The sequence below is a fragment of the Mesorhizobium sp. B3-1-9 genome (genome assembly GCF_006439595.1).
In the GTDB taxonomy this organism is placed as follows: domain Bacteria; phylum Pseudomonadota; class Alphaproteobacteria; order Rhizobiales; family Rhizobiaceae; genus Mesorhizobium.
The window spans coordinates 55,943-112,643 of sequence record NZ_VFTJ01000014.1; the positions used below are offsets into that span (position 1 = coordinate 55,943).

At 65.2% G+C, this 56,701-nt stretch carries 52 protein-coding genes and 1 pseudogene (2 of these 53 cut by a window edge); 39 read left to right on the forward strand and 14 right to left on the reverse strand.

All coding sequences use genetic code 11. From position 1 onward, the window contains the following. From lysM to FJW07_RS22290, 3 genes are all read right to left on the reverse strand, one after another. Positions 1 to 238, reverse strand: the 5' end (the start) of a protein-coding gene (gene lysM, locus FJW07_RS22280; RefSeq protein ID WP_140858793.1) for a peptidoglycan-binding protein LysM. It extends 239 nt beyond the left edge of the window; 238 of the gene's 477 nt are visible here — the first part of the coding sequence; the start codon lies at positions 236 to 238; the stop codon falls past the left edge of the window. Between the two features lie 78 nt (positions 239 to 316). Beyond that, a complete protein-coding gene (gene arfB, locus FJW07_RS22285) occupies positions 317 to 754 on the reverse strand; it encodes an alternative ribosome rescue aminoacyl-tRNA hydrolase ArfB (RefSeq protein ID WP_140858794.1) in 438 nt (145 codons plus the stop codon). Between the two features lie 83 nt (positions 755 to 837). Continuing rightward, positions 838 to 2,448: a phosphoenolpyruvate carboxykinase gene (locus FJW07_RS22290; protein WP_140858795.1), complete on the reverse strand. Its 1,611-nt coding sequence runs from the start codon at positions 2,446 to 2,448 to the stop codon at positions 838 to 840. Between the two features lie 341 nt (positions 2,449 to 2,789). Between FJW07_RS22290 and FJW07_RS22295 the strand changes: the two genes are divergently transcribed. The 14 genes from FJW07_RS22295 to FJW07_RS22365 all read left to right on the forward strand — a co-directional run bounded on the left by FJW07_RS22295 (position 2,790) and on the right by FJW07_RS22365 (position 21,867). Then, positions 2,790 to 3,491: a response regulator transcription factor gene (locus FJW07_RS22295; protein WP_006201274.1), complete on the forward strand. Its 702-nt coding sequence runs from the start codon at positions 2,790 to 2,792 to the stop codon at positions 3,489 to 3,491. A gap of 147 nt (positions 3,492 to 3,638) precedes the next feature. Then, a complete protein-coding gene (locus FJW07_RS22300; protein WP_140858796.1) occupies positions 3,639 to 5,423 on the forward strand; it encodes a sensor histidine kinase in 1,785 nt (594 codons plus the stop codon). Positions 5,424 to 5,437: 14 nt separating this feature from the next. Further along, positions 5,438 to 5,899 (forward strand): HPr kinase/phosphorylase, encoded by a 462-nt coding sequence (locus FJW07_RS22305; RefSeq protein WP_140783043.1) that lies wholly within the window; start codon positions 5,438 to 5,440, stop codon positions 5,897 to 5,899. Positions 5,900 to 6,063: 164 nt separating this feature from the next. Next, complete coding sequence (locus tag FJW07_RS22315; RefSeq protein ID WP_140858797.1) at positions 6,064 to 6,465, forward strand: PTS sugar transporter subunit IIA; 402 nt, start codon at positions 6,064 to 6,066, stop codon at positions 6,463 to 6,465. After that, the gene (locus FJW07_RS22320) at positions 6,462 to 6,758 is read left to right on the forward strand and encodes an HPr family phosphocarrier protein (RefSeq protein ID WP_140658726.1); all 297 of its coding nucleotides are present in this window, start codon (positions 6,462 to 6,464) and stop codon (positions 6,756 to 6,758) included. Before FJW07_RS22315 ends, FJW07_RS22320 begins: the two co-directional genes overlap by 4 nt. A 323-nt stretch (positions 6,759 to 7,081) precedes the next feature. Further along, positions 7,082 to 8,482: an adenosylhomocysteinase gene (gene ahcY / locus FJW07_RS22325; protein WP_140858798.1), complete on the forward strand. Its 1,401-nt coding sequence runs from the start codon at positions 7,082 to 7,084 to the stop codon at positions 8,480 to 8,482. 190 nt (positions 8,483 to 8,672) lie between these two features. Further along, positions 8,673 to 11,252 (forward strand): PAS domain-containing sensor histidine kinase, encoded by a 2,580-nt coding sequence (locus tag FJW07_RS22330; RefSeq protein ID WP_140858799.1) that lies wholly within the window; start codon positions 8,673 to 8,675, stop codon positions 11,250 to 11,252. 10 nt (positions 11,253 to 11,262) lie between these two features. Then, the gene (tsaE, locus tag FJW07_RS22335; RefSeq protein ID WP_140858800.1) at positions 11,263 to 12,774 is read left to right on the forward strand and encodes a tRNA (adenosine(37)-N6)-threonylcarbamoyltransferase complex ATPase subunit type 1 TsaE; all 1,512 of its coding nucleotides are present in this window, start codon (positions 11,263 to 11,265) and stop codon (positions 12,772 to 12,774) included. Further along, positions 12,771 to 13,532 (forward strand): nucleotidyltransferase family protein, encoded by a 762-nt coding sequence (locus FJW07_RS22340; RefSeq protein ID WP_140858801.1) that lies wholly within the window; start codon positions 12,771 to 12,773, stop codon positions 13,530 to 13,532. The genes tsaE and FJW07_RS22340 overlap by 4 nt, the downstream gene beginning before the upstream one ends. Before the next feature lie 60 nt (positions 13,533 to 13,592). Continuing rightward, positions 13,593 to 16,727, forward strand: a complete 3,135-nt coding sequence (gene addB, locus FJW07_RS22345) for a double-strand break repair protein AddB (RefSeq protein ID WP_140858802.1) — start codon at positions 13,593 to 13,595, stop codon at positions 16,725 to 16,727. Further along, entirely contained in the window at positions 16,724 to 20,236 is a 3,513-nt protein-coding gene (addA, locus tag FJW07_RS22350) for a double-strand break repair helicase AddA (RefSeq protein ID WP_140858803.1), read from the forward strand. Before addB ends, addA begins: the two co-directional genes overlap by 4 nt. Before the next feature lie 74 nt (positions 20,237 to 20,310). Further along, positions 20,311 to 20,634: a thioredoxin gene (gene trxA / locus FJW07_RS22355; RefSeq protein WP_140641774.1), complete on the forward strand. Its 324-nt coding sequence runs from the start codon at positions 20,311 to 20,313 to the stop codon at positions 20,632 to 20,634. Between the two features lie 132 nt (positions 20,635 to 20,766). Next, the gene (locus FJW07_RS22360; protein WP_027166948.1) at positions 20,767 to 21,048 is read left to right on the forward strand and encodes a cupin domain-containing protein; all 282 of its coding nucleotides are present in this window, start codon (positions 20,767 to 20,769) and stop codon (positions 21,046 to 21,048) included. A 54-nt stretch (positions 21,049 to 21,102) separates the two neighbouring features. Next, complete coding sequence (locus tag FJW07_RS22365; RefSeq protein WP_140858804.1) at positions 21,103 to 21,867, forward strand: sulfite exporter TauE/SafE family protein; 765 nt, start codon at positions 21,103 to 21,105, stop codon at positions 21,865 to 21,867. Between the two features lie 34 nt (positions 21,868 to 21,901). On the opposite strand, the gene FJW07_RS22370 is transcribed toward FJW07_RS22365, so the two are convergent. The 6 genes from FJW07_RS22370 to FJW07_RS22395 form a co-directional block, all read right to left on the reverse strand. After that, the gene (locus FJW07_RS22370; RefSeq protein WP_140641778.1) at positions 21,902 to 22,321 is read right to left on the reverse strand and encodes a VOC family protein; all 420 of its coding nucleotides are present in this window, start codon (positions 22,319 to 22,321) and stop codon (positions 21,902 to 21,904) included. 51 nt (positions 22,322 to 22,372) lie between these two features. Continuing rightward, entirely contained in the window at positions 22,373 to 23,698 is a 1,326-nt protein-coding gene (locus FJW07_RS22375) for a folylpolyglutamate synthase/dihydrofolate synthase family protein (protein ID WP_140858805.1), read from the reverse strand. 137 nt (positions 23,699 to 23,835) lie between these two features. Continuing rightward, a complete protein-coding gene (gene accD, locus FJW07_RS22380) occupies positions 23,836 to 24,762 on the reverse strand; it encodes an acetyl-CoA carboxylase, carboxyltransferase subunit beta (protein WP_140858806.1) in 927 nt (308 codons plus the stop codon). A gap of 95 nt (positions 24,763 to 24,857) precedes the next feature. After that, positions 24,858 to 25,697, reverse strand: a complete 840-nt coding sequence (gene trpA, locus FJW07_RS22385; RefSeq protein ID WP_140641784.1) for a tryptophan synthase subunit alpha — start codon at positions 25,695 to 25,697, stop codon at positions 24,858 to 24,860. Positions 25,698 to 25,699: 2 nt separating this feature from the next. Then, positions 25,700 to 26,920, reverse strand: coding sequence for a tryptophan synthase subunit beta (gene trpB / locus FJW07_RS22390; protein WP_140858807.1), 1,221 nt, complete (start codon positions 26,918 to 26,920; stop codon positions 25,700 to 25,702). Positions 26,921 to 26,946: 26 nt separating this feature from the next. After that, positions 26,947 to 27,606, reverse strand: coding sequence for a phosphoribosylanthranilate isomerase (locus tag FJW07_RS22395; protein WP_140858847.1), 660 nt, complete (start codon positions 27,604 to 27,606; stop codon positions 26,947 to 26,949). 110 nt (positions 27,607 to 27,716) lie between these two features. Between FJW07_RS22395 and FJW07_RS22400 the strand changes: the two genes are divergently transcribed. Beyond that, positions 27,717 to 27,932 (forward strand): hypothetical protein, encoded by a 216-nt coding sequence (locus FJW07_RS22400; protein WP_140658715.1) that lies wholly within the window; start codon positions 27,717 to 27,719, stop codon positions 27,930 to 27,932. A gap of 268 nt (positions 27,933 to 28,200) precedes the next feature. Here the strand turns inward: FJW07_RS22400 and FJW07_RS22405 are convergent, their stop codons facing one another. The 4 genes from FJW07_RS22405 to FJW07_RS22420 form a co-directional block, all read right to left on the reverse strand. After that, positions 28,201 to 28,959: a M48 family metallopeptidase gene (locus tag FJW07_RS22405; protein WP_140641790.1), complete on the reverse strand. Its 759-nt coding sequence runs from the start codon at positions 28,957 to 28,959 to the stop codon at positions 28,201 to 28,203. 120 nt (positions 28,960 to 29,079) lie between these two features. Further along, positions 29,080 to 29,559 (reverse strand): DUF2852 domain-containing protein, encoded by a 480-nt coding sequence (locus FJW07_RS22410; RefSeq protein ID WP_140658714.1) that lies wholly within the window; start codon positions 29,557 to 29,559, stop codon positions 29,080 to 29,082. A 116-nt stretch (positions 29,560 to 29,675) separates the two neighbouring features. Beyond that, positions 29,676 to 30,818 (reverse strand): benzoate/H(+) symporter BenE family transporter, encoded by a 1,143-nt coding sequence (locus tag FJW07_RS22415; protein WP_140708519.1) that lies wholly within the window; start codon positions 30,816 to 30,818, stop codon positions 29,676 to 29,678. After that, positions 30,818 to 31,591 (reverse strand): alpha/beta hydrolase, encoded by a 774-nt coding sequence (locus FJW07_RS22420; protein ID WP_140858808.1) that lies wholly within the window; start codon positions 31,589 to 31,591, stop codon positions 30,818 to 30,820. Before FJW07_RS22420 ends, FJW07_RS22415 begins: the two co-directional genes overlap by 1 nt. A 214-nt stretch (positions 31,592 to 31,805) precedes the next feature. Here FJW07_RS22420 and infC point away from each other — a divergent pair, with 214 nt between their 5' ends. From infC to FJW07_RS22465, 9 genes are all read left to right on the forward strand, one after another. Then, the gene (gene infC, locus FJW07_RS22425) at positions 31,806 to 32,342 is read left to right on the forward strand and encodes a translation initiation factor IF-3 (RefSeq protein WP_095767981.1); all 537 of its coding nucleotides are present in this window, start codon (positions 31,806 to 31,808) and stop codon (positions 32,340 to 32,342) included. A gap of 229 nt (positions 32,343 to 32,571) precedes the next feature. Next, a complete protein-coding gene (locus FJW07_RS22430) occupies positions 32,572 to 33,219 on the forward strand; it encodes an isoprenylcysteine carboxylmethyltransferase family protein (RefSeq protein ID WP_140641798.1) in 648 nt (215 codons plus the stop codon). Between the two features lie 183 nt (positions 33,220 to 33,402). Then, the gene (locus FJW07_RS22435) at positions 33,403 to 34,698 is read left to right on the forward strand and encodes a hypothetical protein (protein WP_140858809.1); all 1,296 of its coding nucleotides are present in this window, start codon (positions 33,403 to 33,405) and stop codon (positions 34,696 to 34,698) included. 249 nt (positions 34,699 to 34,947) lie between these two features. Further along, positions 34,948 to 35,151 carry a 50S ribosomal protein L35 gene (rpmI, locus tag FJW07_RS22440; protein ID WP_027166935.1) on the forward strand — a complete coding sequence of 68 codons (204 nt, stop codon included), beginning with the start codon at positions 34,948 to 34,950 and terminating at the stop codon, positions 35,149 to 35,151. A gap of 39 nt (positions 35,152 to 35,190) precedes the next feature. Next, a complete protein-coding gene (gene rplT, locus FJW07_RS22445; protein ID WP_042637600.1) occupies positions 35,191 to 35,592 on the forward strand; it encodes a 50S ribosomal protein L20 in 402 nt (133 codons plus the stop codon). A gap of 142 nt (positions 35,593 to 35,734) precedes the next feature. Further along, the gene (gene pheS / locus FJW07_RS22450) at positions 35,735 to 36,832 is read left to right on the forward strand and encodes a phenylalanine--tRNA ligase subunit alpha (protein ID WP_140858810.1); all 1,098 of its coding nucleotides are present in this window, start codon (positions 35,735 to 35,737) and stop codon (positions 36,830 to 36,832) included. Then, positions 36,829 to 37,281 carry a GFA family protein gene (locus FJW07_RS22455; protein ID WP_140858811.1) on the forward strand — a complete coding sequence of 151 codons (453 nt, stop codon included), beginning with the start codon at positions 36,829 to 36,831 and terminating at the stop codon, positions 37,279 to 37,281. The genes pheS and FJW07_RS22455 overlap by 4 nt, the downstream gene beginning before the upstream one ends. Then, entirely contained in the window at positions 37,278 to 39,686 is a 2,409-nt protein-coding gene (gene pheT / locus FJW07_RS22460; RefSeq protein ID WP_140858812.1) for a phenylalanine--tRNA ligase subunit beta, read from the forward strand. The genes FJW07_RS22455 and pheT overlap by 4 nt, the downstream gene beginning before the upstream one ends. A 45-nt stretch (positions 39,687 to 39,731) precedes the next feature. Continuing rightward, positions 39,732 to 40,334, forward strand: coding sequence for a nucleotidyltransferase family protein (locus tag FJW07_RS22465; protein ID WP_140858813.1), 603 nt, complete (start codon positions 39,732 to 39,734; stop codon positions 40,332 to 40,334). A 241-nt stretch (positions 40,335 to 40,575) separates the two neighbouring features. On the opposite strand, the gene FJW07_RS22475 is transcribed toward FJW07_RS22465, so the two are convergent. Continuing rightward, complete coding sequence (locus FJW07_RS22475; RefSeq protein WP_140858814.1) at positions 40,576 to 41,571, reverse strand: aldo/keto reductase; 996 nt, start codon at positions 41,569 to 41,571, stop codon at positions 40,576 to 40,578. 96 nt (positions 41,572 to 41,667) lie between these two features. On the opposite strand from FJW07_RS22475, the gene FJW07_RS22480 reads away from it, so the two are divergent. From FJW07_RS22480 to FJW07_RS22550, 15 genes and pseudogenes are all read left to right on the forward strand, one after another. After that, the gene (locus FJW07_RS22480; protein ID WP_140858815.1) at positions 41,668 to 42,549 is read left to right on the forward strand and encodes a LysR family transcriptional regulator; all 882 of its coding nucleotides are present in this window, start codon (positions 41,668 to 41,670) and stop codon (positions 42,547 to 42,549) included. Positions 42,550 to 42,642: 93 nt separating this feature from the next. Continuing rightward, positions 42,643 to 42,822 (forward strand): annotated as a pseudogene (locus FJW07_RS22485) (polyisoprenoid-binding protein); the annotation flags it as partial. A gap of 269 nt (positions 42,823 to 43,091) precedes the next feature. Continuing rightward, the gene (locus FJW07_RS22490; protein WP_140858816.1) at positions 43,092 to 44,078 is read left to right on the forward strand and encodes a Gfo/Idh/MocA family oxidoreductase; all 987 of its coding nucleotides are present in this window, start codon (positions 43,092 to 43,094) and stop codon (positions 44,076 to 44,078) included. 72 nt (positions 44,079 to 44,150) lie between these two features. Further along, the gene (locus FJW07_RS22495) at positions 44,151 to 45,806 is read left to right on the forward strand and encodes an FAD-binding dehydrogenase (protein WP_140858817.1); all 1,656 of its coding nucleotides are present in this window, start codon (positions 44,151 to 44,153) and stop codon (positions 45,804 to 45,806) included. A gap of 101 nt (positions 45,807 to 45,907) precedes the next feature. Further along, a complete protein-coding gene (locus tag FJW07_RS22500) occupies positions 45,908 to 46,873 on the forward strand; it encodes a 2-dehydropantoate 2-reductase N-terminal domain-containing protein (RefSeq protein WP_140858818.1) in 966 nt (321 codons plus the stop codon). A 96-nt stretch (positions 46,874 to 46,969) separates the two neighbouring features. Beyond that, positions 46,970 to 47,290, forward strand: coding sequence for a hypothetical protein (locus FJW07_RS22505; RefSeq protein WP_246680844.1), 321 nt, complete (start codon positions 46,970 to 46,972; stop codon positions 47,288 to 47,290). A 40-nt stretch (positions 47,291 to 47,330) separates the two neighbouring features. Beyond that, complete coding sequence (locus FJW07_RS22510) at positions 47,331 to 48,227, forward strand: RNA polymerase sigma factor (RefSeq protein WP_140858819.1); 897 nt, start codon at positions 47,331 to 47,333, stop codon at positions 48,225 to 48,227. A gap of 182 nt (positions 48,228 to 48,409) precedes the next feature. Continuing rightward, positions 48,410 to 48,715 (forward strand): helix-turn-helix transcriptional regulator, encoded by a 306-nt coding sequence (locus FJW07_RS22515; protein WP_140858820.1) that lies wholly within the window; start codon positions 48,410 to 48,412, stop codon positions 48,713 to 48,715. After that, positions 48,715 to 50,727 carry a hydrogenase 4 subunit B gene (hyfB, locus tag FJW07_RS22520; protein ID WP_181182702.1) on the forward strand — a complete coding sequence of 671 codons (2,013 nt, stop codon included), beginning with the start codon at positions 48,715 to 48,717 and terminating at the stop codon, positions 50,725 to 50,727. The genes FJW07_RS22515 and hyfB overlap by 1 nt, the downstream gene beginning before the upstream one ends. Continuing rightward, the gene (locus FJW07_RS22525; protein WP_140858822.1) at positions 50,718 to 51,674 is read left to right on the forward strand and encodes an NADH-quinone oxidoreductase subunit H; all 957 of its coding nucleotides are present in this window, start codon (positions 50,718 to 50,720) and stop codon (positions 51,672 to 51,674) included. The genes hyfB and FJW07_RS22525 overlap by 10 nt, the downstream gene beginning before the upstream one ends. Further along, positions 51,674 to 52,336, forward strand: a complete 663-nt coding sequence (locus FJW07_RS22530; RefSeq protein ID WP_112098328.1) for a hydrogenase-4 component E — start codon at positions 51,674 to 51,676, stop codon at positions 52,334 to 52,336. The genes FJW07_RS22525 and FJW07_RS22530 overlap by 1 nt, the downstream gene beginning before the upstream one ends. After that, the gene (locus FJW07_RS22535) at positions 52,333 to 53,784 is read left to right on the forward strand and encodes a hydrogenase 4 subunit F (RefSeq protein ID WP_140858823.1); all 1,452 of its coding nucleotides are present in this window, start codon (positions 52,333 to 52,335) and stop codon (positions 53,782 to 53,784) included. Before FJW07_RS22530 ends, FJW07_RS22535 begins: the two co-directional genes overlap by 4 nt. A gap of 5 nt (positions 53,785 to 53,789) precedes the next feature. After that, a complete protein-coding gene (locus tag FJW07_RS22540; RefSeq protein WP_140858824.1) occupies positions 53,790 to 55,316 on the forward strand; it encodes an NADH-quinone oxidoreductase subunit C in 1,527 nt (508 codons plus the stop codon). A gap of 21 nt (positions 55,317 to 55,337) precedes the next feature. Continuing rightward, entirely contained in the window at positions 55,338 to 55,874 is a 537-nt protein-coding gene (gene nuoB, locus FJW07_RS22545; protein WP_140708554.1) for an NADH-quinone oxidoreductase subunit NuoB, read from the forward strand. A gap of 176 nt (positions 55,875 to 56,050) precedes the next feature. Continuing rightward, on the forward strand, positions 56,051 to 56,701 hold the start of the coding sequence (locus FJW07_RS22550) for an MFS transporter (protein ID WP_246680845.1). 660 nt of this gene lie beyond the right edge of the window; the window shows 651 of its 1,311 coding nt (coding positions 1-651); it begins with the start codon at positions 56,051 to 56,053; its stop codon lies off the right edge, out of view.

A 56,701-nucleotide genomic window follows, 5' to 3' on the forward strand; every position in this document is an offset into this window, starting at 1 on the left:
CCTTGGAGACGCCGAGCGTGTTGCCGACGGCGATCACCGCCTTTTCGAAGACCGACTGATCCTTGACCGTGCCCTTCAAAACCGCGGTGTCGCCCTGGACGGCAACCTCGACGCCGTCCGTGCCCAGCTTGTGGGAATCGAGCTCCTTCTTCAACGTATCCGCATTTGGCGATGCCTCGTCGTCGCCGCCGATGCCGAGCTTCTTGCCGACGCCTTTGACGAAATCGAAAATACCCATGGCTGGTCTCCTCGCTGTTGCAGCAATCGGAGCTTGCCACCTGCAACCCAGAATTGGAAGCAGCCGATTCAACCGTGCTTAATCGTTCTCGACACGGCCGCGCAGCTTTTTCACTGTCGATCGGCCCGCCTTGCTCTTGAGGCGGCGCTCCACGGCGCCTTTGAACGGCCTGGTCTTCTTACGCGGCGGCGGTGGAGGCTCGGCCGCCTTGGCGATCAACGCCGTCAGCCGCGCCCGCGCATCGGCCCGGTTCTGCTCCTGGGTGCGGAAACGGCCGGCCTCGATGACGATGACGCCGTCCTTGGTGGCGCGCTGGCCGGCAAGCTTGATGGCACGCTCGCGCACGCGCTCGGACAGGCCGGAAGCGTTCGCCGCGTCGAAGCGCAGTTGCACGGCGGTGGCCACCTTGTTGACGTTCTGGCCGCCCGGACCGGACGAGCGGATGAAGTCCTCATGCAGGTCGCCCGCGCGAATGACCGCTTCGCCGGAGATGATGATGTCGTCGTCGCTTGCCATGCACGCACTCATGACGCGATGACGGCAAAAAGAAAAGGCCCGGCGCGAGCCGGGCCCTGGAGGAAAGATATGAGAGGCGACCGCTATTCAGCCGCTTCCTGCAAGCGCGGCGCGGCGCCGAGGATAGTGGCGTCGACATGGCGTTCGAACTTCTCGAAATTGGTCGCGAACATGTTGACCAGCTTTGCGGCCTGGCGATCGTAACCGGCCTTGTCCGCCCAGGTCGAGCGCGGGTCGAGAATGGCGCCGTCGACACCCGGGACCGCCACCGGCACCTCGAAGCCGAAATTGGCGTCGGTGCGGAACTCGGCCGCGTTCAGCGAACCGTCGAGCGCGGCGCCCAGCAAGGCGCGTGTCACCTTGATCGGCATGCGGCGGCCGGTGCCATAGGCGCCGCCGGTCCAGCCGGTGTTGACCAGCCAGCAGTCGACGCCGTGGCTGGCGATCAGCTCGCGCAGCAGATTGCCGTATTCGGACGGGTGGCGCGGCATGAACGGGGCGCCGAAGCAGGTCGAGAACGTCGCTTCCGGCTCGGTGACGCCTTTTTCCGTGCCGGCGACCTTGGCGGTATAGCCCGACAGGAAGTGGTACATCGCCTGCGCCGGCGTCAGCCTGGCGATCGGCGGCATGACGCCGAAGGCGTCGGCGGTCAGCATGATGATGTTCTTCGGATGACCGGCGCGGCCGGTCTTCGAGGCATTGGGGATAAAGTCCAGCGGATAGGCGCAGCGCGTGTTCTCGGTCAGGCTGCCATCGTTGAAATCCGGAACGCGGCCGGCGTCGAGCATCACGTTCTCCAGCACCGTGCCGAAGCGCTGCGTGGTGGCGAAGATCTCCGGCTCGGCCTCTGCCGACAGCCTGATCGTCTTGGCGTAGCAGCCGCCCTCGAAATTGAAGATGCCCTGCGGACCCCAGCCATGCTCGTCGTCGCCGATCAGCGTGCGCGACGGATCCGCGGAAAGGGTCGTCTTGCCGGTGCCGGACAGGCCGAAGAAGACGGCCGTGTCGCCGTCCGGACCTTCATTGGCGGAGCAGTGCATCGGCATGACGCCCTTTGCCGGCAGCAGGTAGTTCAGCATCGTGAACACCGACTTCTTCATCTCGCCGGCATAGGAGGTGCCGCCGATCAGCACGATCTTACGGGTGAGATCGACCGCGATCACCGTCTCGGTGCGGGTGCCGTGACGTGCCGGATCGGCGCGGAAGGAGGGCAGGTCGATGATCGTCATCCGCGGCACGAAACGCTCGAGCTCCGCGGCTTCAGGGCGGATCAAAAGATTGCGGATGAACAGCGAATGCCAGGCGAATTCGGTGATGACCCGGGTCGGCAGCTTCAGATCGGCGTCGGCGCCGCCGACGAGGTCCTGCACGTAGAGGTCCTTGCCGGTTGCGTGAGCCTTGAAATCCGCGAGCAGCGCTTCGAACTCACCCGGCGAGATGGCCTTGTTGTTGTCCCACCAGACTTGGCCGCCGGTCGCCTCGTCGCGCACGACGAATTTGTCCTTTGGTGAACGCCCGGTGTGCTGGCCGGTCTCGGCGACCAGCGCGCCCTGCGCGGTCAACCTCGCCTCGCCGCGCCGGATCGCTTCCTCGTAGAGTTCCGCCGCGCCAAAATTATAGCGTACCATGCCCGTTGTCTTCAGGCCGATCGCGTCGATGGCGCAGTCGGGGTTGCGTTTGCCGGCTTCCGACATCAAATTTCCTCTCTGGATTTGGCCGCATCTGACGGGTGACTCCCCGGAGCCCGCGCTGGGGCCGTCAGGTTCAAAACCAGAAAAGCCGAATGATATCAAATCATTAATCGATTTAAAAAATTTGAAAGTTGTTTAAATCGTTTATATGTGCAAAAAATCGCAGAGGTTGCCCAAAGGATTGGCAGGCTTGGTGCGTCCAATCCCAATTAGGGTGCGATGTCGTGTGACGGCAGGCCGCTCGTGACTTCGGACAAGGCCCGTGCCACATTTTGTACCCAATTTGTCCTGCAAAAGCCCCTTCTCGACGACAGAAGGGACAGCTCATGAGGGAGCCGCTTGAAATGGCAACAATCGCGCTTGTCGACGACGACCGTAATATTCTGACCTCGGTGTCGATCGCGCTCGAATCCGAGGGCTATCGGGTGGAAACCTACACCGACGGCGCCTCGGCGCTGGAAGGCCTGGCGGCGCGGCCGCCGAACCTCGCCATCCTCGACATCAAGATGCCGCGCATGGACGGCATGGAGCTGCTTCGCCGCATGCGCCAGAAGTCGGACCTGCCGGTCATCTTCTTGACGTCGAAGGATGACGAGATCGACGAATTGTTCGGCCTCAAGATGGGCGCCGACGACTTCATCCGCAAACCCTTCTCGCAGCGCCTCCTTGTCGAGCGCGTGCGCGCCGTGCTGCGCCGGACCAGCGCCCGCGAGGCGGCGGCCAAGGCGCCGAGCCAGCAGGCCCGCTCGCTCGAACGCGGCCAGCTGGTAATGGACCAGGAGCGGCACACCTGCACCTGGAAGGGCGAGCCGGTGACGCTGACGGTGACCGAGTTCCTCATCCTGCATTCGCTGGCGCAGCGCCCCGGCGTGGTAAAAAGCCGTGATGCGCTGATGGATTCGGCCTATGATGAGCAGGTCTATGTCGACGACCGCACCATCGACAGCCACATCAAGCGGCTGCGCAAGAAGTTCAAGGCCGTCGACGACGACTTCGAGATGATCGAAACCCTTTACGGAGTCGGATACCGGTTCCGCGAGGCATGAGAATAGGCAGTAGGCAGTAGGGAATAGTCCGTAGTCAGTTTTGAATGATGCGAGCGGCCATTCGTGCATAGCCGCGGTCAGCCAATCATTGCTCCTACTGCCTACTGCCCACTCACTACCCACTAACTAAGCAGGGCCTGCTAGTCGATGGCAGTGGAAGTAGAGCGAGGCAGACGGACGGGCGCGGCAAGGCGCCCGTCGCGGATCGTGCCCGCCTTCGTGTCGAAATTCACGGTGCCGATGCGCCGGTTTCTCGGCCATCACATCTTCTCCAGCCTGACCCGGCGCATCCTGTTCCTCAACCTGGCCGGCCTCGCCGTGCTGGTCACCGGCATCCTTTACCTGAACACCTTCCGCGACGGGCTGATCGACGCGCGCGTCGAAAGCCTGATGACGCAGGGCGAGATCATCGCCGGCGCGATTGCGGCCTCGGCGACCGTCGAGACCGATTCGATCAGCATCGACCCGGAAAAGCTGCTTGAGCTGCAGGCGGGCGAAAGCCTGGGGCCGGGGTCGGACCAGCTCGACAACCTCGATTTCCCGATCAATCCCGAGCGCGTGGCGCCGGTGCTGCGACGCTTGATTTCGCCGACGCGCACCCGCGCCCGTATCTATGACCGCGACGCCAACCTGCTGCTCGATTCGCGGCATCTTTATTCGCGCGGCCAGATCCTGCGCTACGACCTGCCGCCCGTCGACGACGAACAGCCCGGCGTCGTGGAGCAAGTCGAGAAATTCATCTTCGACTTCTTCCGCAACAAGGACCTGCCGGTCTACCACGAGCAGCCCGGCGGCAATGGCGCCGCCTTCCCCGAAGTGGTCAAGGCGCTGACCGGCAGCCCCTCGACCATCGTGCGGGTGAGCGAGCAGGGCGAGCAGATCGTCTCCGTCGCGGTGCCGATCCAGCGCTTCCGCGCCGTGCTCGGCGTGCTGATGCTGTCCACCGAAGGCGGCGACATCGACAAGATCGTCGCGGCCGAGCGCAAGGCGATCCTGCGCGTGTTCGGGGTGGCGGCGCTCGTCACCGCGATCCTGTCGATGCTGCTCGCCTCCACCATCGCCAATCCGCTGCGCCGGCTTTCCGCGGCCGCCGTCAGGGTGCGGCGCGGCGTCAAGAACCGCGAGGAAATCCCCGATTTTTCCGATCGCCAGGACGAGATCGGCAATTTGTCCATTGCCGTGCGCGACATGACGAATGCGCTGTACGCGAGAATCGAGGCGATCGAAAGTTTCGCGGCGGATGTCTCGCATGAATTGAAGAACCCGCTGACTTCGCTGCGCAGTGCGGTCGAGACGCTGCCCCTGGCGAAGAACGAGAACTCGCGTGGCCGGCTGATGGAAATCATCCAGCACGATGTGAGGCGGCTCGACCGGCTGATCACCGACATCTCGGACGCTTCGCGGCTCGATGCCGAGCTGGCGCGCGAGGATGCCGCGACCGTCGACCTGAAGAAATTCACCACCGATCTCATCGCGGTCTCGCGCGAGGCGACGCGCAACAAGAAGGCCGTCGAGATCGAGCTCAAGGTCGCCAAGCTGCCGGCCGGCGCCAAAGGCTATTTCGTTGTCGGCCACGACCTCAGGATCGGCCAGGTCATCACCAACCTGATCGAGAACGCGCGCTCCTTCGTGCCCGACGAGCATGGCCACATAGCGATCTCGTTGGCGCGCGCGGGCAAGTTCAACATCATCACCGTCGACGACAACGGCCCGGGCATCCGGGCCGAAAAGATCGACCGCATCTTCGAGCGCTTCTACACCGACCGGCCGGCCGGCGAGGCATTCGGCCAGAATTCCGGCCTCGGGCTGTCGATCAGCCGCCAGATCGTCGAGGCGCATGGTGGCACGCTGACGGCCGAAAACATCCCCGGCACCAAGCCCGGCGAGATCAAAGGCGCGCGTTTCGTGGTGACGCTGCCGGCGGAAACCTGATCGCCGAGCCGAACATGCCGGACGCCGCCGCAAAGCCCCGCAACATCCATGGCACGGCCATACTGGTCGGCGAGCGCGGCGTGCTGATCACCGGGCCGTCGGGCGCCGGCAAGACGACGCTGGCGCTGGCGCTAATCGATCATTGCCGCGCGCGGGGGCTTTTTGCCCGGCTGGTGGGCGACGACCAGTTGTTTGCGGTGGCCCATGGCGGCCGGCTGGTGTGCCGCGCGCCGGCGAGCATCGCCGGTCTCGCCGAGGTGCACGGCATCGGCCCGCGGCCGCTGGCTTTCGAACCGGCCGCCGTGATCGACCTCGTGGTGCGGCTGGTCGAGGCGCCCGACATGGTGCGCCTGCAGGACGAAGCCACGGAAACGATCGACGGATGCCGGCTGCCCCGCGTCGACGTCGCCCGGCAAAACGTCACCGCCGCGCTGCCCCTGCTGGTGGCGCGGCTGTCGATCCAGCCTTTTTCATGATCCGCCCCGGGTTTTTTGCTGCGATGCGTCAAAATGGCCCGAGCTGCCGCAACTTTGGGCTTGTCAACCGGCCGTGCGTCGACAAGATAGCGCTCCCGCCGCCTGGAATGGCTGGCGAACATAAGATACGCCTGTGAAGAGGCGATGACGGGAGCCACCAGAGAATGATCGGACTCGTGCTCGTGACGCACGGTCAACTCGCTACCGAGTTCCGGCATGCCGTAGAGCATGTCGTCGGGCCGCAGGACAATTTCGAAACCGTGGCGATCGGCGCCGATGACGACATGGAGCAGCGCCGGGCCGACATCGTCGACGCCGTGGCGCGCGTCGACACCGGCGCCGGCGTCATCGTGCTCACCGACATGTTCGGCGGCACGCCCTCCAACCTCGCCATCTCGGTGATGGAATCGGGCCGCACCGAGGTGATCGCCGGCATGAACCTGCCGATGCTGATCAAGCTCTCCTCGATCCGCAAGGGCGACAACATGGCCGCCGCGCTCGACGAGGCGCAGGTGGCGGGCCGCAAATACATCAACGTCGCCAGCCAGCTCCTGAGCAGCAAATGAACGCACCGGCGCCGCGTACGGATGAGGTGGTGCGGGAGTTCCCGATCATCAATCAGCGCGGCCTGCACGCGCGCGCTTCGGCCAAGTTCGTCCAGGTCGCCAGCGGCTTCGATGCCACCATCCATGTCGAGAAGGACGGCGTGAAGGTCGGCGGCACCTCGATCATGGGCCTGATGATGCTGGCGGCAAGCCCGGGTTATTCGATCCGCGTCATCGCCAGCGGCCCGGAAGCCGTGCCGGCCATGGATGCGCTGGAGCAGTTGGTCGCCTCGCGTTTCGGCGAGGAAATCTGAAATTTTTGCTTTGGTGCATGTCGTGATCGCAAAACCGCCGCACACTTTTGGGCGACATGATTTCTGCTTGTGCATGTCGTGATCCCAAAACCGCTGCGCACTTTTGGGCGACATGATTTCTGCTTGTGCATGTCGTGATCCCAAAACCGCTGCGCACTTTTGGGCGACATGCACCGCCCCGCAGAGACATGCGCGCATAAAGATTTCTTTATATCCCATTGTCGGGCGACGGGCGATCTGCTAGTCAGGCCGGCAACCGCGCCCTTCCACGCGCCTCCCGGCGCCGGCGCGTCTTTGAGAAAAAATCACACCGGAGCACTGCCATGACGGGTAGCAAGGACTATGTGGTCGCCGACATCTCGCTTGCCGGCTGGGGCCGCAAGGAGATCGAGATCGCCGAAACCGAAATGCCGGGCCTGATGGCCTGCCGCGAGGAGTTCGGCGCCAAGAAGCCGCTGAAGGGCGCGCGCATCACCGGCTCGCTGCACATGACCATCCAGACGGCGGTGCTGATCGAGACGCTGAAGGCGCTGGGCGCCGACATCCGCTGGGCATCCTGCAACATCTTCTCGACGCAGGACCACGCGGCCGCCGCGATCGCCGAGGCCGGCATCCCGGTGTTCGCGGTCAAGGGCGAGTCGCTCGAGGACTACTGGGATTACACCGACAGGATCTTCCAGTGGGCCGATGGCGGCCTCTCCAACATGATCCTCGACGATGGCGGCGACGCCACCATGTACATTCTGGTCGGCGCGCGCGCCGAGGCCGGCGAGGATGTGCTGTCCAATCCGCAGACCGAGGAGGAGGAATACTTCGTCGCGCAGATCAAGAAGCGCCTGAAGGCCTCGCCCGGTTTCTTCACCAAGCAGCGGGAAGCGATCCGCGGTGTCACCGAGGAGACCACCACCGGCGTCAACCGCCTCTACCAGCTTCAGAAGAAGGGCCTGCTGCCCTTCCCGGCGATCAACGTCAACGATTCCGTCACCAAGTCGAAATTCGACAACAAATACGGCTGCAAGGAATCGCTGGTCGACGGCATCCGCCGCGGCACCGACACGATGATGGCCGGCAAGGTCGCGGTGGTCTGCGGCTATGGCGACGTCGGCAAGGGCTCGTCGGCCTCGCTGCGCGGCGCCGGCGCCCGCGTCAAGGTCACCGAGGTCGACCCGATCTGCGCGCTGCAGGCGGCGATGGACGGCTATGAGGTAGTGACGCTGGAAGACGCGGCCCCCAACGCCGACATCGTCATCACCACCACCGGCAACAAGGACGTCGTCACGCTCGACCATATGCGGTCGATGAAGGACATGGTGATCGTCGGCAATATCGGCCACTTCGACAACGAGATCCAGGTGGCGTCGCTGCGCAACCTGAAATGGACCAACGTCAAGCCGCAGGTCGACCTGATCACCTTCCCGGACGGCAAGCGGATGATCCTTCTGTCCGAGGGACGCCTGCTCAACCTCGGCAACGCCACTGGTCATCCGAGCTTCGTCATGTCGGCCTCGTTCACCAACCAGGTGCTGGCGCAGATCGAGCTTTTCAGCAAGCACGGCCAGTACGAGAACCAGGTCTATGTGCTGCCCAAGCACCTCGACGAGAAGGTTGCGCGGCTGCATCTCGACAAGCTCGGCGCCAAGCTCACCGAGCTGTCCGGCGAACAGGCCGCCTATATCGGCGTGACGCCGCAGGGCCCGTACAAGCCCGAACACTACCGCTATTAACCAAAGCGAAATTATCTACCATATATTGAAGCCGGGTGGTTGACTTTCCATCCGGCTTTATTTTTTGCGCCAATGATTCTTCACGTCGATTCCGGCAAGCGTTATTGTTGTGATTCGCGGCTCGGGGACATGTTGGGCCGGGGACGCATTCAGGGCGGTCTTGCATTCAAGCGGCGAAGAGGACCAAGACATGCCGGGGGATTACCCGCCACGCGCGGGAAAGGCCGTTTCCGGCGGCCATGAGGATTCGAACGAGGCTGGCCCCGCCGTGAGCGGCGGCGGTTTTCGTGCCGGCTTGCGGCTGGCGTCGCTGCTTGCCACCTCGACGCTTGCAGGCCCGCTGCTCGCCTTTGCCGCCCACGCCGAGACAGGCATTCCGGGAAAGGCCGCGGCGCCGGTCAGCACCGTCGAGGTCATGCAGCTCGCCATGTTCGTCGGCGTCATGGGCGCGGCGCTGGTTTCGGCCATCTTCCTGATCCGCGAGCGCGCCCGCACCGCCTCGCAGAATCTACAGCTCAGGGCCCGCATCGCGGACGTCAACGCGGCGCTGCAGCGCTCCGAGGCGCTGCTCAACCTGCGCGACCAGCGCCTGGTGGTGTGGACCACGGACAACAAGAAACCCGAACTCATCGGCAGCCTGCCGCTGGAAAGCGGCGCGCCCGACGACAGGTCCGCTTTCCTCGCCTTCGGCCGCTGGCTGATGCCGCGCTCGGCGGCGGCGCTGGAGCACGCGGTCGCGGCGCTGCGCGAACAGGCTAGGGCCTTCGATCTCGTCATCGAAACGCAGGCCGGCGTGCCGCTGGAGGTGCATGGCCGCAAGAGCGCGGCGCATGTGCTGGTGCGCTTCGTCTCGCTGTCGGAGACGCTGCGCAACCAGGCCAGGCTGAAGATCGAGAACCAGCGACTCAGCGCCGACTACGACACCATGGTCGGCCTGCTCGACGCGTTGAAGATGCCGGCGTGGCTACGCGGCGCGGACGGGCGATTGCAATGGGTCAACCGCGCCTATGCCGAGGCGGTGGAGGCTGAAAGCACGGCCGCGGCCGTGCGCGACGCGAAGGAATTCCTCGGCGGCCAGGCGCGCGAGCAGATCGCCGAGCAGCACAAGTCGCGCCCGGTCTTCGAGCAGACGCTTTCCACCGTGATCGAGGGCGACCGCCGCATGTTCGCGGTCACCGATTTCGCCGGCGCCGACGGTTCGGCGGGACTTGCCTGCGACACCAGTGCCGCCGAGACGATCCGCGCCGAATATGAGCGGACCGTGCGCAGCCATGCCGACACGCTCGACCAGTTGAACACAGCGGTAGCGATCTTCGACACCGAGGAAAAGCTGCGCTTCTTCAACCAGGCCTTCCAGAAGCTGTGGGGTCTCGACTCGGGCTTCCTGCTCAGCGCTCCCTCCAACACGTTGCTGCTCGACAGGCTGCGCAGCGAAGGCAGGATCGCCGAGCAGCCGGAATGGCGGCGCTGGAAGGAAAACCTGCTCAGCGCCTATCGCGCCGTCGAATCGCAGGAGCATTGGTGGCATCTGCCGGACGGCAAGACGATCCGCGTCGTGGCGAACCCGCAGCCGAAGGGCGGCGTCACCTGGGTGTTCGAGAACCTGACCGAGAAGATGGATCTCGAAAGCCGCTACCAGACCGCCGTGCGCGTGCAGGGCGAGACGCTGGACAACCTCGCCGAAGGCGTGGTCGTGTTCGGTCCGGACGGCCGGCTGCGCCTGTCCAATCCGGCCTTCGTCGCGCTGTGGGGGCTGACGGTGGAAGCAGTCAAGCCGAAAGTCCATGTCTCGGCGATCCGCGACTTTTGCGACCAGCGCGCCGCGAACAGCCCGTGGGGCGGCTTCGTCGCCGCGGTCACCGGCTTCGACGACGAGCGCCGCGACCGCCGCGGCCAGATCGAGCTCGTCAACGGCACAGTGCTGAGCTACGCGGTGATCCACCTGCCCAACGGCCAGGTGATGATCACCTTCGTCGACGTCACCGACACCGTCAATGTCGAACGGGCGCTGAAGGACAGGAACGAGGCGCTGGAGAAATCCGACCAGCTGAAGAACGAATTTGTGCAGCACGTGTCCTATGAACTGCGCTCGCCGCTGACCAACATCATCGGCTTCACCGAGCTTCTGTCGCTGCCCGCGACCGGGCCGCTGACGCCGAAACAGCGCGAATATGTCGAGCATGTCGGCTCGTCGTCCTCGGTGCTGCTCACCATCGTCAACGATATCCTCGACCTGGCCACCGTCGATGCCGGCATCATGCAGCTCGACATCTCCGAAATGAACATCGACCGGACGATCGCCGCGGCCGCCGAACTGGTCGCCGACCGGCTGGACGAGCACCGGATCAAGCTCACGATCGACGCGGCCGAGGCGCCGACGAGCTTCCATGGCGACGAGACCCGCATTCGCCAGATCCTCTACAACCTGCTCAGCAACGCGGCGAACTACGCGCCGGAGGCAAGCACGATCCGGCTGACCTGCCGCCGCTTGGCCGACAGCGTCGAGTTCTCGGTGCATGACGACGGCCCGGGCATGCCGCCGGACGTGCTGGAATCGGTCTTCCGCCGCTTCGAGCCACGCGCCAATGGCGGACGGCGGCGCGGCGCCGGGCTTGGACTCTCGATCGTCAAGAGCTTCGTCGAATTGCATGGCGGAACCGTGCGCATCGAGACCGGCCAGGACAGGGGCACGACCGTCATCTGCACCTTCCCGGACAAGCCTTCCGGAATCCCGGATACGCCGGCGGGCATCCGCGACGCGGCCGAGTAGCGCGGCCTATATGACAGGGATGGCGCTGGAGCGTTTTCTCGCCGACGAGGCGGCAACGGCAAGGCTTGGCGAGGACCTCGCCATGGCATTGCGCGCCGGCGACGCGATCGCGCTGAAAGGCGATCTCGGCGCCGGCAAGTCGACGCTGGCCCGCGCGCTGATCCGGGCGCTCGCCGACGATAGCGGCCTCGAAGTGCCCAGCCCGACCTTCACGCTGGTGCAGAGCTACGAGGCGCGCGTTCCGGTGCATCATTTCGATCTCTACCGCCTCTCCTCACCGGACGAGCTCGATGAGCTCGGGCTCGACGACGCGCTGACGCAGGGCACGGCGCTCATCGAATGGCCGGAACGGGCCGGAGACCGGTTGCCGGCAGGCGCGCTGTGGGTCGATCTTGCCGAACATGGCGAGGGCCGCGTGGCAAGGCTGTCCGGAAACGGGCCGGTCTATGATCGCGTGGCGCGATCGCTGGCGATGCGCGATTTCCTGGCCTCGGCCGGATGGGGCGAAGCCAGCCGCCGCCATTTCGTCGGCGACGCCTCCGCCCGCTCCTATGAGATCGTCTCGCTGCCCGGCAAGGCGTCGCGCGTGCTGATGAACTCGCCGCGCCTCGTGCTCGGGCCGCCCGTGCGCGACGGCAAGCCCTATGCGGTGATCGCCCATACGGCCCAGTCCGTCACCGCCTTCGTCGCCATCGACCGGGCGCTGCTTGCGGCCGGCGTCAGCGTGCCGGCGATCCATGCTCAGGATCTCGACCAGGGTTTTCTGCTCATCGAGCATCTCGGCTCGGAAGGTTTCCTCGGTCACGACGGCCAGCCCATCGCCCAACGCTACGAGGCGGCGGCCGAGTTGCTGGCCATGATGCACGGCAAGACCTGGCCCACGCGCATGGAAGCGGCGCCGGGCGTATTCCACGACGTACCGCCTTTCGACCGGGAAGCCATGCTGATCGAGGCCGACCTTTTGGTCGACTGGTATGTGCCATGGATCACCGGCGAACCGGCAAACGACGAGTTGCGGGCAGGCTACCACAAGGTATGGAACGCGCTTCTCGATCGCCTGGGAGGCAGTGAATACACGCTGATGCTGCGCGATTTCCATTCGCCCAACATCATCTGGCGGGCCGAGCGTTCCGGCCTCGACCGGCTCGGCATCGTCGATGTGCAGGACGCGCTGATCGGGCCGGCGGCCTATGACGTCGCCTCCTTGGCCATGGATGCGCGCGTCACCGTCTCGCCCGAGATCGAGCGGCGGACGGTCACGGCCTATGTCGCGGCGCGGCGCGCCGCCGTCGCTTTCGACGAGGCCGGCTTCGCCGAGGCCTATGCGATCATGGCGGCGCAGCGCAATTCGAAGATCCTCGGCATCTTCGTGCGGCTCGAAAAGCGCGACGGCAAGCCTTACTATCTGAAGCACCTGCCGCGCATCCGCGACTATCTGAGGCGGGCGCTGGCGCATCCGGCACTGGCTGGCCTGAAGGATTTCTACATGGCCCACGGCCTGCTCGAGGAACGGGTCCCATGAAGCCGACGACGGCGATGGTGCTGGCGGCCGGGCTCGGCAAGCGCATGCGGCCGATTACCGATTCGATGCCGAAGCCGCTGGTGAAGATCGCCGGCAAGACCTTGCTCGACTGGGGGCTGGATAGTTTGGAAGCCGCCGGCGTCGCCAAGGCCGTCGTCAATGTGCACTATCTGCCCGAGCAGATCGTCGCCCATGTCGCCCATAGGCGCGCACCGAAGATCGTCATCTCCGACGAGCGCGAGGCGCTGCTGGAATCGGCTGGCGGCATCGTCAAGGCGCTGCCGCTTTTGGGCAGCGAGCCCTTCTACATCATCAACGCCGATACCTTCTGGATCGACAGCGCCCAACCCAGCCTCGAGCGCCTTGCCCTTGCATGGGACGCCGCCAGAATGGATATTCTGCTGATGCTTACCGATCTCGACTCAGCGACCGGGCACTGTGTCGGCACCGATTTCCTGATCGCGCATGACGGCGCGCTCAGGCGCTCGAAGGGTGATCCGACGGGCCTGATCTATGCCGGTGCTGCGATCATCCATCCGCGTATCTTCAAGGATGCTCCCACAGGCTCGCATTCGCTCAACATCTATTTCGACAAGGCGATCGCCGCCGGCCGCCTGTTCGGCATGAAGATGAACGGAAGCTGGATCACCGTCGGCACCCCGGACGCCATTCCAGCCGCCGAGGCAGCCGTGGCCGGCGCGCTCGCACCCGCATCGGCCCGAAAATCGGCTCCGATTTTCGGAAAGCACGATGCGTAGAGTCAAAGGGTTAGATCGTCCTTTGTGCGCCCAAACGGGCGCACGGCGATCTAATGCGGTATGAGCGGCGCGCGCCGCGTCCTTTCCATCCCGTCCGGAGCGCCGTTCCTGCCGACGCTGGCTGGAGCGTTGCTCGATGGACGCCTGATCCCCGGCTTCCGCTTCGACGGCGATCCGCTGGCGCTCGCCGACGCCACCATCTATGTGCCGACGCGCCGTGCGGCGCGTGCGCTGCGCGGCGCCTTCGTCGACATGCTTGCTGAATCGGGAGGGGGCAGACGCTCCGCCATCCTGCCGACGGTGCGGCCGCTCGGCGAATTCGACGAGGACGAGGCCGCCTTCGACGCCGAGGCGGCGCCGGCCATCGAGCTCGCGCCGCCGATCGCCGCGCAGGAGCGGCTGTTGTTGCTGGCGCCGCTGGTGCGGGCCTGGAAGGAAAGCCTGCCGGCGCATGTCAGGGCTCGGTTCAACGAGGAATTCGTCGTGCCGACCTCGGCCGCCGACGCCATCTGGCTGGCGCGCGACCTTGCCAGGCTGATGGACGAGATCGAGACCGAAGGCACGGATTGGGCAAAGCTCGCGACGCTGGTTACCGGCAACCTCGCCGGATGGTGGCAGGTGACGCTCGATTTCCTCGGCATCGTCACCGACAACTGGCCGGCACTGCTCAAGGAGCGCGACCGTTCCAATCCTGCCGCGCATCGCAGCGCGCTGATCCGGCTGGAGGCGGCGCGGCTGAAGCGCAATCCGCCGGCCGGGCCGGTGATCGCCGCCGGCTCGACCGGCTCCATTCCCGCCACCGCCGAACTGCTTGGCGTCATCGCCGGCCTGCCCAACGGCGCCGTCGTGCTGCCTGGGCTCGACCGCGAGCTGGACGACGCATCCTTCGCGGCGATCACGGCGCCCGGCGCGCGCCCGGCAACGCTCGGCCACCCGCAATACGGCCTCGCCAAGCTGATCGGCGGCATTGGCATTTCGCGCCGCGACGTCGAGGATATCGTCGCCGCGCCACCGCCGCTTGCGTTGCGCGCCGCCCTTGTCGGCGAGGCGCTGCGGCCGGCCGAAACCACCGAGTACTGGACCGAGACGCGGCCGCGCTTCACGACGCACGATATCGAACAGGCGCTTGCCGGCGTGACGCTGGTGGAAGCGGCGAACGAACGCGACGAGGCAGCGGCAATCGCCATCGCGTTGAAGCGCGCGGTGGAGATCCCAGGCAAGCGCGCGGCGCTCGTCACCGGCGACCGGGCGCTGGCGCGGCGGGTTTCGGCCGAGCTCCTGCGCTTCGGTGTCGTCGCCGACGATTCCGGCGGCGCGCCGCTCGTCAACACGCCGGCCGCCAGCCTGCTCAGGCTCGCGCTGAGCGCAGCCTTCCGGCCCGGCGATCCGGTAAGCCTCCTGTCATTGCTCAAGCATCCGCTGCTTGGACTCGGTCTCGAACGCCGGAGCGTGCGCAAGGCGGCCGAGCTCGTCGAGCTGGTGGCGCTGCGCGGCGGCACGGGCCGGCCCGATGTCGCCTCGCTCGGGGCGCTTTTCGAGACACGACTCGCGGAGCTGAGCGGCGACACCAGGCAGCCTTTCTGGTTTTCGCGCCTGACCGTGCGCGGCATCGGGCAGGCGCAAGAGATGCTTAGCCGTCTTATCAATTCACTCTTGCCGCTCACCGCGATGCGCGACGAGAAGGACGCCGACATCGCGACGCTGACGCGCGCGAGCGTTGTCGCGCTGGAGGATCTGGGCCGCGCGGCCGATGGCGGTCTGGCGGAACTTTATGCCGGCGACGCCGGCGAAAAACTCGCCGAGCTGTTGCGCGGACTGGTGGCGGCGTCCTCGCCCTTCACCTTCGCCGCTTCGGAATGGCCCGACGTGATGGAAGCGCTGATCGCGCCGGAGACGGTGAAGCCGGCGCAAGGCACCGACCGCAACATCGCCATCTGGGGCGCGCTGGAAGCCCGATTGCAGAACGTCGACACGCTGGTCATCGGCGGACTCAATGAAGGTGTCTGGCCGCGCAAACCCGAGAGCGACCGCTTCATGTCGCGGCTGATGAAGACCGGCATCGACCTCGAACCGCCGGAACGGCGCATTGGCCTAGCCGCGCATGATTTCCAGATGGCGATGGGCGCCCCTGAAGTGGTTCTGACGCGTTCGGCACGTTCGGGCGACGCGCCGGCGGTGCCGTCGCGCTGGCTGCAGCGCATCCTGACCTTCATCGGCAAGGAGCCGACGGCAGCACTTCGCGGGCGCGGCGACGCGCTGCTTGCCTGGGCGCGCGCGCTCGATGCCGGCGAGAAGAAGGATTTTGCCGCCCGCCCGCAGCCGAAGCCGCCGCTCAGCATGCGCCCGCAGCATTTCTCGGTCACCGAGATCGAGACGCTGCGCCGCGACCCCTACGCGGTCTATGCGCGGCGCATCCTCAACCTGATGCCGCTCGAGCCCTTGATCCGCGATCCGGGCGCGGCCGAACGCGGCACGCTGTTCCACGAGATCCTGCATCTGTTCTCGCGGCGGGTAGAGGACCCGAAGGCGCCGAATGCCTTGGCAAGCCTCACCGAAGCGGGTCGTGCCTGCTTTGCCGACGCGAAGCTTCCGGCGGATATCGAGGCGATCTGGTGGCCGCGCTTCGAAAAGCTCGCCGAAAACATCATCGAATGGGAGCATGGCCGCGCCGATGCGGTGGCGAGGCGCTATGCCGAGGAACGCGCGGAGAAGACAGTGGTCGGCCGCACCGGCGCGACGCTTTCCGGCTATGCCGACCGTGTCGACCTGCTTGCCGGCGGCATGGCCGACATCCTCGACTACAAGACAGGCTCCTCACCCTCGAAAGCGCAGGCGCACACGCTGCTGTCGCCGCAGCTTGCGTTGGAGGGCGCGCTGCTGAGGCGCGGCGCCTTCAAGGAACTCGGCATTCGCGAGCCCTCGCAACTCGCCTTCGTGCGGCTGAAACCGAATGGCGAGGTGTTCGAGGAATCGATCCTCGAATACAACCGCAAGCCCCGTACCGCCAACGACCTCTCCGAAGAAGCCTGGGCGCGGCTGGAGCGGCTGCTTTTCCATTATGCCGATCCGACCGCCGGCTATCTGTCGCGCGCCCTGCCATTCCGCGAGGGCGAAGCCGACGGCGACTACGACCATCTGGCGCGCGTGCTCGAATGGTCGGCCGGCGGCGCCAGCGAAGACGAGGCCGACGGATGAAATATCCGATCCCCTCCGATACCGCAGCCAGCCAGGCGCGCGCCTCAGATCCGGCCTATTCCGCCTGGGTGTCGGCCAATGCCGGCTCGGGCAAGACGCATGTGCTGGCGCAGCGCGTCGTCCGGCTCCTGCTCAACGGCACCGACCCATCGAAGATCCTGTGCCTCACCTATACGCGGGCCGCCGCCGCCAACATGTCGAACCGCGTGTTCTCGACCCTGTCGGAATGGACGGCGCTGCCCGATGCGGAGCTGGCGGTCAGGATCGCGGCGCTGGACGGCCGCGGCGCCGACCGCGACACGATGCGGCGCGCGCGCCGATTGTTCGCCGAGGCACTCGAGACGCCGGGCGGGCTGAAGATCCAGACCATCCACGCCTTCTGCGAATCGGTGCTGCACCAGTTTCCGCTCGAAGCCAACATCCCGGCGCATTTCGAGATGCTCGATCCGCCGATGGAGGCCTCACTGTTTGGCGACGCCCGTCGAGACATGATTTCGGGGGCGGGCGCCGGCGTCGAAGGCCTGGCGGAGGCCTTCGCCACCGTGCTGGAACGCGGCGGCGAGTTCGGGCTCGACACGCTGCTTGGCGAAATCGTCGGCAAGCGCGGCGAATTGCGCGATTTCATCGCCAAGCTCGGCAGGGATCGGGATTTCCGGCCGTTGTTCGCCGAATTCGGTTTCAGGCCCGGACAGACGGCCGAGGATATAGCCGCTTCGCTGTGGCCGCTGCCTGGCTTCGCCCCCGGCCAATTCGCCGAATTCGCGCAGGCCGCCGAAACCGCCGACGCGCGGCAGGTGCTGAACAATGTCATCCCCTATGCACGGGGCGCCTTCGCAGAAACCGACCCGATCCGCCGGCTGCGGCTGCTGGCAAAGGCCTTCCTGAAGGCCGACGGCGACCCCTATGAGCCGCCCAAGATCTTCAAGAAGGCGCTGGTCGACCGGCTGCCGGACTTGGCCGATCGCTATCTGGCCGCGGCCAAGGCGATCCTAGAGGTAACCGACCGGCTGGCGCTGTTCCGCATGCTGGAAGGGACAGCGGCGGCGCTCACCGTCGCCGGTTGGCTGATCGCGCGCTATGAGCAGTTGAAGCGCGGGCGGGGTTTTCTCGACTTCAACGATCTGATCACACGCACGGTCGGTCTCTTGTCGCGGCCGGATGCCGGACCGTGGGTGCAGTTCAAGCTCGACCAGGGCATCGACCACATCCTGCTCGACGAGGCGCAGGACACCAGCCCCGACCAGTGGGAAGTGGTGAAGAAACTGACGGAAGAGTTCTTTGCCGGGCTTGGCCAGCGCGAAGCGGTGCGCCGAACTGTCTTTGCCGTCGGCGACGAGAAGCAGTCGATCTACTCCTTCCAGGGCGCGGCGCCCGATTCCTTCGCCGAAAGCCGGCTGTTGTTCGCCGGCCGCGTGCGCGGCGCCGAAGCCGCCTTCGCCAATCTCAAGCTTACCTGGTCATTCCGTTCGAGCGACGACGTGCTTGCCGCGGTCGACCGCGTCTTCGCAGAACCGGGTGTCAGGCGCGGCATCAGCCACGATCCCGATCCGCTGAGCCATAAGGCGATCCGCAATGATGCGCCGGGCTATGTCGAGGTGTGGCCGTCGATCGGCGCCGAAATGGTCGAGGAGCCCGACGACTGGACCTTGCCGGTCAACCATGCCAGCGCGCCGGCCGTGCGCGTGGCCGAGCATGTGGCTACGACCATCCAAACCTGGCTGCGCAGCGGCGAGGTGATCGAAGGCAAGGGCAGGAAACTGGCCGCCGGCGACATCCTCGTCCTGGTGCGCAAGCGCGACCGCTTCGTCCATGCGCTGTCGCGCAGCCTGAAGAACCGGCAAATCCCGGTTGCCGGCGCCGACAGGCTGAGCCTGCCCGGCCATATCGCCGTTCAGGACCTGATCGCGCTTGGACATTTCCTGATCCAGCCGGAAGACGATCTTTCCTTGGCCGCGGTGCTGCGCAGTCCGATCTTCGAGGTCTCCGAGGAGACGTTGCTGGCGTTCGCTGGCTCGAGGCCGAAAGGCCAGTCGCTGATCGCTTCGCTGCGGCACCATGCGGCGGAAGACGTCGCGCTCACCGCTGTCGTTAGCCGGCTCGACGCCTGGGCGAGCGAAGTGGCGTTCAAGCCGGTGTTCGAATTCTATGCCGCGGTGCTGGCGCGTGACGGCCTGCGCCGCAAGATGACGGCGCGGCTGGGGCCCGAAGCCGGCGATATCCTGGACGAATTCCTGAGTTTCTGCCTGGCCGAGGAACGCACTGGCCTGCCGGGGCTGGAGTCCTTCCTGTCGACGCTGGAAAATGCCGGTCCCGAGATCAAGCGCGAGATGGACCAGACGCGCGACGAGGTCCGCGTCATGACCGTGCACGCCGCCAAGGGCCTGGAGGCGCCGGTGGTCTTCCTGGTCGACGGCGGCTCGGCGCCGTTCAGCGACCAGCATTTGCCGCGGCTGATGCCGTTCGAGGGCTCGGGCGCGCAATGGAAGGGCAAGGGCTATCTGTGGCGCTCGGCCAGCGATGTCGCCAATGGCGTCTCAAAGGCTGCTTCGATCCGGGCGCGCGAACTGGCGGACGACGAGTACCGGCGGCTGCTCTATGTCGGCATGACGCGCGCCGAGGACCGGCTGATCGTCTGCGGCTATCACGGCAAGCGTCAGCCCAGCCCCGGCACGTGGCATTCGATCGTCAGCCGCGCGTTGCTTGGTGCGCCGGAAAGCGAGGAGCGCCGGCATCCGGCAACGATCGATGTGGCCGTGCACCGCTTCCACAGGACCAAATTGCCGCCGGTGGCGCTGACCGGCGTCGACAAAGCGGGGTTGTTCGAGCATACCGCGCCATTGCCGGACGGCCTGTTCCGGCCGCTGCCGCCCTATGAGGAGCTGCCGCGGCCGCTTTCGCCTTCCGGCGCCTCGGCGCTGATCGACGAGGCGAAAGATGCCGCGCCCGACACACGCTCGCCGGTGCTCGATGCCGCCGCCGAGCCCGGCTTTGCGGTGATGCGCGGCCTGGCCCTGCACAAATTGCTGCAGATGCTGCCCGGGATCGCCTCAGATGAAAGGCCGGGCGCGGCGGAGCGCTATTTGGCACGCGCCGGTGTCGATTGGCCGGAAAGCGAGCGCGACCGGGCGCTGGACGCGGTGCTGTCGATCCTGTCCGACAATCATTTCGCGGCGTTGTTCTCGCAATCCTCGCGCGCGGAAGTCGCGGTGATGGGCAGCCTGGAGGTGAAAGGCAAGCTGCGCTCGATCTCCGGCAAGATCGATCGACTGGCTGTCACACCGGAAAAGGTGTCGATCGTCGACTACAAGACCAATCGCCCGGCGCCCACGAGTCTGGCCGAAGTGCAACCCGCCTATGTGCTGCAGCTTGCGCTCTATCGGGCGCTGCTCCAGCCGCTCTATCCGGGGCGCGAGGTGACGGCCGCGCTGCTGTTCACCGAGGCGCCGCGGCTGATCGAGCTGCCGGCGGCGGCCATGGACGACGCCCTTGCCCGACTCACGGCAGCGTGACACAAGAACTGCTTGAACATCGCCGCCACAACCACCACATTTGGTGCAACCCGAGTTTTCGAAAGGATTTCAGCATGGCCACCGTCAAGGTCGACAAGGGCAATTTCCAGGCCGATGTGCTCAACGCCAAGGAGCCGGTTGTGGTGGATTTCTGGGCGGAATGGTGCGGCCCCTGCAAGATGATCGCCCCGGCGCTGGAAGACATCGCCAAGGAGCTCGGCGCGAAGATCAAGGTCGCCAAGCTCAACATCGACGAGAACCCCGAGCTAGCCGCGCAGTACGGCGTGCGCTCGATCCCGACGCTGATGATCTTCAAGGGTGGCGAAGTGGCCGACATGAAGGTGGGCGCCGCGCCGAAGACCGCGCTGTCGCACTGGATCAACGGCAGCCTCGCCTGAGCCAATCCGAAAAGTTCAAGAACAAGCCCGGCCAATCGCGCCGGGCTTTTTCTTTGGCGTCATGGCTCGACGCGCTCTGGCCCTCGCACGCAGGCACGTCATACTCTCTGCTTCAGAAAAAAGGAGAGCGCCATGACCGGAACAGCCAAGGCCACAGTGCACGTCGACAACGAGCGCGTCATCGTCACCGAGTACCGCTTCGCGCCCGGCGCCAACACCGGCTGGCACCGCCATGGCCACGACTATGTCGTCGTGCCGCTGATGGACGGCAAGGTGAAGCTGGTGACCAAGGACGGCGAGTCCTTTGCCGAGATGAAGCAAGGCGCGCCCTATTTCCGCCGCGAGGGCGTCGAGCACGACGTCATCAACGCCAATGACGGCGAGTATGCTTTCATCGAGATCGAGCTGAAGTAGGCCGGCCGTGGTTGCCGGCTTGCACGGTTCCATTTCGGCCCCGTGCGGGATGTCGTGACTGTAGCATCTCTCCTCGCCTTTGCCGGTTTTGCGGCGGTGGCCGCATATGTCCAGACGCTGACAGGCTTCGCCTTCGGCCTGGTGATGATGGGCGCGATTACGCTTGTCGGCTTGCTGCCGCTGCCCGACGCAGCCGCAATGGTCGGCATGCTGACCCTGGTCAACGCCACGCAGATGCTGATCCAGGGCGGCTGGCGCGAGATTGCGCGCCGGGAGCTGCGGCTTATCCTGGTAGCAAGCCTGCCTTCGCTGCTCTTGGGGTATGCCCTGTTGGAATGGCTGGCGGACACGCGGGCCGACCTGCTGAAAATCGGACTCGGCCTGGTCATCATGGTGTCCAGCCTGCAACTGGCCATCAGGCCCGCCGGCTTGGCAAAACGGTCGTCGGATGCGAGTTTCGTCGGCTTCGGTGTCGTTTCGGGCCTGATGAGTGGGCTGTTTGCGACCGGTGGCCCACCGCTCGTTTATCATCTCTTTCGCCAGCCAATGGCGCACATACGTGTCCGTGAAACGCTCGTCACCGCCTTCGGCGCCGCGCAGGTGGTCCGGCTTATCCTGGTGATGGCAAGCGGCAACCTCCCGACCATGTCGCCTGTCGCGCTCGTCCTCGCCATACCAGCCGTAATGCTGATGACCTATGCCGCGCGCCGCTGGCCACCGTCATTGTCGCAAGGGATGATGCGAAAGATCGTCTTTGTTTTGCTTTTCCTGTCAGGGCTCTCACTGGCGCTGCCCGCCGCGATGCATCTTGCCGTCTAAGTTCAATTGCTCACGCCGGCGACGCATAGCTCCATCACCAGTCGGCGATGCGGTCACCGCCGGCGAATTGCGCGCTCTTGGCGGTGTATTCGAACAGCTCGATCTTCACGCCGTTGGGATCGGCGATCCAGGCCTGGAACGTGTCGTCGCAGGCAAGCTTCTTTGGCGTCACCGCGACGCCTTTCGACCGGATGTGAACGATCGCCGCATCGATGTCTTCCACCTCAAGGCAGAAGTGGTTGATCTGGTTTGCGTCGCTGTAGCTGGCTTCACTTTTCTCGAACACCTCGACGTGGCTGCGGCCACTGCAATCGAGGTAGAAGCCGAAGATCTTGCCGTCACGCAGGAAATTGAACCGCGTGTCCATGCCGAGCACGTCACGATAGAAGCGGCGCGTCTCCTCCAAGTCATGCGCGAAGATGCAGACATGGGCAAGCTGCTTCACCTTGATCATGGCCGGTTCCTTTCGACCCCCGCCGAAATCCAATACGCCATGCTGATCGCCTCAGGTCGGCGGCGTGCCGTTCTCGGCCAGCACGGCGCCGGCGAAATAGAGCGAGCCGCCGATCAGGATGCGCGGCGCCGGGCCGTCCCAACTGTCGCGCAACAGCATCAGCGCGCTGGCGACGGAGCTGACCGGCTCGGCCGACAGCCCGGCCTCTTCGGCACGCAGGGCCAGCTCATCATTCGGCACGCCGGCGTCGCTGTTGTTCACCGTCACGGTATAGACATGGCGGGCCAGCCCCTTGAAGGCGCTGAAATAGCCCGTCTGGTCCTTGGTGTTGATCATGCCGGAGATCAGGACCAGCGGCCTCGGGTTCTTTTCCTCCTGCTCGGCCAGCGCCTCGGCGACGACGATGCCGGCGCCTGGATTGTGGCCGCCGTCCAGCCAGATCTCGGCGCCCTTCGGCGCCAGGTCGACGAGCTTGCCCTGCGTCAGCTTCTGCATGCGCGCCGGCCAGGCGACTTGGGTCATCGCCCGCTCGGCGGCGCGGTGGCCGATCTCGAAGCCGGCCGCCTTGACGGCGGCGATCGCCGCCGCGGCGTTGGCGTATTGATGGCGCCCCGGCAGGCGCGGCGAGGGCAGGTCCATCAGCCCGTCCCCGTCCTGATAGACCATACGGCCGTTCTCCTCGAAAGCGAGGAAATCCTGGCCATAGACCACGGTCGGGCAATCCAGCCGCTCGGCCGTCTCGATCAGCACCTGAAGCGCGGTGTCGCTTTCCTGGGCGCCGATCACCACCGGGCAGCCGTGCTTCATGATGCCGGCCTTTTCGGCGGCGATCAGCTCGACGCGGTCGCCGAGATAGGCCTCGTGGTCCATCGAGATCGGCATGATCACCGAAACCGCCGGCCGCTCGATGACATTGGTGGCGTCGAAGCGGCCGCCGAGGCCGACCTCGATGATCGCCGCCTCCGCCGGATGCTCCGAAAACAGGATGAAGGTGACGGCGGTGAGGATCTCGAAGACGGTGATCTTCTGACCGCCATTGGCCTTGGCGACACGCGCGATGGCCTCGGCGAAGATATCGTCATCGACGAGCTTGCCGCCACCGTCGTCCGCCAGCCGGTAGCGTTCGTGCCAGTTCACCAGATGCGGCGAGGTGTGGACGTGAACGAGGTGGCCGGCCGCCTCCAGCAGCGCGCGCGAGAAGGCGGCGCAGGAGCCCTTGCCGTTGGTGCCGGCGATGTGGATGACCGGCGGCAGCTGGTCCTGCGGATTGCCGAGGCGCTCGAGAAGCCGCGTGACACGGTCCAGCGAAAGGTCGAAGCCTTTCGGATGCAGCGTCATCAGATGTTCGATTTCGCGTTCAGCGGAAAGCGTTGTCATGATGGAATCCTAGCGCACGGTCCCGAAACCGGGAATCGGTTTCAGAACGGCCATGCGCAAATCAGAGGCTACAGCACGCAACGGGCGGCGCAAATCGCGGTTCGCGGCGAGCGATGTCGCGTCGGGCCGATATCGCGTCAGGCTTGCGGCCGCGCCTCGGCATTGACCACCACCGGCGGCAGGATCTCCGGCGCCAGCGGCTTCTCGGTCTCCGGCATCTTGAGCAGCATCTTCAAGAGCCGGGAAATGGTCTGGCGCATCTCGAGGCGCGAGACGACCATGTCGACCATGCCGTGCTCCATCAGATATTCGGCGCGCTGGAAGCCATCGGGCAGCTTTTCGCGGATGGTCTGCTCGATGACGCGCGGGCCGGCAAAGCCGATCAGCGCGCCGGGCTCGGCGATCTGGACGTCGCCCAGCATGGCGTAGGAGGCGGTGACGCCGCCGGTGGTCGGGTTGGTCAGCACGACGATATAGGGCAGGCCGGCTTCCTTCAGCCGGTCGACGCCGACCGTTGTGCGCGGCAATTGCATCAGCGACAGGATGCCTTCCTGCATGCGGGCGCCGCCGGAGGCGGCGAACAGGATCAGCGGCCGCTTGCGCTGCAGCGCGACCTCGAAGGCATGCACGATGGCTTCGCCGGCGGCCATGCCGAGCGAGCCGCCCATGAAGGCGAAATCCTGCACGGTGACGATGACCGGCAGGCCGTCGATGGTGCCGGCGCCGTTGAGGATCGCGTCTTCGAGGCTGGTCTTGGCCTTCGCCTCCTTCAGGCGATCGGTGTAGCGCTTCTCGTCGCGGAACTTCAGCGGATCGAGGACGACCTTGGGGTTTTCCAGCACCTCGTATTTGCCGTCGTCGAAGAAGTATTTCAGCCGCTCCTTGGCCGAGATCTTCATGTGGTGGCCGGAAGCCGGGATGACGAACTGATTGGATTCGAGATCCTTGTGGAAGATCATCTCGCCGGTCTCGGGATCCTTGATCCAGAGGTTTTCCGGCATGTCGGTACGCCGGCCGAGCATCGAATTGATCTTCGGGCGGACGTAATTGGTGATCCAGTTCATGGCTTCGGCTCCTGTCCTGGAAAGAACTTCAAGCTATTCCAGGAAAAGTCTGTGGCGGTTTTCCGGCCGGAATTGCTCAAGAACAAATAGTCAGGCTATTCGGCGGCGGCAAGGCGGGCCGAGCGGACGCCCTGGGCAAGGCCGCTGACCAAAGTGGCGACGGCCTCGGCCGGATCGGCGGTCTTCTCGCCCTTCGGTCCAAGCACATTGGCTATCGCGTTGACGATCGCCGTACCGACGACGACGCCATCGGCCGAGGCGCCTATGACACGCGCCTGCTCGGCGGTCTTGACGCCGAAGCCGACGCAGACCGGCAGTGCCGTATGGCCCTTGATGCGGGTGACCGCCGCCGAGACCTTGGCGGTGTCGGCGAGCGCGGAGCCGGTGATGCCGGTCATCGAGACATAATAGACGAAGCCGGAGGTGTTTTCCAAAACCTTGGGCAGGCGTTTGTCGTCGGTGGTCGGGGTCGCCAGCCGGATGAAGTTGACGCCGGCTTTCAGCGCCGGAATGCAAAGCTCCTCATCCATCTCCGGCGGCAGGTCGACGACGATAAGGCCGTCGATGCCGCTCGCCTTGGCATCCGCGAGGAAGCGGTCGACGCCATAGATGTAGATCGGATTGTAGTAGCCCATCAGCACGATCGGCGTCTCGTCGTCGCCGGCGCGGAACTCGGACGCCAGCTTCAGCGTCTTGGCCAGCGTCTGGCCGCCCTTCAGCGCTCGAAGACCCGCCGCCTGGATCGCCGGGCCATCGGCCATCGGATCGGAGAAGGGCATGCCGAGCTCGATGACGTCGCTGCCGGCGCCCGGCAGCGCCTTCATGATGGCCAAGGCGGTATCGTAGTCCGGGTCGCCGCCCATGAAATAGGTGACCAAAGCCGGGCGGCCTTCGGCTTTGAGCTTGGCCATGCGGCGGTCGATGCGGGTGGTCATTGTCAGATCTCCATGCCCAGCATGCTCGCCACCGTGTGCACGTCCTTGTCGCCGCGGCCGGACAAATTGACGATGACGATCTGGTCCTTGTCCATCTTGGGCACGATCTTCATCGCGTGCGCGATGGCATGCGCCGATTCCAGCGCCGGGATGATGCCTTCGACGCGGGTGATGAGCTGGAAGGCATCCAGCGCCTCGTCATCGAGGATCGGCTCATACTGGACGCGGCCGGAATCGCGCAGCCAGGAATGCTCGGGGCCGACGCCCGGATAGTCGAGGCCGGCCGAGATCGAGTGGCCGTCGAGGATCTGGCCGTCCGAATTCTGCAATAGATAGGTGCGGTTGCCATGCAGCACGCCAGGCTTGCCGGCATTCATCGAGGCGCAGTGCTCGATGCCGTCGAGACCGCGGCCGCCGGCTTCGATGCCGATGATGCGCACATCCTTGTCGTCGAGGAAGGGATGGAACAGGCCGATGGCGTTGGAGCCGCCGCCGACGGCGGCGATGATGACATCGGGCAGCCGGCCTTCCTGCTCCAGCATCTGGGCGCGGGCTTCCGTGCCGATCACCGACTGGAAGTCGCGCACCAGCTCCGGATAGGGATGCGGGCCGGCGGCGGTGCCGATCAGGTAATAGGTGTCCTCGACATTGGTGACCCAGTCGCGCAGCGCCTCGTTCATGGCATCCTTCAGCGTACCGTGGCCGGCGGTGACCGGCCGCACCTCGGCGCCGAGCAGCTTCATGCGGAAGACGTTGGGGCTCTGGCGGGCGACATCGGTGGCGCCCATGTAGACGACGCACGGATAGCCGAAGCGCGCCGCGACGGTTGCCGAGGCCACGCCGTGCTGGCCCGCACCCGTCTCGGCGATGAGGCGTTTCTTGCCCATGCGCTTGGCGAGCAGGATCTGGCCGAGGCAATTGTTGATCTTGTGCGAGCCGGTGTGGTTGAGGTCCTCGCGCTTGAAATAGACCTTGGCGCCGCCGAGATGCTTCGTCAGCCCTTCGGCGAAATAGAGCTTCGACGGCCGCCCAGCATAATGGGTCGACAGGTTCTGCAATTCGGCCTTGAACTCTGGATCGTTCTTGACCTCGTTCCAGTTCCTTTCCAGATCGAGGATCAGCGGCATCAGCGTTTCGGCGACGAAACGACCGCCGAAAATGCCGAACATGCCCTGCTCGTCGGGCCCGGTGCGGAAGGAATTGGGCATTGCCGGCTTGTTCATCGCCGATCTCCTGATTTTGGTTGTGCTCAGGCGGCGCGGTCGTCGCGCGCGGCCCTGACGGCCCGGAAAAACTGCTCGATCAGCGCCGGATCCTTGACGCCCGGAGCGCTTTCCACGCCGGACGAAACGTCTATTCCGGGCGGGTCGGCCTGTCTCAGGGCATCGCCGACATTGGCGGCGTTTAGCCCACCGGAAAGCATGTAATCGAGCCCGGCGTCAAGGCCGGCAAGGATGCGCCAGTCGAAGGCGACGCCGTTGCCGCCCGGCAGTTGCGATCCCTTCGGCGGCTTGGAGTCCAGAAGGAAGCGGTCAGCGACGCCAATATAGGGTTTTACCCGCGCCAGATCCGCCGCCTCGCTGACCGACAGCGCCTTCATGACCGGGAGGCCATAGCGGGCCTTGAGTTCCGCCACGCGCTCGGATGTCTCCGAACCATGCAGCTGCAGCATGTCCGGCTGCATCTTGGCAACGATCTCGTCGAGGAAGGCATCATCGGCATCGACGGTGACGGCGACCGCCTTGGCCTTGCCGCGCGCCGCTTCGCGCAGGCGCCCGGCCTCGGCCGGCTCGACATAGCGCGGGCTCTTGGCGAAGAAAATAAAGCCGACATGGCTGGCGCCGCCGGCAAGCGCGGCGGTCATCGCGGCGTCGGTCTTCAATCCGCAGATCTTGATGTCGAGCGTCATGGCGCGGGATTGGCACGAAACGGCCAAAGAGTCGAGAAAAAGCATGCTGTTGCCGGTTCTGCGGAAAACACTACGTTGATATAGGAACCACAGGCGGGAGAACGATAAGCATGGCCGACCGGACCGTCGCCGAACTCAAGCAGAAGATCGCGCAGGCGCGCGAGGTGATCGCGCATCTGATGGACAAGGCCGCCTATAACGGCGCCGAGGCGCACCGGGCGCTGGAGTATTTCAGCAGCGATACGTTTGACCGGGATTTTTTGCCGTGGCCGCATACCGAGGAAGGACTGCGGCCGGAAGAGCTGAACGCGGCGAATGACGATTGAGCGATCAACGCCGGCGTGGGTATAAGCGCAAAATAGCAGGAGGTCGGCGGGACAGCGCCCCCCTCTGTCCTGCCGGACATCTCCCCCACAAGGGGGGAGATCAGACGTCACGCCGGCTTTCGCCAATCACCAACATTACAGAAAGAGCGAGGCGCCCGAGCTGCTGATCTCCCTCCTTGTGGGGGAGATGCCCGGCAGGGCAGAGGGGGGCGCGAAGGAACTCGGCGTCTAGATGTTGCGCGCGCATCCGCGCGCAACATCAGAGTAGCTACTCAAAAACAATCGCCTGCAACGCCCCACCATTCCGCTTCAGCCAATCCTTGCAGCGATCGGTGTCGGGGCAGAGTTTTTCGCACAGTTTCCAGAATTTCGGGCCGTGGTTCATCTCTTTCAGATGCGCCACCTCATGCGCCACCAGGTAGTTTATCACCGCCGGCGGCGCCATCATGATGCGCCACGAGAAGGAGAGATTGCCCTCCGAGGTGCATGACCCCCAGCGGCTGGAGGTATCCTTATACCTTATTGCCTTGGCGCGCTTGCCGATCGCCTCGGTGTGCTTCACCACCAGCTTCTCGATCTCCTTCTTGGCCTCGCGCTTGAGGTAATCGGCGATGCGGCGCGGCAGGTGGATGCGCTCGCCATGGACGATCAGGAGCGGGCCGCGCTCGTCGCGCGCGACGGTGACGGTGCCGCGCCTCGAAGACTCATGCACGATACGGTGCGGCACGCCGCGGATCGGGATCCTGATGCCCGGGCGCACCTGCGGCCTCGTCGGCACCTTGGCCAGCCGCTGTTCCAGCCAGTCCTGATGGCGGTCGAGGAATTTCTCCACCTCGCCCCGGCGCAGGCCCGGCGGCACGGTGACGCGCAGGCCCTGGCCGCCCGAATCGATGCGCAGCGTGAGCCGCCGGGCCCTGGCGCTTTCGACGATTTTCAGCGGCAGCGTGCGGCCGGCGACGCAATGTTCGCGCTCCACGACAGGCGTGGGCTTTGGCTTGGTCAGATTGCGAAAGAAGCCGAGGGTCATGGCTGGACGATACGCGATTCGAAAAAAACGGCCAGTGGAGGGAAGGCACATGGAGAACAAAAAAGAAACGGCGCCGCTCGCGCGACGCCGTTTTATCAGCCTAAGACCTGTCGCCGGATCTTAGTCGTCGAGCAGGGTCGTGCCCTTGCCGCGCTTGGGAGCGGTCTTGTCGGTCGAGCCGGTGGGGGTCGGCGCGGTCGACTTGTTGCGGTTCGCCATGAAGCGGTCGAACTCGTCCTGATCCTTGGCGCGGCGGAGTTCGCGGACGTAGTCATCGAACTCGGTCAGCATCTCGTCGAGCTTGCGGCGCTCCTCGGCGAGGCGCTCGAGTTCCTTCTCGCGCCAGTCGTCGAAGGCGACGTTGCCGGTGCGGGCCGAGCCGTGGCCCCAGCGGGCCGCCTTGTCGGAACCGCGGCGGCAGCCGGCGAAGATGCCGTCCGTGGCGCGGTTGACGTCGCGCTTGAAGCCTTCCAACCGATCGCCCCAGATGATGTAGGCGAGCATGGCGAAGCCGAGCGGCCAGAACACCATGAAGCCGATGACCATCAGCGCGATGGTGGCCGGCGTCCAGGCCGGACGGATCAATGCACTTGTGTTCATTTTCTCCCAATCCTTCCATTGGAGACAGCCAAACCGGCTGCGTGGAATCGAAATGGGAAGGCGAAATCGGCTATTCAAGGCAAACCCGGCCAAAACCGGCGAAACACCTGAAATGATTATCGCTTTTTGAGCTTCTCGAGGAAAAGCACTGCCATTCCGGCGACCAACCCCCAAAATGCGGCGCCGACGCCGAAGAGCGTGAGCCCCGAAGCCGTCACGGCGAAGGTGACGGTGGCCGGCATGCGTTCGGCCTCGTCCTTCAGCGCGATCGACAGCGCGTTGGCCAAGGGCGCCGTCAAGGCGAGCCCCGCGACCAGCACGATCAGGCTTTGCGGCAGAACGGCGAAGATCGCCACGAGCGAGGCGCCGAAGATCGCGAAGATGAGATAGGCGAGCGCGTAGAACGGCCCGGTCTTCCAGCGCTCGGCAGGGTCGGGATGGACATCGGGGCCGGTGCAGATGGCGGCCGAGATCGCCGCAAGATTGGTGGTCGCGGCGCCGAACGGCGCCGAGAGCAGCGAAAACAGACCGGTGACGCCGATCAGCGGACCGGGCTCCGGATGATAGCCCGCGGCGCGCAGCACGGCGAGACCGGAAAGGTTCTGGGAGGCCATGGTGACCAGATAGAGTGGCAGGGCAAGGCCGATGATCGCCGAGGCGGTGAATTGCGGCGCAATGAACGTCAATGTCGACAGTTCCGGCGCCGGCAGGCTGCCGACGCGGCCGGTGAGGAAAGCGGCGAGGCCGCCGCCGATCAGCACCACCAGCACCGATAAAGCCGGGTTGAACAGGCGGATGACGAAGAAGGCGGCGATCAAGGGCAGGATCAGCCAGGGGTCGGCTGGAATGGCCTTCACCGCATTGACGGCGAAGCTGACCAGGATGCCGGCCAGCATGCCGGACGCGACCGAGGCCGGGATCTTCGCGATCAGCCGGGTCAGCGGTCCGAACAGGCCGGTGGCGACCAAAAGGATGCCGGTGACGATGAAGGCGCCGACGGCCTGCGGCATGGTAAAACCGCTGGAGGCCGCGATCAGCGCCAGGCCGGGCGTCGACCATGCGGTGATCACCGGCATCTTGGTGCGCCAGGATAGCCACAGACATTCCACGACCATGGCCAGGCAGATCGCCGTCACGCCGCTTGCGGTCTCGATCTGGGTGGCGCCGACCGCCTTGGCGGCGGCGATGACGAGGGCCAGCGTGCCGCCGAAGCCGACGATCGCCGCGACGAAGGCGGATATCGGGATGGAGATGCGCATTATCCCGCGGCCCGCTTGACCATGTCGCCTACAGCTCGCTTGAGCATATCGAGATCCTCGGGGCGGGACAGGCGATGGTCGCCGTCCGGGATCAGCGACAGCGTCACGTCGTCGGCGGGCAGCATCGCGGCCAGCTTCAGCGCATGGCCAGAAGGCACGTCCGGATCGGCCAGGCCCTGCAGGATGTGCACCGGGCAATGGGTGTCGATCGGCCCCGTCATCACCCGGTTGGCGCGGCCATCCTCGATCAGCGCGCGCGTGTAGATATAAGGCTCGTCCGAATAGTCGGACGGCTCGGCGAAGAAGCCTTTTTCCTCGAGATCGCGGCGCTGCGCGTCGGTCAGCACCGGCTCGATCAGCTCGATGGTGAAATCAGGCGCCGGGGCAAGCAGAACGAGGCCGGCAACCCTTGTGTCGCCCGCCTTGCGCAGCTCCTGCGCCATGCGCAGCGCGATCCACGCCCCCATCGAGGAGCCGACCAAGATCTGCTTGCCCTGGCTGAACCGGCGAAAGACGGCAAGGCTCTCGGCCAGCCATCTGGAGATCGTGCCGTCGGCGAACGCGCCGCCCGATTCGCCGTGGCCGGAATAGTCGTGGCGCAGATAGGCACGACCTTCGCTCGTGGCCCAGGCGGCAAGCGTCTGCGCCTTCGTGCCCAGCATGTCGGACTTGTAGCCGCCGAGCCAGACCACGCCGGGTGCGGCGCCAGGCGCCTGCCTGACGGCGATGTCCGACCCGTCCACATCGATGAAAACCGGAGCGCTGGCGGCCATGAGCTTGTCCTCTCGGCCGGTCTTTTGGCACAGGCGGTGGTTCAACGAAAAGTGCTCGCGGCGTTTCTTTGCTTGGTGCAGACAATTGCCAGGCGGCAGGTGATTTTCCGGCGGGGCTATGCTATTGACTCACGCCCCGCGCTCACCACATAGGCGCGTCCACCTATTTTTTGTCTAAAGAACCCAGAACGAAACGGCCGAGGAGACCACGACCATTCGCAGACCTTTCAAAGCAGCGGCACCCACCAAGGACGGGCCGCGCTCCAACCGAGACATCCGGGTGCCCCGGGTCCAGCTTATCGACGCCGACGGCCAGAACCGAGGCGATGTTTCCATCAACGACGCATTGCTGCTGGCCGAAGAGGCTGGGCTCGATCTGGTCGAGATATCGCCCAACGCGGTACCGCCGGTCGTCAAGATCCTCGATCTCGGCAAGCTGAAATACGCCAACCAGAAGAAGGCGGCCGAAGCGCGCAAGAACCAGAAGGTCATCGAGATCAAGGAGATCAAGATGCGCCCGAACATTGACAGCCATGACTACGAGACCAAGATGAAGGCCGTGCGGCGCTTCTTCGAGGAAGGCGACAAGGTCAAGCTGACGCTGCGCTTCCGGGGCCGCGAGATGGCGCATATGGAACTCGGCATGCAGCTTCTGAACAAGGTGCGCGAGGAAGTTGCGACGATCGCCAAGGTCGAGGCGGAGCCGAAGCTCGAAGGCCGCCAGATGATGATGGTGCTGGCGCCGCGCTGACCGGGAAGGCGCGACCGTCAAAGCGTCGCGTCTATCACGGTTTCGAGAGTTGCCGGGCTCTTCGTATCCCGCTCTAAAATCCGCCCGAATTGCCGGGCACGGCGTCCCGGCGATCGGCGGGGCGCCTGTTTTCAATCCGATCGCCGGCTACCTCGACGATCGCTTCGCGATCGCGAACAAATCGATGATCGGGTTTCCCGATCGCGAGCAAAATGCGATCGGATGGGTCATGGTCGATGAAGTGAAGGTCCCGGCCGACAACCAGAATGAAGGGTTGGGCGGCTATCAGCACATGCGCCGGATCGTGCTGGCGGTGCTGATCGTGGTGCTGTTCTGCGCATTGCTGTTCGGCCAATCGAGCTTTCCGCCCGAGACCTCGATGCACGAGTCGATCGAGATGTTCGGCGTGCTTCTGATCTTCCTCGGCATTGTCGGGCGCTTGTGGTCGACGCTCTATATCGGCGGGCGCAAGTCGGCCGAAGTGGTGACCGGCGGGCCTTATTCGATCACCCGCAACCCGCTCTATCTGTTTTCGACCGTCGCTGCCGCCGGCGTCGGCGCGCAGATCGGCTCGTTCAGCGGCATCGTCCTGTTTTCGCTGCTCTGCGCCGGCGCCTTCCACATCGTCATCCTGCGCGAGGAGCGGTATCTCAAGGAAGTGCTCGGCGCGCCCTACCAGGCCTATCTCGCCAGGGTGCCGCGCTTCTTCCCGAACCTTTCGCTCTACCAGGAAGGCGATACCGGCAGCTTCAAGCCCCGCCTGCTCTTGAACACGCTGCTCGACGGGCTGGTGTTCCTGGTGGCGCTGCCGGCCTTCGAGCTGATCGACGGCATGCAGCAGTCGGGGATGCTGCCGGTGTGGTTCACGCTGCCTTAAGAATTGACGGACAGAAGCACTATCGAATAGTCGGGCTAACTTCCGGGCATGTTAATAGTCTGGCTACACGAATGGTGTAGCGATGATCGTGGCAAATAAAGCGCCCGGGGGGTGCACCGAGTCGAGCGTCAGGTCGGCACCACCACATTTGCGAATGTCTTCCACACGGAGCAAATCTTGAGGGTGAGGACTGCCGTTGCCGCCGTCGGTGGGTTCATTCTCCTGGCTTTGGCTTGGGTGACGGCGACCGCCAACCGCGAGCACGCGACCGGGCAATGGTCCTTCACGAAGGACGCCAATGTTGACCGAGGCACCTATTTCCGACTGAAGGTCGACTTTGCCTATAAGGGCGAGCAGCAGCACTATGACATCGTTGTCGGCTGCAACGTCCTCAACATTCACCACAAGGACAGTTCCTCGACTTATGAAGCCGGTCTGATCCCAACAGTTTGGGGGCAGCGCATGGGCGACGGTAAGGCGGTGGTGGTTCGTGCGCCCGATGCCTGCCGTGGCGACACGACGGAAAACGGCGGCGTGCCCGCGGATTTTCTACCGGTGATGGTCGTCTATGAGAATGCCGACACCATGGCCTTCGGCACGGGCTATATGACTGACGACGCCTACCGAAGCCCGAAATCGGTGCTGAGGTTCGACAAAGCGACGGTCGAGCGCGCTACGCGCGCCGAGTTCGATGCTTTCCGCGCCAATGGCCCACAGAACATCATTACGCGCAGTCAGTATCATTCGGCACAAAATGACTATCAACTCGGACTGCTCGGCCTCACGAGGAGCTATCCGGCGTTCGGAAGAAGTTGCTCCGCCTTTTCCCGCTGGAGACTGTCCGGGCCGGAGCGGGAGATCGTGCGCAAGTACCGGCCATCGACCGCTGCCCGCTACTGGACTATCTCCCAGACACTCTTGGACACGACCACCCAAGCCTCCCTTACGAGCGAAATTCGCGAAGCGCGAAAAAAGGCGAAAAAACAGACCCGCGACGATGGGCTGGCCCTAGGGGTAAATGGAGGCTTCTGGCAACCGGATTTCGGGGCACTGCGCCGCGATGGTACACAATTGGTGGGGCTGAAAGCCAGCAGCAAAGGTAGCAGCACCACAAAAGCTGCTGCGTTCTATCCGGCGGACACTTCGATGAGGCAAGACAAATGGCCTGTGGAGCGAACCGCGAGGATTGCCGCCTATGAAGTCTTACCATCAGTAAATACAACAAATATCGATGTCGACGACGGGCGGAACCGAGGCTTCGCTTATTGCTACCTAGGCGATCGGCCGCCAACAAAGGAATTGGGAGACAAGGTGTGGGCCTTGCCGGCGACCACGACCATCGATGGGAAAGAAGTGGTAGCGGGTGCTCCAGAGCACTGGGGCTATGGATTTTATCGCGCCGAGTTCGTCTTCGACGGCGACGAATATGTATTGGAACGCGTCCTTTTCAATCTCGAGTCCACGAGAGGTGACGTGTGACTGATGAGCGCTGCGTTAGCACACTCTAATCTTCGGAGACTTGAGGAGGGCGCGCAGCTTCGGTGCGTGCAGCGTCAGGTGTGTCCGCTTCAGGTGTTGCGCCCGCGCCGTCTTTGATCTATAGGACCGCCGTTCCAAGAAAACCGCCCGGCAGGGCATGCCGTGGCGGTTTCATTTGCTTTTCGGGCTTTGGTCGGCCCGAAGCGAAAAAAGAAGCGCGATGGTGCGCCACCAATATGGAGTAGCAAAATGCCCAAGATGAAGACCAAATCGGCCGCCAAGAAGCGGTTCAAGATTACTGCCACCGGCAAGGTGCTGTCGGCTGCCGCCGGCAAGCGCCACGGCATGATCAAGCGTTCCAACAAGTTCATTCGCGATGCCCGCGGCACGATGGTTCTGGCTGAACCGGACGGCAAGAAGGTCATCAAGAATTTTCTGCCGAACGGCCTCTGAGCACTCGGTTCCGGAACAGCGTTTTAAGGAGATCATGACATGGCACGCGTAAAGAGAGGCGTCACCGCCCACGCCAAGCACAAGAAGGTCCTGAAAGCCGCCAAGGGTTTCTACGGCCGCCGCAAGAACACCATCCGCATCGCCAAGCAGGCGGTGGAAAAGTCGCTGCAGTACGCCTACCGCGACCGCAAGAACCGCAAGCGCTCGTTCCGCGCGCTGTGGATCCAGCGCATCAACGCCGCGACGCACGAGCACGGCCTGACCTATGGCCGCTTCATCGACGGCCTCAACAAGGCCGGCATCGAGATCGACCGCAAGGTTCTTTCGGACATGGCCATCCACGAGCCGCAGGCTTTCGCCGCGCTGGTCGCGAAGGCCAAGGTCGCGCTCGAATATCTGAAGAACACCACGCCGAATGCTTTTGAGAGCGCTGTCGCCTAAGCCAGCGCTTCCCAAGCATTTTTAGTACTGATTTGGGGAACCCGCGCTGGCACGGCTGGCGCGGGTTCTTTTTTGCGCCTGACCTGTCACGTTTAAAGTGATTTTCACCTTTAGCGTGATTTCCAACGAAGCGAGTTTGACCGTGAACGACGCAACTACCGGCTTGGATACACTTGAAAATTCCCTTCTAGCCGAAATCGCGGCCGCGGCCGACGAGCCGGCGATTGAGGCGGTGCGCGTCTCGGCGCTGGGCAAGAAGGGCTCGGTTTCCGAAATGCTGAAGACGCTCGGCGCGATGAGCGCCGAGGAGCGCCAGGTGAAGGGCCCGGCGATCAACGGCCTGAAGAACCGCGTCACCGAGGCGCTCGCCGCGCGCAAGGCGGAGCTCAAGGATGTGGCAATCGCCGCCCGGCTCGCTGCCGAGAAGGTCGATGTCACGCTCCCCGTTCGCCAGTCGCCGGCCGAGCGTGGCCGCATCCATCCGATCAGCCAGGTGATCGACGAGATCGCGGCGATCTTCGGCGATCTCGGCTTCGCGATTGCCGAAGGTCCGGATATCGAGACCGACTACTACAATTTCACCGCGCTGAATTTCCCCGAGGGGCATCCGGCGCGCGAAATGCACGACACCTTCTTCTTCCAGCCGGACGAGAAGGGCGAGCGCAAGCTGTTGCGCACGCACACCTCGCCCGTGCAGATCCGCACCATGGAGCGGCAGAAGCCGCCGATCCGCATCGTCATCCCCGGCAAGACCTACCGGCAGGATTCCGACGCCACCCACTCGCCTATGTTCCATCAGGTCGAGGGGCTGGTGGTCGACAAGTCGGCCAATATTGCCAACATGAAGTGGGTGCTGGAGGAGTTCTGCAAGGCCTTCTTCGAGGTGCCGTCGGTCAAGATGCGCTTCCGCCCCTCCTTCTTCCCGTTCACCGAGCCCAGCCTCGAGGTCGACATCCAGTGCGACCGTTCGCGTCCGGGCGAAGTGCGCTTCGGGGAAGGCTCCGACTGGATGGAGATCCTGGGCTGCGGTATGGTCCACCCCAACGTGCTGCGCGCCGGCGGGCTCGATCCCGACGAATATCAAGGCTTCGCCTGGGGCATGGGCATCGACCGCATTGCCATGCTGAAATACGGCATGCCGGACCTGCGCGCTTTCTTCGACGCCGACGTGCGCTGGCTGTCGCATTACGGCTTCAGGCCGCTCGACCTGCCGACGCTGTTCGGGGGATTGTCGACATGACCGCACCCCACACCGGGGGTTGCCGCTGCGGCGCGGTGCGGTTCGAGGCCTCGGCCGAGCCGCACCACATCAGCTATTGCCATTGTGGCGATTGCCGGCGCGCCACGGGCGCGCCGGTGTCGGCCTTTGTCGGCTTCATGGCCGACCAGGTCGCGCTCGAGGGCAAATCGCTGAAAAGCTACCGCAACGGTCCGGTGGAGCGCTCGTTCTGCGGCATCTGCGGCTCGCCGATCGCCTATATCGACCAACGGCTCGACAACCAGATCTATTTGATGCTCGGCGCCATGGACATGCCGGCTTATTTCAGGCCGACGCTGCATGCCTATGTGCGTGAGCAGCTGCCCTTCCTGCACATGCCGGACGATCTGCCCAGACATCTGAAGACCAGCGTGCCCCGCCCCAACCAACAAGGGTCGGACGGGCAAGGACCAAACGGAACAGAACCATGAAATTCACCCTCTCCTGGCTCAAGGACCATCTCGAGACCGACGCCTCTCTGGCCGAAATCGTCGAGCGGCTGACCGCGATCGGCCTCGAAGTCGAGCATGTCGACGACAAGGCCGGTCTGAAGCCCTTCGTCATCGCCAAGGTGCTGACGGCGGTGCAGCATCCCGACGCCGACCGGCTGCGCGTGCTGACCGTCGACACCGGCGACGGCAAGCCGCCGGTGCAGGTGGTGTGCGGCGCGCCCAACGCCCGCGCCGGCCTGATCGGCGCCTTCGCGGCGCCCGGCACCTATGTTCCCGGCATCGACGTGACGCTCTCGGTCGGCAAGATCCGCGGCGTCGAAAGCCACGGCATGATGTGCTCGGAGCGCGAACTGGAAATCTCCGACGAGCATAACGGCATCATCGATTTGCCGCAGGACGCGCCGGTCGGCACCAGCTTCGCCGCCTACGCGCATCTCGACGATCCCGTCATCGAGATCAACCTGACGCCGAACCGGCCGGACGCGACCAGCGTCTACGGCATCGCGCGCGATCTCGCGGCGAGCGGGCTTGGCCGGCTCACCGGTGGCGGAATCATGCCGCATGCCGGCGATGGCCTGTGCCCGGTCAAGGTCACGATCGAGGCGCCTGAGCTCTGCCCCGGCTTCGCGCTGACGCTGGTGAAGGGCGTCAAGAACGGCCCGTCGCCGAAATGGCTGCAGCAGCGGCTGATCGCCATCGGGCTTCGCCCGATCAGAGCTCTGGTCGACATCACCAACTACGTCACCTTCGACCGCGGCCGGCCGCTGCACGTCTTCGATGCGAAGAAGGTCGCCGGCAACCTCGTGGTGCGCCGCGCCAAGGACGGCGAGACTGTACTGGCGCTGGACGGGCGCGAATACACGCTGACGCCGGAAATGTGCGTGATCGCCGACGACAATGGCGTGGAATCGATCGCCGGCATCATGGGCGGCGAGCATTCGGGCTGCGACGAGAACACCACCGACGTGCTGATCGAATCGGCGCTCTGGGATCCGATCACCACGGCTCGCACCGGCCGCGCGCTCGGCGTCATCAGCGATGCGCGCTACCGCTTCGAGCGCGGCGTCGACCCGGAATTCATGGTGCCGGGCGTCGAGCTCGCGATCAAGCTGGTGCTCGATTTCTGCGGCGGCACGCCTTCTGAAATCGAGGTTGCCGGCTATGCCGGCCACAAGCCGAAGATCGTCTCGTTCCCGCTGTCGGAAGTGAAACGGCTGACCGGCATCGAGGTGCCGAGAGAGGAAGCCCTCGGCATCCTGACCCGGCTCGGCTTCGAGCCGAAAGGACTGAGCGACGTCGTCAAAGTGGAGGTGCCGTCCTGGCGGCCGGATGTCGACGGCAAGGCCGACCTGGTCGAGGAGGTGATGCGCATCCATGGCGTCGACAACATCGCGCCGCAGCCGCTTACCTCGCATGACGCGGTCAACGGCAGGATCCTGACCACGCTGCAGGTGCGCACCCGCGCGGCCAAGCGCGCGCTCGCCGTGCGCGGCATGATGGAGGCCGTCACCTGGTCGTTCATTCCGGCAAAACACGCCGAGCTGTTCGGCGGCGGCCAGACGGGACTCAAGCTCGCCAACCCGATCGCCGCCGACATGTCCGACATGCGGCCGTCGCTGCTGCCGGGGCTGATCGCGGCCGCGCAGCGCAATGCCGACAAGGGCATCGGCGATGTGGCGCTGTTCGAGGTCTCGGGCACCTATGAGGGTGATGGCGCCGACCAGCAGCGCCGCGTCGCCGCCGGCGTGCGGCGCGGCACGGCCAAGCTCGACGGTTCGGGGCGCAGCTGGGCCGGCAATGCCGGTCCGGTCGGCGTGTTCGACGCCAAGGCCGATGCGATCGCCGCGCTCGAAGCCTGCGGCGCGCCGGTCGACCGGCTGCAGATCGAGCCGGGTGGTCCCGCCTGGTATCATCCCGGGCGCTCGGGTACGATCAAGCTCGGGCCCAAGACCGTGCTCGGCACCTTCGGCGAATTCCATCCGAAGACGCTGGACGGGCTGGACGTGTCCGGTCCGCTTTGCGGCTTCGAGGTTTTCGTCGACGCCGTGCCGGAGCCGAAGGCCAAGCCGACGCGCACCAAGCCGAAGCTGGAGCTCTCGCCCTTCCAGGCTGTGAAGCGCGATTTCGCCTTCGTCGTCGACCGGACGGTCGAGGCCGGCACGCTGGTGCGTGCGGCTTTGGCCGCCGACAAGAAGCTGGTCACCGGCGTTTCGGTGTTCGATGTGTTCGAAGGCGCCTCGCTGGGGGCGGCCAAGAAGTCGATCGCCATCGAAGTGTCGATCCAGCCGGTCGAAAAGACGCTGACCGACGAGGATTTCGAGGCGCTGGCAAAGCGCATCGTCGAGAACGTCAACAAGCAGACGGGCGGCGTGCTGCGGACCTAAAGAATTCAGATTGCGGAGCGATGGCGAATCGCCGTCCAAAGGGCGATGCACCATCTCCGCTATTCCGGCCTTTCCTTCGAAGAACAGCGCGCGGCCTTCCTCGCCATCGTCGCGGCCGATCCAGTGCTCAGCGAGACGCTGCCGCGGGTTCGTGAGCTTGCGCTGCCGGATTGGCTGGTGGTTTCCGGCGCGCTCTACAACAGCGTCTGGAACCATCTGACCGGCAAGCCGCCTGGATACGGCATCAAGGATGTCGACCTGTTCTATTTCGACGACGCCGATTTGTCCTACGAGGCAGAGGATGCGGTGATCCGCCGGGCGGCGAAGCATTTCGCGGGACTGTCGCTGCCGGTCGAGGTGCGCAACCAGGCGCGGGTGCATCTGTGGTATCCGCAAAAATTCGGGCAGGAGTGCCCGCGCTATGCGAGCGCGAGCGAGCCGGTGAGCTATTTTGCCTCGAAGACGCATGCGGTCGGGGTGCGGCACGGCCCAGACGGAGCGTTGGAGCTGGTGGCGCCGTTCGGGCTCGACGACATTTTTTCGTTTCGGATTACGCCGAACAGGGTGCTGGACAATCAGCGGACGCATGAAGCCAAGGGGAAAAGGGCGCGGGAGTACTGGCCGGAGATTGGTGTGGTGGCGTGGTAGGTGCCAAAGATAAGGAGCCTAATGTCGGCGGGACAGCACCCCCCTCTGTCCTGCCGGACATCTCCCCCGCAAGGGGGGAGATTGGCAGTTTCGTCGATGCTGCCCATCCTGCAACGTTGGCGATTAGCGAAAGCGGTGGCGACATCTGATCTCCCCCCTTGCGGGGGAGATGGCCGGCAGGCCAGAGGGGGGCGCGCCAACGTCTCAACAAGAAAACGGCGCCGAAGCGCCCTTTCCACCTTCACCCATTCACCAGCGCCAGCAATTCCTCCGTGTAGCGCTTGCCGACCACCTTGTCGGGCGACAGCGCATCGCCGATTGCCGCTACTTCCGCCGCGCTCAGCTCGATGCCGGCCGCCGCCGTGTTTTGCTCCAGATGGCGTATCTTCCTTGCGCCGGGGATCGGCACGATGAAATCGCCCTGGTGCAGCACCCAGGCGAGCGCCAGTTGCGCCGGTGTGACGCCCTTTTCAGCCGCCAGCTTTTCCAGCACCGCGATGACGGCGTTGTTGGCTGCCATCGCTTCGGCCTGGAAGCGCGGCAGGGTGCGGCGCCAGTCGCCGGCGCCGAGCGCGTCGGGCTTGCCGATCGTGCCGGTGAGCAGGCCGCGGCCGAGTGGGCTGTAGGGGACAAAACCGATGCCGAGCTCGCGGCAGACGGCAAAGACCTCGTCCTCGGGATCGCGGCTCCACAGCGAATATTCGCTTTGCACCGCAGCGATCGGATGCACGGCGTGCGCCCGGCGCAGCGTCGCGCCGCTCACTTCCGACAGACCGAGCGCCCGCACCTTGCCTTCGCGCACCAGCTCGGCCATGGCGCCGACCGTGTCCTCGATCGGCACGTTGGGGTCGACGCGGTGCTGATAGTAGAGGTCGAGCACGTCGGTATTGAGCCGCTTGAGCGAGGCTTCGGCCACCGCCTTGACGTGCTCGGGGCGACTGTCGACGCCGATCATGCGATCCATGCCCGAGCCGTGCTCGGAAATCTTGAAGCCGAATTTGGTGGCGATCGTCACATGATCGCGCACCGGCTTCAGCGCCTTGCCGAGCAGGATCTCGTTCTCGAACGGACCATAGACCTCGGCGGTGTCGAAGAAGGTGACGCCGATCTCGACGGCGCGGCGCAGCGTGGCGATGGCTTCCGTCTCCGGCTGGCCGCCATAGCCGAAGCTCATGCCCATGCAGCCGAGGCCGACGGGGAAGACTTCGAGTTCAGTTCCTAGCTTGCGGGTTTTCATCACGCATCTCCTTGTTGCGGTGGGAGGGAGATAACGCCTTGCGATCCGTTCGATAATCGGTTCTCTTTCGCACGGCTTGCTCTATAAAATAGAACAATGAACCGGACCAACCTCTCCCAACTCGCCGTGCTCGCCACCGTCGCCCAATGCGCCAGCTTCCGCCGCGCGGCGCGCGAGCTCGGCATCGCGCCGTCGGCGGTCAGTCATGCCGTATCGACCCTGGAAGCACGGCTCGGCGTGCGGTTGCTGGCGCGCAGCACCCGCAGTGTCGCGCCGACCGAGGAAGGCGCACAGTTGCTCGAACGGCTGCGGCCGGCGTTGTCGGAGATCGATCTGGCGCTGGAGACGGCGGTCGAGGCGCGCGACCGGCCGGCTGGCAATCTGCGGCTGACCGTGCCGCGCACCGCCGCGCATCTGGTGCTGACGCCACGGCTTGCCGACTTCGCCGCCGCCTATCCCGACATCGTGCTGGAGATCGTCATCGAGGATCGCTTCACCGATGTGGTCGAAGGCGGTTTCGATGCCGGCGTGCGGCTCGGCGAAAGCCTGCAGCGCGACATGATCGCGGTGCGTATCGGGCCGAATATCCGCGGCGCGGTGGTCGCAGCGCCATCCTATTTCGCGGTGATGCCGAAGCCGCGCCATCCGAGCGAGCTGGCCGACCACCGCTGCATCCGCTTCCGTTTCTCCAGCGGTATCCTCTACCGCTGGGAATTCGAGAAGGACGGCGAGGAAATCGAGATCGCGGCCGAGGGGCCGCTGATCCTCGACGAAGATCACCTGATCGCCCAGGCGGCGGTCGACGGCGCCGGGCTTGCCTTCGTCTTCGAGCCCTATGTGCGGGCGCCGCTCGCCGACGGCCGGCTGATCCGCGTGCTGGAGGATTGGTGCCCGACCTTCGAGGGCTTTTTCGTCTACTATCCGAGCCGCAGGCAGATGCGGCCGGCGCTGAGGGCGTTCGTGGATTTCTTCAGGTGAGCGGGTAGGAGCGCGGCAAGATCACGCTTCAAGGTTGATAAGCAAATTTTCAACCGTCGGCACCGCCCCTAATCTGCCTGCCGGCATCTTCTGGCGCGCGGCAAGACGTTTTCGGAAAAATTCACGGCCGAGCTCGGCGGATTGAAGAGCGGGACGAGCAAGTTCCACGTCACCGGCAAGGTGCTCAGGTCGCGCTACGGCATGGATGTCGGCACACCGCTCTATTCCAACATCGTCGACTTCGACATGACGCTGATGGGGAGAAGGGGGTAGTTCCAAGCCCCGCGTCCTCGAGTTCGTCATCCTAGGGCGAAGCAAGGAGCGAAGCGACGCGCGCAGACCCTAGGATCCATTCCGTGACGCTAAAGCGTTGCAACAGTTACAGAATTCTGCGCCGCTGCACTTTACGTCAAGGGTTACGGAATGGATCCTCGGGTCAAGCCCGAGGATGACGAAGGCGTTTTGTGGCCCGCGTCTGCGATTGGCTTTTCCGTCGATTTCGGGCAAACCTCGTTACCTGTAAACCGACATGGAGAAGCGTGATGTTCCGATGGGGTGTTCTGTCGACGGCAAAGATCGGCCGCGAGCAGCTTTTGCCGGCAATCGTGGATTCGGAGAACGGCGTCCTGACGGCGATCGCCAGCCGCGACCTGTCGAAGGCCAAGGCGTTGGGCGAGCGTTTCGGCGCCCGCCATGCCTTCGGCTCGTACGAGGAGCTGCTCGCCTCCAAGGACGTCGACGGCGTCTATATCCCGCTGCCGACATCGCAGCATGTCGAATGGACGGCGAAGGCGATCGAAGCGGGCAAGCATGTGCTGGTCGAGAAGCCTCTGGCGCTCGACGCCAAGGACATCCCGCCGCTGATCAAGCTGCGCGACGAAAAGAAAGTGCTGGTCTGCGAGGCCTTCATGGTCGTCTACCATCCGCAATGGATCAAGGTGCGCGACCTCATCGCCGGCGGCGCCATCGGCCGGCTGCGGCATGTGCAGGGCGCGTTTTCCTATTACAATGTCGACCCCAAGAACATGCGCAACCAGCTCGATCTCGGCGGCGGCGCGCTGCCCGACATCGGCGTTTATCCAACGGTGTCGACGCGCTTTTCGACCGGCAAGGAGCCGATCCGCGTGCAGGCGACGATCGAGCGCGACAAGACCTTCGGAACCGACATCTATTCCTCGATCCGCGCGGATTTCGGCGACTTCGAGCTGTCCTTCTATCTGTCGACGCAGATGGCGGCCCGCCAGGTTATGGTGTTCCACGGCGAGAAGGGCTTCATCGAGGTTTTTGGCCCGTTCAATGCCGGGCTCTACGAGCATCACCGCATCGAGCTGCACAACCAGAACCACACCGAAGCGCAGGTGTTCCGCTTCCCGGGCACGCAGCAGTACCGGCTGGAATGCGAGGCCTTCGTGCGTGCCGCGCAGGGCGGCAAGGACCGCGTCTTCACGCTGGAGGAATCGGTGCTCAACCAGAAAGTCATCGACGCCATCTTCCGCGCCGGAGAAAAGGACGGCTGGGAGAACGTCTAGCTCTTTTGTTTGACGCAATTCCGGACGGAAAACCGCCTTTCCTGGAATTGCTTTGCCGGCCACGGAGGAAAAATGGCTGACGCGGACGTGATCATTGTCGGCACGGGGCTGGCGGGCCTCGTCGCCGCGGCCGAGCTGGCCGACGCCGGCAAGAAGATCGTCATCGTCGACCAGGAGCCGGAGCAGTCGCTGGGCGGCCAGGCCTTCTGGTCGTTCGGCGGCTTGTTCCTGGTCGATTCGCCCGAGCAGCGGCGCATGCGCATCCGCGATTCCCACGACCTCGCGCTCGAGGACTGGATGGGCACGGCCGCCTTCGACCGTCCGGAGGATTTCTGGCCGCGCAAATGGGCCGAGGCCTATGTCGGCTTCGCCGCCGGCGAGAAGCGCTCATGGCTGATCGAGCGCGGCCTGAAATTCTTCCCCGTGGTCGGCTGGGCCGAGCGCGGCGGCGGCAGTGCGACCGGCCACGGCAATTCGGTGCCGCGCTTCCACATCACTTGGGGCACAGGGCCCGGCGTGCTCGAACCTTTCGTGCTGCGTGTGCGCGAGGCGCAAAAGCGCGGGCTGGTGGAGTTCAGGTTCCGCCACCGGGTCAACGAGATCGTCCGCACTGGCGACACGGTCACCGGCGTGCGCGGCGACGTGCTGGAGCAGAGCAGCGTCGAGCGCGGCCACAAAAGCCCGCGCGCCGTGACCGGGGACTTCGAGTTCCATGCACAAGCGGTGATCGTGGCTTCCGGCGGCATCGGCGGCAACCACGAGCTGGTGCGCAGGAACTGGCCTGAGCGCCTCGGCGCGCCGCCAAAGCGCATGATCACCGGCGTGCCCGACCATGTCGACGGGCGCATGCTGGCGATCACCGAGGCTGCCGGCGGCTCGACCATCAACCGCGACCGCATGTGGCACTATGTCGAGGGCATCAACAACTGGGCGCCGATCTGGACGGATCACGCGATCCGCATCCTGCCCGGCCCCTCGTCGCTCTGGCTCGACGCACGCGGCAAAAGGCTGCCGGTGCCGCTCTACCCGGGCTTCGATACGCTCGGCACGCTCAGCCACATCATGGGCACCGGCTTCGACTATTCCTGGTTCATCCTGACCAAAAAAATCATCCAGAAGGAGTTCGCGCTGTCGGGCTCCGAGCAGAACCCCGACCTCACGGGGAAAAGCTGGCGGCAGGTGCTGGGCCGCGCGACCTCGGGAATTCCCGGCCCGGTGAAAGCCTTCATGGAAAAGGGCGAGGACTTCATCGTCGAGGCTGATCTTGCAAAGCTGGTGGCGCGCATGAACGCGCTGGCCGGCGGCGCGCCGCTGCTGGAGGTCGCCCAGGTCGAGCGCGAGATCCGCGCCCGCGACATGCAACTCGACAATCCATTCTCCAAGGACGCGCAGATCACCGCGCTGCGCGGCGCCCGCGCCTATCTCGGCGACAAGCTGATCCGCACCGCCAGGCCGCACAAGATGCTCGATCCGGCGAACGGCCCGCTGATCGCGGTGCGCCTCAACGTCCTGACCCGCAAGACGCTGGGCGGCTTGCAGACCGATCTCGACAGCCGCGTTCTCGACGCCGCCGGCGAGCCGGTGCCGGGTCTCTATGCGGCGGGCGAAGTGGCCGGCTTCGGCGGCGGTGGGGTGCATGGCTATGCGGCGTTGGAAGGCACCTTCCTCGGCGGCTGCATCTTTTCCGGCCGCAGCGCGGGGCGGGCGGCGGCAGCCACGATTGCGTGAACGCAGCGCCTGGGTGATCGCCGGTTCAGCGACAAAGCTGTAGGCTTTTTCGGTCAATCGTTGTCGACCGAAGTCCCAACTCCAATCACAGCGGGAACAGCATGCGCATCATCGTCTATGGCATCGGCGCGGTCGGCGGCGCTATCGCGGCCCAGCTCAGCTTTTCCGACCATGCGGTCATCGGCATCGCCCGCGGCAGGCAGCTCGATGCCATCCGCGCTGCGGGGCTGTCGCTTTCCACCCCGCAAGGCACCAGGATCGCGCGCTTTCCCGTCCATGCCGACCCGACGGAGATTTCCTTCAGGCCGGACGATGTCGTGCTCCTGACGATGAAGACCCCCGACACACTCGGCGCACTGCAGCGGCTCAACGCCGCCGGCGTAACGGCGCAACCCGTATTCTGTTTCCAGAACGGCGTTGCCAACGAGCCGCTGGCGTTGCGTTTCTTCGCCAATGTCTATGGCGCGACGGTGATGCTGCCGGCCGATTACGACACGCCTGGCCAGGTAGCGGCCTATTTCGCGCCCAGGATCGGCGCCTTCGATATCGGCCGCTATCCTTCCGGAATCGACGGCACAGTCGAGAAACTGTGCGGGGTTCTGAGCGCGTCCGGTTTCATCGTCGACCCCAGGGACAATGTGATGAGCAGCAAATATCGCAAGCTGCTGGCCAACCTTCGAAACATCATAGACGCCGCGCTCGGGGATACCGAGCTGCAGCGGAAATGGTATGCGAAGGCACGAGCCGAAGCCGAGGCCGTGCTGAGCGCGGCCGGGATCGACTGGGACAAAACCGACGCCATGGCCCGTGAAGAATTGACAATCGGCACTGTCCCGGGCCGCGTGCGCGTCGGGTCGTCGACACTGCAAAGCATCGTGCGCGGGACCGGGTCCCTCGAAACGGACTTCCTCAATGGCGAGATCGTCCTTCTCGGGCGGCTCAACGGCATGGCGACACCCGTTAACTCGGCCTTATGCAAACTGTCGATCGAGCTGGCCAGCGGCCGGATGCGACCACAATCGGCCGGCGACGACACGATCGTCTCCATGATCGGCGGAAGCGGCTGATCGCAGGAGACGAATCGAAAGATAGTAACCCGCCCGGGAATCCTTTCGGGCCCATGGAACGTCTTCCTCACGCAGATCCGCAAACAGGAGACGACCATGACCTACAATCTCATCCGCTACGGCGTGAAGGACGCCAGCACCGCCGAGAACCGGGCGCTGGTGGCAAAGGTGTTCGAGGCGCTGGATGAAACGCAGCCGCAATCGGTGCGCTATCTGGTGCTCGAACTGGAGAATGGCGAATTCGTCCACCTCGTCGGTTACGACAAGGACAGTTCGGCGCTGACCGAACTGGACGCGTTCAAGGCGTTCGGCGCCGATCATGCCGGGCGGCGTTCGACGCCGCTGGCGAGGTCGCCGGCGAAGATCGTCGGCAACTATCGTATGCTGGCCAAAGCCGATGAAGCCGTGCCCGCCTGACTAGGGCCGGCTTGTGATCGGCGAGGCGAGAAAGAGGACGATGAGCTCAGCAGGGTTCGGCCGCGCGGAACTTGAAGCCATGCTCGTCGGCCTGCGGCCGAAACTGCATCGCTACGCCGCCCGCATGGCCGGCTCGGCGATCGAGGGTGAGGACATCGTGCAGGAGGCGACGGTGAAGGCGCTTGCCGCCCATGATGGCGGCGCGCGCGTCGAGCGTCCCGAGCAATGGCTGTTCCGCATCGCCCACAATGCGGCGCAGGATCATCTGCGCCGCCGCCAGCGGGAGCGTTCGCGAATGAGCGAGGCCGACATGACCGCGATAGCGGACCTCTCCGCCAGCGCCGAGACGAGGCTCGCGACTGCCATGAGCCTGGGCCGCTTCATGCGGCTGACGCCGACGCAGCGCAGCGCCGTGATCCTGGTCGACGTGCTCGGCCTCAGCCTGCATGAGACCTGCGAGGTGACGGGCGCGACGCTTGCCGCCGTCAAGGCGGCGCTGCATCGCGGCCGGGCGGAGTTGAAGGCGATGGCGGCGTTGCCGGACGACATGACCATGCCGAAGCTCGACCCGGAGGAGGGGCGTCGGCTGTGCCGCTATGTCGACCTGTTCAACGCGCGCGATTTCGACGGGGTGAGGATGCTGATCGCCGAGGACATTCAGGTCGACGTCGTCAACCGCGCCCGCCTCAACGGCAAGAAGGAAGCCTCGACCTATTTCGGCAATTACGACCGCATGAGCGACTGGGGGTTGTCACTCGGCTTCGTCGAGGCCCGGCCGGCGATCCTGATCCGTAACCCGCGAGCCGGCGATACGGTGCGCGGCTTCGTGCTGATCGACTGGCGCGGCGATGAAGTCGTCCGCATCCGCGATTTCCGCCACGCGCCTTATTGCGTCGCGGAGGCTGATATTCTCCTCACCTCTGGCGAGCGGGCATGACGGCTCCGGACCGCGTTTGCTACTTCGCAATCGATCTTCCGCTGGCAAATGCCCATAGCCGACCTGCGGCTGCGGTGGCATCAACATATATGTTTAATACATCAATCCTTGACGATAGAACATTTTAATGTAGGCTGCAGCACCGACACCTCATATCTCAGAACTGAACGAGAGAGTCGTCGGTGATAACCGCACCGCAATTGCGCGCCGCAAGATCGTTGCTCGGCATCGATCAACGCCGGCTTGCCGAATTGTCCGGCCTGTCGGTGCCGACGATCCAGCGCATGGAAGCCAGCGGCTCGATCATCCGGGGCAATGTCGATTCGCTGATGAAGCTGATCGCCGCGCTCGAGGCGGCCGGCATCGAACTGATCGGCGAAGGCACGGTCAGCCAGGGCGGCGGTCGCGGCGTGCGGCTGAAGAGCGGGTTCGATCCGGCCAGGGCATCCGATGCCGGCGATGTCGAGCCTGGCGGGAGCCTGCCGTGATCTCGACCGTGGCTCTTGTGCTGTGCGGTCCTGCCGCGCTTCTGGCAACAGCCATCCTTGCCGCGGTCGTCAGCCGGCACACCACCGCGACGCGTCTGGTCTACGGCGCCGCGTTTGCCATTTCAGCCGCCCTGATCGTGATCGTTGCCAGCCATCTCGCCGGCAATTCCGGCGAGGCGTCCGCCACCTTGCCGCTCGGCCTGCCCTGGACGGGCTCCCGGTTCCGTCTCGACGGCCTGTCGGCGTTCTTCCTCATCGTCGTCAATCTGGGCGGCGCCGTCACCAGCCTTTATGCCCTTGGCTACGGCCGGCACGAATCCGCGCCGCATCGCGTGCTGCCGTTCTATCCGGCGTTCCTCGCCGGCATGAACCTCGTGGTGCTGGCCAACGACGCCTTCAGCTTCCTCTTGTCCTGGGAGTTCATGTCGCTCGCCTCCTGGGCGCTGGTCATGGCGCATCATCGCGACGAGGCCAACCGACGCGCCGGCACCATATACCTGGTGATGGCGAGCTTCGGCACGATGGCGCTGCTGCTTGCCTTCGGCCTGCTGGCGGGCCCGGCGGGAACCTATGCGTTCGACGCGATGCGGACGGCGCATCCAGGTCCGTTCGCGGCAGGCGCGGTGCTCGTTCTCATGCTGCTCGGCGCCGGCTCCAAGGCCGGCCTGGTGCCGCTGCATGCCTGGCTGCCGCTTGCCCATCCGGCGGCACCCAGCCACGTCTCGGCGCTGATGAGCGGCGTCATGACCAAGGTCGCCATCTACGGCTTCATCCGCGTGGTGTTCGACCTGCTTGGCGCGCCGGCATGGTGGTCGGGCGTCGCCGTGCTCCTCATCGGCGGCGTGACGGCGGTGCTGGGCATTCTTCACGCGCTGACGGAAAAGGACCTGAAGCGGCTGCTCGCCTATTCGACCATCGAGAATATCGGCGTCATCTTTGCCAGTCTCGGCCTTGCGCTTGCCTTCAAGGCGAACGCCATGCCCTCGGCCGCGGCGCTGGCCCTCACCGCGGCGCTCTTCCACGTGCTCAACCATTCCTTCTTCAAGAGCCTGCTGTTCTTCGGCGCCGGCGCGGTGCTGACGGCAACCGGCGAACGCGACATGGAAAAGCTCGGCGGCCTCATCCACCGCCTGCCGGTCACCAGCTTCGTCTTTCTCGTCGGCTGCGTCTCGATCTCGGCGCTGCCGCCCTTCAACGGCTTCGCCTCCGAATGGCTGGTCTTCCAGGCCATATTGCGCAGCCCTGAACTGCCGCAATGGGGGCTGAAGGTCATCGTGCCCGCGGTCGGCGGCATGCTGGCGCTGGCGGCGGCGCTGGCCGCGGCCTGCTTCGTCAAGGCATTCGGCATCACCTTCCTTGGCCGGGCGCGATCGGCGGCGGTGGAACGGGCGCGTGAGGTCGACCGCTGGTCGCTGGCGGCGATGGCCGTGCTTGCCGCCTTCTGCCTGCTCGCCGGCATCCTGCCCGGCTTGGTCATCGACGGCCTGTCGCCGGTGACGCTTTCGCTCATCGGCGACCGCATGCCGGTGCAGATGGCCGAGCCCTGGCTGTCGATCGTGCCGATCGCGGAGAGCCGCAGCTCCTATAACGGCCTGCTGGTCTTCGCCTTCATCGCCATTTCGGCGTCGCTCGCGGCCTTCTTCATCCACCGCTTCGCCTCGCATGCGCTGCGCAGGGGCATTGCATGGGGGTGCGGCTTCGCCGACCCGGTGCCCGCCGCGCAATACACCGCCGTCAGCTTCGCGCAGCCCATCCGCCGCGTCTTCGGCAGCTTCGCGTTCCGCGCCCGCGAGACGGTGGACATGCCGGCGCCGGGTTCCCTCGAACCGGCGCGCCTCAAGGTCGATATGCATGATTTGGCCTGGGATATCTTCTACCAGCCGATCGCCGGCGCGATCGATTTCGCCACCGAGCGCCTGAACCACCTGCAGTTCCTGACCATCCGCCGCTACCTGACGCTGGTCTTCCTCTACCTCGTCATCCTGCTCCTGGTGCTTGCGCTATGGCCGTGATCCTGGAGCTTGCCGTGCAGGGCGCGCAGATGTTTTCGGTGCTGTTGCTGGCGCCGCTTCTGATCGGCTTCGTGCGCAAGGTGAAGGCGAGGCTGGTGCGGCGGCAGGGACCCTCGGTGATCCAGCCCTATCGCGATCTCGTCAGGCTGATGCGCAAGGAGGTCGTGCTGGCGGACAACGCGTCCTGGCTGTTTCGCGTGACGCCCTACCTGATTTTCGCCGCCACATGGGTCGCGGCGGCGCTCGTTCCGACCTTCGCCTCCGGCCTCCAGTTCAGCTGGGCGGCCGATCTCATCGCCATCGTGGCGCTGCTCGGCAGCGCGCGCTTCTTCCTGGCGTTGGCGGGGATGGAGGTCGGCACCAGCTTCGGCGGCATCGGCGCCAGCCGCGAGGTGATGATCGCGTCGCTGGCCGAACCCGCGATGCTGCTCATCGTCTTCAGCCTGGCACTGGTGGCCGGCGCCACGCAGCTTTCGACTGTCGCCGCCTTCATGGGTTCGCCGCAGGTCGGGCTGCGGGTGTCGCTCGGCATGTCGCTGATCGCGCTGGTGATGGTGGCCATCGCCGAGAACGCGCGCATCCCGGTCGACAATCCCGCCACGCACCTGGAGCTCACCATGGTGCATGAGGCGATGATCCTGGAATATTCCGGCCGCCATCTGGCGATGATCGAGCTCGCCAGCTTCCTCAAGCTGCTGCTCTACATGTCGCTGATCTCCTGCGTCTTCCTGCCCTGGGGGCTGGCGAGCGCCGGGACGGGGCCGCAATCGCTGGCCATCGGCGCCGCCGCCTATCTCGCCAAGCTCGCCGTGCTTGCCATCCTGCTCGCCGTGTTCGAGACGGCGGTCGCCAAGATGCGTGTCTTCCGCGTGCCGGACTTCCTGGGCGCTGCGCTGATGCTGGCGCTGCTCGGCACGCTCCTGCTGTTCGTTTCGCGGAGCCTGTGATGAACGGTCTCACCTTCGACATCGCCCATCTGCTCGCCGGCAGCCTGGTGCTGATCTCCTTCATGATGCTCTACCAGGACCGGCTGTTCGCGCTGATCAACGTCTTTGCGCTGCATGCGGTGGTGCTGGCGCTCTCGGTGGCCTGGCAGGCCTATATCCAGGACGCGCACCATCTCTACATCACCGCCGGCATCGCTTTGGTCTTCAAGGCGATCGTCATTCCCGTCGGGCTGCATCGCATCATCCAGCGGCTCGGCATCCACCGCGACATCGAGACCGCCGTCGGCATCGGCCCGACCATGCTCGCCGGCATCGGGCTGGTGACGCTTTCCATGGTGCTGATGCTTCGGGTGACGCCCGAGGCCGACCCGCTCGCCCGCGAGGACCTCGCCTTCGCGCTGTCGATCATCCTGCTGGGGCTGCTGGTGATGGTGACAAGGCGCAACGCCGTCAGCCAGGTCGTCGGCTTCATGTCGCTGGAGAACGGCCTGGTGCTGGCCGCCACCGGCGCCAAGGGCATGCCGCTGGTGGTCGAGATCAGCGTCGCCTTCTCGATCCTGATCGCCTTCATCGTCATCGGCGTCTTCCTGTTCCGCATCCGGGAACGGTTCGATTCGGTCGATGTCGGCGCGCTCGACGACTACCGGGGAGAACGCCGGTGAGCGGGTTCTCCTTCGACGCCGTGGCCGCGATCCTTTTCATTCCGGCCGCCGCCGCGGCCATCCTGGCGGCATTGCCCAACTACCGCATGACGGCGATCGTGAACGTGATAGCGAGCCTGCTCACCTTGCTCGCCGCGCTGTCGCTGTTCGTCACCGAGCGGCCGGCGCCGGGGCAATATCTCATCGTCGACGATCTCAACATCGTCTTCATCGTGCTCAACACATTCGTCGGCTTCACCACCAGCGTGTTCAGCGCGTCCTATATCGCGCATGAGCTGGAGACCGGCCGGCTGACCGCGCCGAACCTCAGATTCTACCACGCGATGTACCAGATCATGATGTTCGGCATGAACCTCGCGTTCGTGTCGAACAATATCGGCCTGATGTGGGTCGCGGTGGAGCTCGCCACACTGACCACCGTGCTGATGGTCGGCATCTACCGCACGCATGAGGCGCTGGAGGCGGCCTGGAAATACTTCATCCTCGGCAGCGTCGGCATCGCGCTGGCGCTGTTCGGCACCATCCTCGTCTACATGGCCGCGCAGCCGGTCGTCGGCGAAGGCACCAACGCCATGGTCTGGTCGGTGCTGATCGAAAAGGCGGCGCATTTCGACCCGGCGCTGCTCAGCGTCGCCTTCATCTTCCTGCTGCTCGGCTACGGCACCAAGGTCGGTCTCGCGCCGCTGCATGCCTGGCTGCCCGACGCGCATGCCGAGGGCCCGACGCCGATCTCGGCGGTGCTGTCGGGCCTGCTGCTCAACGTCGCGCTCTATGCCGTGCTGCGCTTCAAGCTTTTGCTCGCGGCGAGCCCGCAGGCGATCGGCCCCGGACCGCTGATGGTCACGATGGGGCTGACCTCGCTGATCTTCGCGGCCTTCATGCTCTACCGCCGCCGCGACATCAAACGCCTGTTCGCCTATTCCTCGATCGAGCATATGGGCATCATCGTCTTCGCGTTCGGCATGGGCGGCCCGCTCGCCAACTTCGCCGGCCTGCTGCACATGGTCATGCACAGCCTGACCAAATCGGCGATCTTCTTCGCCGTCGGCCATATCGCGCAGGTCAAGGGGACGCAGAAGATCTCCGAGATCAGCGGCCTGACCGAAAGCCATCCCGGGCTTGGCTGGGCGCTCGTCATCGGCGTCGTTGCGATCGCCGGCCTGCCGCCGCTCGGCATCTTCATGAGCGAGTTCCTGGTCGTCAGCTCGACTTTCGCCAGGCATCCGTGGCTGGCGATCCCGCTGGTGTTCGGGCTGCTGATCGTCTTCGGCGCGCTGCTGTTGCGGCTGACGGGGCTTGCCTTCGGCGAGCCGCGCGGCGGCATGGCGCCGGTCGAGGCGTCCTACGTGCCGATGTACTCGCACCTCGCCTTGGTGTTTGCCGCCGGCATCTATCTGCCGGCGCCGCTGGTGGCGTGGTTCCAGCACGTCGCCGGGATTCTGGGGTGATGCGCATGGTGAGGAAAAAAACGCCCGTGCTCGCCGATGTCATCGAAGCCGGTCGTCGGATCGAGCATCACGTTCCCTGGCCGCGCGCCGTGGTGACCGCTAAGGTCTGGAACCTCGCGGTCGAGCAGCTCGCCAATGGTCGCTGGAGCCTGCTCGGCCTGTGGGGGGAGCCGGACAAGGTGCATATGGCGCTTCTCGACGAAGCGCAGAGCATCGGCGTCGTCAGCCTGGATTGCCGCGGCGGCCGCTACCCGTCGGTCGGCCAGCACCATCCGCCAGCGCTGCGGCTGGAACGCGCCGCCGCGGACCTGTTCGGGCTGGCGCCGCAGAGCCTGGCCGACACCCGCCGCTGGCTCGACCATGGCCAATGGGGCGTCTCGCATCCGCTGGCCGTGCGGCCCGGCGGACCGGCGACCGCCGCCTCCTACCGGTTCCTCGCGGCCGAGGGTGAAAGCCTGCACCAGATCGCGGTCGGGCCGGTGCATGCCGGCATCATCGAGCCGGGGCATTTCCGCTTCACGGCCGGCGGCGAAACGGTGGTGCGGCTGGAAGAGCGGCTGGGTTATGTGCACAAGGGCGTCGAGGGCCTGATGGCAGGCGCGCCCATCGACCGGGCCGCAAAACTCGCGGGCAGGACGTCGGGCGACAGCACGGTCGCTTATTCGCTGGCCTTTGGCCGCGCTGTCGAAGCCGCGCTCGGGCTCGAGGTTCCCGCGCGTGCAATCTGGCTGCGGGCGCTGATGGCCGAACTGGAGCGCCTTGCCAATCATCTCGGCGACATCGGCGCCATCTGCAACGACGCCGCCTTCGCGATCATGCACGCGCATTGCGGCGTGCTGCGCGAGCGCGTGCTGCGCGCCGCCGACGCTGCCTTCGGCCATCGCCTGATGCGCGACCGTATCGTACCCGGCGGCACGGCGAGCGATCTGGACGAGGCGGGGACGAGCGCCATTCGGTCGCTGGTCGCGGAGATCAGGAAGCGCTTCCCGCATCTGGTCGAACTCTACGACAACACGGCATCGCTGCAGGACCGCACGGTGGCGACCGGCCGGCTGAAAGTCGAGCTTGCCCGGCAACATGCCGCCGGCGGTTATGTCGGGCGGGCGTCGGGCCGCGATTTCGACGCGCGCCGCGCCCCGGGTTACGCACCCTATGACGAGCTCGCCTTCGATGTGCCGGTGCTGCGGGAGGGCGACGTCAACGCGCGCGTCTGGATCCGCGTGCGCGAGGTCGAGCAGAGCCTGTCGCTGGTCGAACAGATCCTCGGGCGGCTGCCCGCCGGCCCGATCCGCGTCGATATCGCCGCGCCGGGAGAGCCGCGCGAGGGCATGGCGCTGGTCGAGGGTTTCCGCGGCGACATACTGGCCTGGCTGCGCATCGGCGAGAACGGCACGATCGAGCGCTGCCACCTGCGCGACCCTTCATGGTTCCAGTGGCCGCTGCTGGAAGCGGCGATCGAAGGCAACATCGTCGCCGACTTCCCGCTCTGCAACAAATCGTTCAACTGCTCCTATTCCGGCCACGACCTCTAAGCCCGGCCAAGGCACACCGCCATGCGAAAACTGCTCTTCGAAAGCCTGATCCGCCCGCCCTTGACCGAGCGCCCGCCGCAAGCGAGCGACGCGGCCGTCGACGAGCTGGCGCGCGCCCTCGACGGGCTTGCCCGCAAGCGGCTCGGCCGAAGCCTGTCGATCCGCGCCGTGGACGCCGGCTCCTGCAACGGTTGCGAGCTTGAAATGCACGCGCTCAACAACGCCTTCTATGACATCGAGCGCTTCGGCTTCCGCTTCGTCGCGTCGCCGCGCCATGCCGACGTGCTTCTGGTCACCGGGCCCGTCACGAAAAACATGCGCGAGGCGCTGAAGCGGACTTTCGACGCGACCCCCAACCCGAAATGGGTGGTCGCGCTCGGCGACTGCGCCAGGGACGGCGGCTGCTTCGCCGGCAGCTACGCGGTCGTCGGCGGCGTGGCGGACGTGGTGCCCGTCGACCTGCACATTCCAGGCTGCCCGCCGGCGCCGATCGAGATCCTCAAGGGATTGATCGCGCTGCTCGACGGCGCCAACGGCAAGGCGGGCGCCCGCAGCTGACGGAGACGACGAGCCCGGCAATCGCATTTTCAGTGCGAGCCGAGCCGTGCTAGGATTTCGAAGAGAGGTCCGGGCCGCAAAAATTCGAGAAGCTCGATTGCGCAGGCAGCAGGCCGGCCGTAGCGGCCGCCCGCAGATTTGGTGGGGCAAAAGATGGGAGGGGGCAGTTCGGCCGTATGGCCACGGTCAGCGTTGGCCTGCACGCAGTGCCGGACCGCCGGGCGGCGCAGGCCGAGCGAAAGCAGGTCTTTTTGCACGAGCCAACCGATGCGCCGGCAGGCATGCCCTCCGCGCCGGACCTGATCGTCATGCGTGGCCGCTGGACGATCCTTGCAGTCCTCTTTGCCGCTCGCGCCGCAATGGCGGTGCAATTCCAGAGTATCGCGGCCATCGCGCCGGAGCTGGGGAAGACACTGAACGCCAATCTCGCCGATATAGGCGTGCTCATAGGCCTCTATTTCGCGCCGGGCATCGCGCTGGCGCTGCCGGGCGGTGCGATCGGACGGCGCTTTGGCGACAAAGCGACCGTGCTTGCCGGATTGGTCATGATGCTGGCGGGCGAGGCGCTGCTTTGCATCTCGACTTCATGGAGCGTGCAAATCGCCGGCCGGCTGATCGCGGGCATAGGCGGCGTGCTGTTGAACGTGCTCATGACCAAGATGATGGTCGACTGGTTCGCGGGCCGGCAGATCGCCACGGCGATGGCGATCTTCATCAACTCATGGCCGCTGGGCATTGCCCTCACGCTCGTCGCGCTGCCGCTGATCCAGGCTGAATTCGGAATTGCGGGCGCGCAGATCGCGGTCATGGCGCTTATCGGCGCAGCC

What these genes read in the sequence shown, in the direction of transcription:
- FJW07_RS22505 (WP_246680844.1), top strand. Translation starts at nt 46,970, where the DNA reads ATGACCTACAATCTCATCCGCTACGGCGTGAAGGACGCCAGCACCGCC.
- FJW07_RS22480 (WP_140858815.1), top strand. Translation starts at nt 41,668, where the DNA reads ATGAACCGGACCAACCTCTCCCAACTCGCCGTGCTCGCCACCGTCGCC.
- FJW07_RS22455 (WP_140858811.1), top strand. Translation starts at nt 36,829, where the DNA reads ATGACCGCACCCCACACCGGGGGTTGCCGCTGCGGCGCGGTGCGGTTC.
- FJW07_RS22300 (WP_140858796.1), top strand. Translation starts at nt 3,639, where the DNA reads ATGGCAGTGGAAGTAGAGCGAGGCAGACGGACGGGCGCGGCAAGGCGC.
- nuoB (WP_140708554.1), top strand. Translation starts at nt 55,338, where the DNA reads ATGCGAAAACTGCTCTTCGAAAGCCTGATCCGCCCGCCCTTGACCGAG.
- tsaE (WP_140858800.1), top strand. Translation starts at nt 11,263, where the DNA reads ATGACAGGGATGGCGCTGGAGCGTTTTCTCGCCGACGAGGCGGCAACG.
- FJW07_RS22330 (WP_140858799.1), top strand. Translation starts at nt 8,673, where the DNA reads ATGCCGGGGGATTACCCGCCACGCGCGGGAAAGGCCGTTTCCGGCGGC.
- FJW07_RS22340 (WP_140858801.1), top strand. Translation starts at nt 12,771, where the DNA reads ATGAAGCCGACGACGGCGATGGTGCTGGCGGCCGGGCTCGGCAAGCGC.
- rpmI (WP_027166935.1), top strand. Translation starts at nt 34,948, where the DNA reads ATGCCCAAGATGAAGACCAAATCGGCCGCCAAGAAGCGGTTCAAGATT.
- accD (WP_140858806.1), bottom strand. Translation starts at nt 24,762, where the DNA reads ATGAACTGGATCACCAATTACGTCCGCCCGAAGATCAATTCGATGCTC.
- FJW07_RS22475 (WP_140858814.1), bottom strand. Translation starts at nt 41,571, where the DNA reads ATGAAAACCCGCAAGCTAGGAACTGAACTCGAAGTCTTCCCCGTCGGC.
- FJW07_RS22410 (WP_140658714.1), bottom strand. Translation starts at nt 29,559, where the DNA reads ATGAACACAAGTGCATTGATCCGTCCGGCCTGGACGCCGGCCACCATC.
- FJW07_RS22540 (WP_140858824.1), top strand. Translation starts at nt 53,790, where the DNA reads ATGGTGAGGAAAAAAACGCCCGTGCTCGCCGATGTCATCGAAGCCGGT.
- ahcY (WP_140858798.1), top strand. Translation starts at nt 7,082, where the DNA reads ATGACGGGTAGCAAGGACTATGTGGTCGCCGACATCTCGCTTGCCGGC.
- FJW07_RS22315 (WP_140858797.1), top strand. Translation starts at nt 6,064, where the DNA reads ATGATCGGACTCGTGCTCGTGACGCACGGTCAACTCGCTACCGAGTTC.
- FJW07_RS22370 (WP_140641778.1), bottom strand. Translation starts at nt 22,321, where the DNA reads ATGATCAAGGTGAAGCAGCTTGCCCATGTCTGCATCTTCGCGCATGAC.
- FJW07_RS22530 (WP_112098328.1), top strand. Translation starts at nt 51,674, where the DNA reads ATGAACGGTCTCACCTTCGACATCGCCCATCTGCTCGCCGGCAGCCTG.
- FJW07_RS22495 (WP_140858817.1), top strand. Translation starts at nt 44,151, where the DNA reads ATGGCTGACGCGGACGTGATCATTGTCGGCACGGGGCTGGCGGGCCTC.
- FJW07_RS22375 (WP_140858805.1), bottom strand. Translation starts at nt 23,698, where the DNA reads ATGACAACGCTTTCCGCTGAACGCGAAATCGAACATCTGATGACGCTG.
- FJW07_RS22525 (WP_140858822.1), top strand. Translation starts at nt 50,718, where the DNA reads ATGGCCGTGATCCTGGAGCTTGCCGTGCAGGGCGCGCAGATGTTTTCG.
- FJW07_RS22320 (WP_140658726.1), top strand. Translation starts at nt 6,462, where the DNA reads ATGAACGCACCGGCGCCGCGTACGGATGAGGTGGTGCGGGAGTTCCCG.
- rplT (WP_042637600.1), top strand. Translation starts at nt 35,191, where the DNA reads ATGGCACGCGTAAAGAGAGGCGTCACCGCCCACGCCAAGCACAAGAAG.
- FJW07_RS22290 (WP_140858795.1), bottom strand. Translation starts at nt 2,448, where the DNA reads ATGTCGGAAGCCGGCAAACGCAACCCCGACTGCGCCATCGACGCGATC.
- FJW07_RS22490 (WP_140858816.1), top strand. Translation starts at nt 43,092, where the DNA reads ATGTTCCGATGGGGTGTTCTGTCGACGGCAAAGATCGGCCGCGAGCAG.
- FJW07_RS22395 (WP_140858847.1), bottom strand. Translation starts at nt 27,606, where the DNA reads ATGACGCTCGACATCAAGATCTGCGGATTGAAGACCGACGCCGCGATG.
- FJW07_RS22420 (WP_140858808.1), bottom strand. Translation starts at nt 31,591, where the DNA reads ATGGCCGCCAGCGCTCCGGTTTTCATCGATGTGGACGGGTCGGACATC.
- addA (WP_140858803.1), top strand. Translation starts at nt 16,724, where the DNA reads ATGAAATATCCGATCCCCTCCGATACCGCAGCCAGCCAGGCGCGCGCC.
- FJW07_RS22360 (WP_027166948.1), top strand. Translation starts at nt 20,767, where the DNA reads ATGACCGGAACAGCCAAGGCCACAGTGCACGTCGACAACGAGCGCGTC.
- FJW07_RS22400 (WP_140658715.1), top strand. Translation starts at nt 27,717, where the DNA reads ATGGCCGACCGGACCGTCGCCGAACTCAAGCAGAAGATCGCGCAGGCG.
- FJW07_RS22415 (WP_140708519.1), bottom strand. Translation starts at nt 30,818, where the DNA reads ATGCGCATCTCCATCCCGATATCCGCCTTCGTCGCGGCGATCGTCGGC.
- FJW07_RS22465 (WP_140858813.1), top strand. Translation starts at nt 39,732, where the DNA reads ATGCACCATCTCCGCTATTCCGGCCTTTCCTTCGAAGAACAGCGCGCG.
- FJW07_RS22305 (WP_140783043.1), top strand. Translation starts at nt 5,438, where the DNA reads ATGCCGGACGCCGCCGCAAAGCCCCGCAACATCCATGGCACGGCCATA.
- trxA (WP_140641774.1), top strand. Translation starts at nt 20,311, where the DNA reads ATGGCCACCGTCAAGGTCGACAAGGGCAATTTCCAGGCCGATGTGCTC.
- pheT (WP_140858812.1), top strand. Translation starts at nt 37,278, where the DNA reads ATGAAATTCACCCTCTCCTGGCTCAAGGACCATCTCGAGACCGACGCC.
- FJW07_RS22295 (WP_006201274.1), top strand. Translation starts at nt 2,790, where the DNA reads ATGGCAACAATCGCGCTTGTCGACGACGACCGTAATATTCTGACCTCG.
- trpA (WP_140641784.1), bottom strand. Translation starts at nt 25,697, where the DNA reads ATGACCACCCGCATCGACCGCCGCATGGCCAAGCTCAAAGCCGAAGGC.
- FJW07_RS22405 (WP_140641790.1), bottom strand. Translation starts at nt 28,959, where the DNA reads ATGACCCTCGGCTTCTTTCGCAATCTGACCAAGCCAAAGCCCACGCCT.
- FJW07_RS22430 (WP_140641798.1), top strand. Translation starts at nt 32,572, where the DNA reads ATGGTCGATGAAGTGAAGGTCCCGGCCGACAACCAGAATGAAGGGTTG.
- arfB (WP_140858794.1), bottom strand. Translation starts at nt 754, where the DNA reads ATGGCAAGCGACGACGACATCATCATCTCCGGCGAAGCGGTCATTCGC.
- FJW07_RS22500 (WP_140858818.1), top strand. Translation starts at nt 45,908, where the DNA reads ATGCGCATCATCGTCTATGGCATCGGCGCGGTCGGCGGCGCTATCGCG.
- trpB (WP_140858807.1), bottom strand. Translation starts at nt 26,920, where the DNA reads ATGAACAAGCCGGCAATGCCCAATTCCTTCCGCACCGGGCCCGACGAG.
- FJW07_RS22510 (WP_140858819.1), top strand. Translation starts at nt 47,331, where the DNA reads ATGAGCTCAGCAGGGTTCGGCCGCGCGGAACTTGAAGCCATGCTCGTC.
- addB (WP_140858802.1), top strand. Translation starts at nt 13,593, where the DNA reads ATGAGCGGCGCGCGCCGCGTCCTTTCCATCCCGTCCGGAGCGCCGTTC.